Raw genomic sequence first — 56376 nt, 5'->3', positions numbered from 1 at the left:
GCGCATCTCCAGGGTGTCGCCGTTGTCGATCACGAAGATGTGGTCGGGCAGGATGCCCATGTCCATGGCGAGCTTGGCGTGGGCCCGCAGGTGCACGGCCTCGCCGTGGACCGGGGCGAAGTAGCGGGGGTTCACCATGGCGAGCATGAGCTTGAGCTCCTCCTGGGAGCCGTGGCCCGAGACGTGCACCAGGGCGTTGCTCTTGTCAAAGATGGTGCAGCCCACCTTGGAGAGGGAGTTGATGATGGACTGGACCCCCTTCTCGTTGCCGGGGATGGGGGTGGCGCTGATGATCACCGTGTCCTTGTCGGTGATGGTGAGGGAGCGGTGCTCGCCGTTGGCCATGCGGGCCAGGGCCGAGAGGGGCTCGCCCTGGGAGCCGGTGCAGAGCACGACCACCTTCTCGTCGGGCAGGCCGTCGACGTCGAAGGCGTCGATGATGTCCTCCTCGGGGATGTCGAGGTAGCCGAGTTCCCGAGCGATCTTGGTGTTGGAGATCATGGAGCGGCCGGTGACGACCACCTTGCGCCCCACGGACACAGCGGCGTCGCAGACCTGCTGGAGGCGGTGGATGTGGCTGGAGAACGAGGCCACGAAGACGCGGCCCGGGGCGTTCTTGATGATGTGGCGCAGGCTTGCCCCCACCGTGGCCTCGGACCCGGTGAACCCGGGGCGGGTGGCGTTGGTGGAGTCGGAGAGCAGCAGGTCGACGCCCTCGGCGGCGAAGCGGTTGATGGCGCTGTAGTCGGGGCGCACGCCGTCGATGGGGGTCTGGTCGAGCTTGAAGTCGCCGGTGTGCAGCACCGTGCCCTGGGGCGTGCGGATGAAGACGCCCATGGCGCCGGGGATGGAGTGGGTCATGGAGAAGAAGTCGACCCCGAAGGCGCCCATGTCCACGTGCTGGCCGCTCTTGACCTCGACGAGCTGCTCGTTGGTGAGCCTGTGCTCGGCGAGCTTGCCCTCCACGAGGCCGAGGGTCATGCGCGAGGCGTAGATGGGCACCTTGCGGGTGAGGTCGCGCAGGACGTAGGGCAGCGACCCCGTGTGGTCCTCGTGGCCGTGGGTGATGAAGATGCCCCGGAGCTTGTGCTCGTTCTCCAAGACGTAGGTGTAGTCGGGCAGGACGAGGTCGATGCCGGGCTGGTCGTCGTCGGGGAACATCAGGCCGGCGTCGTCGAGGATCATGTCGTCCCCGTACTCGAACACGGTCATGTTCTTGCCGATGCCGTCGAGGCCGCCCAGGGGGATGATCTTGAGGGGCGGGTTCTTCTTTGCCATTGAGGGTGGGTGTCCTTTCGTCGGGGCGCCGGGGCGCCGCTTTCTCCAACTATGTGACGGGGTCTGGAACCCCGCTGCCTAACTGTGCATGACCGACCAGTGTACCCGAGCCATGTGTGCGCAACCTGAAGGGACCGCCCTAGAGGGCTTCAGGTTCCATCGATGGACGGTCATACGAGAAGAGGGCGCCGGCTCGGCGCCGGCGCCCTCGATGCGTCAGTTCCTGCCCGTGCGGGGCCTAGTTCTCGTGGTGGCGGCGCAGCTTGCGGGCCGGCGCCTGCTCCTGGGCGTTGCCGTGGTCGCCGGGCTTGCGGGTGCGGGGCTTGGAGCCCTCGCGGCGGCGGTTGCCGGAGTGGCCCTTGGACTCCGACGCGGGGGCCTCGGGCTTGTCGAGGCGGTCGAGGCTGACCTTGCCCCTCTCGTCGACCTCGATGACCTTGACCTTGACCTCGTCGCCCACGTTGAGGACGTCCTCGACCTTCTCCACGCGGCCCTTGGCCACACGGGAGATGTGGAGCAGGCCGTCCTTGCCCGGCAGGAGCTCCACGAAGGCGCCGAAGGGCTGGATGCCCACCACGCGGCCCACGTACTCCTCGCCCAGCTCGGGCACCTTGACGATGGCGCGGATGCGCTCGGCGGCCTCCTCGCCGGCCCCGCCGACGCCCGCGATGAAGACGGTGCCATCCTCCTGGATGTCGATGGTGGCTCCGGTGTCGTCCTGGATGCCGCGGATGACCTTGCCGCCGGAGCCGATGACGTCGCGGATCTTGTCCGTGGGGATGGTGAGGGAGATGATCTGGGGCGCCGTCTCCTTGGGCTGGGTGCGCGGCTCGGGGATGGCGCCGAGCATGGCGTCCAGGATGTAGGCGCGGCCCTCCTTGGCCTGGCGCAGGGCCTGGGCGAGGATCTCGGGCGTGAGGCCCGTGGCCTTGTTGTCCATCTGCATGGCGGTGATGCCGCGCTCGGTGCCGGTCACCTTGAAGTCCATGTCGCCGAGGAAGTCCTCGAGGCCCTGGATGTCGGAGAGCACGACGGTCTTGCCGTTCTCCTGGATGAGGCCCATGGCGATGCCCGAGACGGGGCGCTTGAGCGGCACGCCGGCGTCCATGAGGGCGAGGGTGGAGCCGCAGGTGGACGCCATGGAGCTGGAGCCGTTGGACTCCATGACCTCGGAGACCACGCGGATGGTGTAGGGGAAGTCGTCCTCGTTGGGGATGACGGGGAGCAGGGCGCGCTCCGCCAGGTTGCCGTGGCCGATCTCGCGGCGCTTGGGGGCGCCCATGCGGCCGGTCTCGCCGGTGCAGAACGGCGGGAAGTTGTAATGGTGGATGTAGCGCTTGCCGTCCACGGGCTCGATGGTGTCGAGGCGCTGCCACTCGTTGAGCATGCCAAGGGTGCAGACGGAGAGCACCTGGGTCTGGCCGCGCTGGAAGAGGCCGGAGCCGTGGACCAGGGGCAGGTAGTCGGGCTTCACCATGAGCGGGCGGATCTCGGTGGCGGTGCGGCCGTCGACGCGCTCGCCGGTCTCGACGACCATCTCGCGCATGGCGTGCTTCTCGAGGCCCTTGAGCTCGACGTTGATGGCGCGATGCCAGGCGTCGCGCTCCTCCTCGGTGAACTCGCCCTTGACGAGCTCCTTGAGGGCGGCCACCTTGGCCATGCGGGACTGCTTGTCGGCGTCCTTGAGGGCGGCCTCCATCTCGCCGTAGTGGGCGAAGACGCGGTCGTGGACCTCGGTGTTGGGCTCGTCGAGCTCGTAGCTCTTAGGCTCGATGGGGCCGTTGGCCTCGACCCAGGCGTCGATGAAGGCCTGCTGCTCGGCGCAGAACGCGGCGATGGCCTCCTGGCCGAACGCCATGGCGTCGAGCATGTCCTCCTCGGAGACCTCGTCGCCGGAGGCCTCGAGCATGGAGATGAAGGTGGAGGTGCCGGCGAGCTCGAGGTCGAGGTCGGAGACGTCGCGCTCCTCGTAGGTGGGGTTCACGATGTACTCGCCGGTCTCGGGGTCGCGGCCGATGCGCACGCAGGCGAGCGGGCCCTCGAAGGGCACGCCGCCGACGGTGAGGGCGGCGCTGGCGGCCATGACGCAGATGGTGTCGACGGGGTCCTCCTGGTCGGCCACGAGGGGCATGGCCACGACCTGGACCTCGTTGCGGAAGCCGTCGGGGAAGCTCGGGCGCAGGGGGCGGTCGATCATGCGCGCCGTGAGGGTGGCCTTCTCGGAGGGGCGGGCCTCACGCTTGAGGTAGCCGCCGGGGATGCGGCCCACGGCGTACATCTTCTCGATGAAGTCGACGGTAAGGGGGAAGAAGTCGAAGTCCTTGCGCTCCTTGGAGACCACGGCGGTCACCAGGACCTCCGAGTCGCCCTGCCGCACGACGCAGGCGCCGGTGGCCTGCTTGGCGAGCTCGCCCGACTCGAGGGCGTAGTGCTTGCCGAACAGGTCGAACTCGTGGGTTACTTTGGTCATGTGTTGCCTCTCACTCCCCGCCTGCCCCATGCAGGCGGCTCCTCGACGGGCCCACGGCCCGCTCGCGCCCGTGGGCGCATATGAAAGGAGCGCCCGCAGGCGCTCCTCCGGTCACGCTGTTACTGGATGTTGTCGCGGATGCCCAGCTTGGCGATCAGCTGGCGGTAGTTCTCGATGTCCTTGGCCTTGATGTAGGACAGGAGGCGGCGGCGCTTGCCGACGAGCATCAGGAGGCCGCGACGGGTGTGGAAGTCCTTCTTGTGGGTCTTCATGTGCTCGGTGAGCTCGCGGATGCGGTCGGTCAGGATGGCGACCTGGACCTCGGGGGAGCCGGAGTCGGTGTCGTTCTTGCCGAACTCGCGGACGAGCTCCGCCTTGCGCTCCTTGGAGATGGTCATGCTTCTTCACCTTTCTTTCTCATTCGCCCCGAACCGGGCGCGCCGTCGGTGTCTCGATGCGGCTAGGTACGGGGTACGGACCCGTGGATGATACCACGGGCGGTTCGGGGCGGGCCGTGGCGGTCATGTCCCCACAGTCCCTGCACGCCGCCCGGTCAGAGCCCGAGGAGGAACTCGAAGGCCCGGAGCCTCGCGTCGAGCTGCGTGGCGGCCCAGAGGTGGGCCTGCTCGAGCAGCCAGTCCGACGTCGCCCGGTCCACGGGCGCGCGGAGCAGCTCGTCGAACGTGAGCCCCACGAGCGAGCCCACCCACGCCGCCCCCGTGGAGCCGCCGAAGGCGGCGCCGGCCACGCCGCGGGCGCACGACTCGCAGAGGGCGCCGCCCGCGGCGGCCGAGAACCACGTGGGAGAGGGGTCGCCGCACTCCACGCAGGCCTCCGTGGCGGGGCGCCAGCCCTGGTGGGACGTCACCTTGAAGGTGTAGGCGGCCACCACGAGCCCGGTGCGGGGGCCGAGCCCGTCCCGGGGGCCGTCGGCCTCCAGTGCCTCCCCCACCGCCCGGAGCGTGCGGCGCAGGAGGGCGTAGAGGAACGGGTCGCCGGCGTCCTCGAAGCTCGTGTGCCGGGCCACCTCGCAGACGGCCGAGGCCGCCTCGACGCCGTCGGGCGAGGCCGTCACGGCCGTGTGGGGGTCCTTGAGCGTGGCCTCGGCCACGACGTCGAGGGAGCGCCCCCGCGCCATGAGGAACCGGGTCTCGCTGAAGAGCTGCACCCGGCCCGCGAGCCTCCCCTGGGGCTTCCGGGCGCCCTTGGCCACGGCGCGTCGCTGCTGGCCGTCGTCGCAGAGGAGCGTGAGGGCGAGGTCGGACTCCCCCATCCTGGTGCGCTGGAGGACGACGGCCTCCACGGGGTAGGTGCGTGCCCTGGCCATGGCCTACTGCTCGGCGCTGTAGCCGAACCGCTTGATGGCCGCGTCGTCGCGGCGCCACTGGCTCTTGACCCTCACCTGGAGGTCGAGGAAGACCTTGCGGTGGAACAGACCCTCGAGCTCAAGTCGAGCCTGAGTCCCGATGCGCCGGATCATGGAGCCGCCCTTGCCCACGAGGATGCCCTTCTGGCTGTCGCGTTCCACGAAGATCGTGGCGCGCACGCTCGCCAGGCCGTCGTCTCGCCACTCGATGCCGTCGCAGAGCACGCCCACGGAGTGGGGCACCTCGTCGCGGCAGTTGAGCAGCACCTTCTCGCGGATGAACTCGGCGGCGAGCTCCTCGTCGGAGGCGTCGACGGGCATGTCGAGGGGGAACCACCGCGGGCCGTAGGGCAGGTGGTCGGTCACGGCCGCGATGAAGGAGTCGACGTTGAAGTCCTCGGTGGACGAGACGACGAGGGACTCGTCGAAGCGCGCCATCGCGTTGCCGGCCTCGAGCTGGGCCTGAACCTGCTCGGGGGTGGCGATGTCGGCCTTGGTGACCACGAGCAGGCGCACGGCGCGGCTCTCATCCACGTGCTTGGCCACCCAGGCGTCGCCGGTGCCGGCCGGCTTGGTGGCGTCCAGCAGCATGGCCACGACGTCCACGTCGGCGAGCTCGGCCAGGGCGGCGCGGTTGAGCTCGCGGCCGAGGGTGTCCTTGGGCTTGTGCAGGCCCGGGGTGTCCACGATCACGATCTGGGCGTCGGGCCGGTTGATGACGGCGCGCATGCGCTTGCGGGTGGTCTGGGCCACGGGGCTCGTGATGGCCACGTGGCCGCCCATGCAGGCGTTGAGGAGTGTCGACTTGCCGGCGTTGGGGCGACCCACGAGGGCCACGAACCCGCTGCGGAAGTCGTCGGGCACGTCGCCGGGGGCGGACACGGGGGCCACGGCGGCGCCCTGCTCCCCCATCATGGCCAGCTCCTCCTCGTCGAGGTCGAGGCCGTCGTACTGGTTCTCGGTGTCTTCCATGGATCTCCTTCTCGGGTCGGGCCCTCGGGCCTCGCCCGACGTCAGCCGAACTTGCGCAGCGCCGCCGCCACGAAGATGACGATACCCATGAGCGCGATCATGACGCTCAGCGTGTAGACGGCCGCGGCGGCGATGTCCTTGGCGCGGCCCGCGAGGGTGTTGTACTCGGGTGAGACGAGGTCGACGAGTGTCTCGATGGACGTGTTGAGCAGCTCGGCCGAGAGCACGACGCCGCACCCGATGAGCAGGCAGGCCCACTCGGTGGCCGTGCAGCCGAGGAACAGGCCCATGGCGACGCAGAACACCAGGCCGCCGACCATGATCTTGATGTTGCGCTCCGTCGTGAAGGCGAAGCAGAAGCCCTGGATGGCGAAGGCGAAGCTCTTGAAGAGCGACGGGTGGTCCTTGTCGGAGCCGGGGATCATGGCCGCTCCTCCCCCCTGTGGCGCGTGGTGGCCACGGGGGCCATGGGCCGCCCGCAGGCCTGGGCGAGGAGCGCGTCCTCCAGGGCCTCCATGACCCGGGCCTCGTCGTCCTCCAGGTGGTCGTACCCCAAAAGGTGGAGGAGGCCGTGGATGGCCAGCAGGCGGGTCTCGTCGGCGGCCACGGTGCCGAACCGCTCGGCCTGGGCGGCGATGTAGGCGGGGTCGAGGACGATGTCGCCGAGCTCGCAGGGCTCGCCGGGGTCGAGGGATGGGTCGTCGGGGCGCTCGCACTCCAGGGAGATGACGTCGGTGGGGGCGTCGATGCCCCGCCACTCCGCGTTGAGGGCGCGCATTCCCTCGTCGTCGGCCACCGACACGCTCACGACGCAGGGGCGCTCCACCCCCTCGTGGGCGAGCACGAGGTCGAAGACACGGGAGAGCTCCCGGGCGTCGACGGCGAGTCCCTTGAGCCCCTCGGGGGCCAGTGCGAGCTCGACGGCCATGTCATCTCCCCTCCGCGGCCGCGTAGGCGTCCACGATGCGGCCGACGAGCGTGTGGCGGACGATGTCTGCGCGGTCGAGGTCGCAGAACGCGATGTCCTCGACGCCCTCGAGCACCCGCCGGGCGGAGTCGAGGCCGCCGGTGCCGGCGATGTCGCGCTGGGTGGTGTCGCCGGTGACGACGAACGTGGACCTGAACCCCAGGCGGGTGAGGAACATCTTCATCTGCTCGGGGGTGGTGTTCTGGGCCTCGTCGAGGATGACGAAGGCGTCGTTGAGGGTGCGCCCGCGCATGAACGCCAGGGGTGCGATCTCGATCACGCCCTGCTCGACCATGGTGGCGGCCTTCTCGGCGTCCACCATGTCGAAGAGCGCGTCGTAGAGGGGCCGCACGTAGGGGTCGAGCTTCTCCTCGAGGGTGCCCGGGAGAAATCCGAGGGACTCGCCGGCCTCCACCACGGGGCGCGTGAGCACGACGCGGCCCACGTCGCGCCGCTTGAGGGCCGCCACCGCCATGGCCATGGCGAGATAGGTCTTGCCGGTGCCGGCGGGGCCCAGGGCGAACGTGACCGTGTGGGTGCGGATGGCGTCTATGTAGGCGGCCTGGCCGGCCGTCTTGGGGCGGATGGGGCGGCCCCGGTGGGTGACGAGGATGTCGTCGAACGGCGCGGCCTGCGGGGCGTTGCCCGCGGCGGCCTGGGAGAGCAGGAGGTCGACGTCGGCCTCAGTGGGCGTGCCGCCGGCCTCCACCTCGCGGATGAGGGCCGAGAAGACCTGCACGAGCGCGTTGGCCTCCTCGGCGGACCCGATGACGGCCACGGTGTTGCCGCGGACGGAGACGGCGGCGTCGGTGGCGGCCTCGATGCGGCGCAGGAGCGAGTCGGCGGGCCCCATGACCCTCGTGACGTCGAGGGAGTCTGGGACGGTCAGGCGGACTTGGGTGGGCTCCATGCTCCTCCAAACGGGTGGGGCCGGTCGGGTTGGCTGGCCCCATGGTAGTTCAAACGGATGGCGCGGCCCCGCGGGACGCGGCCCGGGCGTCGAGGCGCCCGTCGGCGGCGAGCCCGTGCGGGACGACGTCGGCGAACGCCCCCATGGGCAGCGCGGGGTCCACGAGCACCTCCACGAGCTGCCCCGAGACCGCGCGACCCGGCCGCTCCACGAAGACGCGCAGGGGCGCGCCCACGAACGAGGAGGCGAACGCGCGGCGGGATTCGGCCGCCATGGCCCTCATGGCGCGGGAGCGCCCGGCCGACACCCGCGGGTCCACCTGGCCCGGCGCCGCCGCGGCCCAGGTGCCGGGGCGCTTGGAGTAGCGGAACACGTGCATGTTGGCGAAGCCGATCGAGCGGCAGAACGCGAGGCTCTCGTCGAACTCGGCGTCGGTCTCGCCGGGGAAGCCCACGATGAGGTCGGTGGCGAGCGCGACGCCGGGCACGCGGTCCCGCGCGAGGTCGGCCACCCGGCGGTACCCGTCGGCCGTGTAGAGGCGGCCCATGCGCGCGAGGGTGGCGTCGCACCCGGACTGCAGGGGCAGGTGCAGGAACGGGGCCACGCGGCCGTCGGACCCGGCCATGAGGCGGAGGAGCGACTCCCCCACCTCCCCCGGCTCCACGGAGCTCAGGCGCACGCGGCCGATGTCGGTGCGCTCCAGGAGCGCGTCGAGCAGGCCCGCGAGCCCGCCGGGGCAGCCGTCGTAGCGGCCGAGGTTGATGCCCGTGAGCACGACCTCGCCTGCGCCGTCGGCCACCGCGCGGCGCACCGCCGACACGGCGTCCTCGAGGGGCAGGGAGCGTGCGGGCCCCCGGGCCTTCCACACGATGCAGTAGGTGCAGCGGTTGTCGCAGCCGTCCTGGACCTTGATCCCCGGCCGCATACGGCCCGTGGGCGTCACCGAGCCGCCGGCGTCGGACCGCTCGGCCGCGGGCTCGGGCGCCATGCCGGCGTCGGCGAGGGCGGCGGCCACGACGGCGGGCACACGGTCCTTGAGCACCTCCACGCGCACGTTGCCGCCCAGGGCGTCGAGCTCGTCGGAGAAGAGGCTCGCCACGCAGCCCGTGGCCACGACGGCGGAGACGCCCGGCAGCCCGGCGGCGTGGCGGACGGCCTTGCGGGCCTTGGCCTCGGCCTCGCCGGTCACGGCGCAGGTGTTGACCACCACGGCGTCGGCCTCCTCCTGGGGGGCGACGACGCAGCCCATGGCCTCGAGCTCCGCCGCCATGGCGTCGAGCTCCACGCGGTTGACCCGGCAGCCCAGGTTGACGAGCGCCACCCGCGGCGCGCGACCCGACGCCACGGCCTAGCGCTTCTTCTTGCGACGGCGCCCCGAGAAGGGCCCGCGCTTGGACTTGGGCGCCTGCTTCTTGGGCTTCGGGGCCGCCTTGCGGCCATCCCCGTCCCGGTCGTCGCCGCTCTGGGCACCGGGGGCCCCCACGTCGCGGCGGTTCTGCTCGTAGAGCTCGTCGAGCACCTCCCCCTCGGTGGGGCCCTTCGTGGAGAGGCGGCAGCCGCGGCCGAGGGCGATGGTCTCGAGGCGCTCCACCTCGTCGTCGCCGAGGTCCTGGGGCACCACGACGTCCACCACGCACACGAGGTCGCCCCGGCGCTCGGGGGTGCGCAGGCGCGGCATGCCGCGGCCGGCGACCACGAGGCGGGCGCCGGGCTGCGTGCCCGCGGGCACGTCGACCTCGACCTCCTCGCCCTCGAGGATGCCGTCCACGGTCACCGTGGCGCCGAGCATGGCCTCGAAGGCGTCCACGGAGAGCGGGCAGAACAGGTCGTTGCCCTGGCGCACGAAGCGGTCGCTCTGGGCGACCTCGACGCGCACCACGAGGTCGCCCGCCGCGTCGCCGCGGACGCCCGCCTCGCCGGCACCCTCCACGACCAGCTGGGCGCCCGTGTCCACGCCGGCCGGGATGGAGATCCTGACCTTCTCGCGGGAGGGGGTGCGGCCCTGGCCGTCGCAGGTCTCGCAGGGGTGCTCGATGACCTGCCCCGTGCCGTGGCACTCGGGGCAGGTGGTCTGGGTCTGCATGCGGCCGAGGATGGTGTGCTGCCAGCCCACCACGTAGCCGGTGCCGCCGCACTCGGGGCAGGTGACCGGGGGCTCGCCGTCGGCGGAGCCGGTGCCGCCGCAGTCCTCGCAGGGGGCCAGGCGGTCGTAGGTGATGGTGCGCTCGAAGCCCGAGGCGGCCTGCTCGAGGGTGATGGTGAGCGTCACGGACATGTCGCGGCCGCGGGTGCGGGGCCTCCCGGCGCCGGAGGCGCGCCCCCCGAAGAAGTCGGAGAAGAGGTCGGCCATGTCGAACCCGCCGCCGAAGAAGTCGTCCATGCCGCCCATGCCGCCGAAGCCCGACGGGCCGTTGGGGTCGCCGTAGCGGTCGTAGTTGGCGCGCTTGGTCTCGTCGGAGAGCACCGAGTAGGCCTCGTTGACCTCCTTGAAGCGCTCCTCGGCGTCGGGCTCGTCGGAGACGTCGGGGTGCAGGGTGCGGGCCTTCTTGAGGAAGGCGCGCTTGATGGTCTTGGCGTCGGCGTCGCGCCCGACGCCGAGCACCTCGTAGTAATCGCGATGTTGAACTTCAGCCACGGACGTGCAGGCCCCTTTCCCGCCCCTCGCTCACAGGAGGCGCCGTACCCCGGGGCGGCGGCACGGCGCCTGTAGGCACTAGTAGATCCAGCCCCGCGGCCCCACGCGGCCCATGGACTGGGAGCAGCTCATGAGCAGCGTGAGGAACAGGGCGATGAAGAAGCCGTTGGAGAGGCCGGCGAGCACCTGGGTGCCGGCGTTTCTCCACCAGACGCCGTTGTGCTTTGCCAGGCCGCCGCGGACGACCATGAACAGGCCGATGACCAGCGGCACGACGATGATGAAGGCGATGGAGGGGAGCACGTTGAAGAACGCGCCCATGGCGATGAACGGCAGCACGAAGCCGACGAGCTGGAAGCCGAGGGCGGCCTCGGGCGCCAGGCGCTCCGCGGGCACGCCCACGCGCACCACGAGGTCGCCGGTCTCGCCGCCGTTGGTGCCGGCGTTGCCCATGCCGGGCACGCGCACGGTGTCGCCGTCGTGGGATCCGGCCGGGATGTCCACCACGACCTCGGAGGCCGAGAGGACGCGGCCGGAGCCGCCGCAGGCGTGGCAGGGGTCCGCCACCACGCGGCCGGTGCCCTCGCACTCGGGGCACTGCACCTGCATGGCGCCGAAGCCCATGCCGCCGAAGATGGACGAGAGGTCGACGTCGATGGTGCCGGTGCCGCCGCAGGTGGGGCACACCTTGGCGTGCTCGGCCTCCTCCGAGCCCGACCCGTGGCAGACCTCGCAGGTGACGTAGCGCTGGTAGGTGATGCCGCGGCGGCTGCCGGCGGCGGCCGTCTTGGCGTCGAGGTCCATCTGGTAGACGACATCGGCGCCGCCCTGGGGGTTGTAGGCGGGGGTGCGGCGGCGCGTCTGGGTGCCGAAGCCCCCGAAGCCGGCGCCGAAGGGGAACCCGCCGAAGCCGCCGGAGTAGCCGCCGCCGAAGGGCGACTGGGGCGCGCCGGAGGACGGGGAGCCCGCGAAGGGCACACCCGAGCGCATGGCGTCGTAGCGGCGGCGCTTGGTGTCGTCGGAGAGGACCGCGTAGGCCTCGGAGACCTCCTTGAAGCGCTCCTCGGCGTCGGGCTCCTTGTTGACGTCGGGGTGGAGCGTGCGGGCCTTCTTCTGGAAGGCGCGGCGGATCTCCTCCGTGGTGGCGTCCTGGGAGACGCCGAGGACCTCGTAGTAGTTCTTGTCGGTCATGGCAGACATGGGCTGCATGGCTCCTGTCGTTAGGTGGCGCCCGCGGCCCTTGCCGCGGCACAAACGTTCGCAAACTCACATCTTAGCGCGAAGGACGCAGGTTTCCCAACAACCACGGGGTATGCGCAAACGTGAAGCGCCCGCGCCCCTGGATCGGGGTGCGGGCGCCGTCGTGGGTGCTCCGGGCTGGCGCGCCAGCTTACAGGACGTCCTTGACGGCGTCCTCGACCAGGGCCATGTCCACCGTGGGCTCGAAGCGCGCGACCACGGTGCCGTCGCGGTCGACGAGGAACTTGGTGAAGTTCCACTTGATGTCGTCGTTGGAGGCGTAGTCGGGGTCCACGTTCTCCTTGAGGTAGCCGTCCATGAACTCGGCCTTCTCGCCGGTGAAGCCGGTGAAGCCCTGGGCCTCCTTGAGGAAGGCGTAGAGGGGCAGCTGGCCGTCGCCGTTGACCTCGGACTTCCTGTACTGCTGGTACGGGGTGCCGAAGGTCATGGTGCAGAACTCGTGGATCTCGTCGTCGGTGCCGGGGGCCTGGTGGCCGAACTGGTCGCAGGGGATGTCGACGATCTCGAGGCCCTGGTCGTGGTAGGCGTCGTAGAGGTTCTTGAGGTCCTCGTACTGCGGGGTGAAGCCGCAGCCGGTGGCCGAGTTGACGATGAGCATGGGGCGGCCGCGGAACTCGGAGAGGCTGACCTCGGTGCCGTCGGGCTTCTCAAGGGTGAAATCGTAGATGGTGGCCATGGTTGCTCCTTTTGCAGGGGTTTGCTGCCGAGGGGATTCCTACCCACCCGATGGGGATTCAGCCGTGGGACCGCGGCGGCGTGGTGCCGGTGTGTGTGGGGGGCGGCGTGCGGGTCCGGTGCGAGGGGCCTTCAGTGCGCGATACGGCGCAGCGAAGGGCGGCGAGTGCGCGGCCTCTCCGCGAAACCGCCCCGATGCGCGGTTGATTGGCCCCCAAAGGCCATCGATGCGCGAAAACGGCCCGAAATCGCGCATCGGCGGCCCTTCACTGCAGATTTGCCGCGCATTGGAGGGCATTCGCCGAAGCCGCGCACTGGCGGCCTTTGGCCGAACTGGCCGAAAGCAGGGCCGATGAGGGCGCCCTCCCCTGCCGCTCCGTGAGGGTTGGCTGCCGACCGCGTATGCCGCCATCCGTCAGCGCTATCGGTAGGGCGCTGGATAGATTCGTGGGCACCGGTTTCGACAGGGGGAGGTAGGGACGGATGCTCTTGGATCCTTGGTCGTCTATGCGAGAGAACGTTCTGCTTCCTGAGGACTGGGGATCGCCCGACTCCATGAGGAAGCGCGGCTTCTGGCTCGACATCATCGCCCGGTCGCTGGGGGCGCTTCCGTTTGCCTACGAGCTGCAGCGCACGATCGGCCCCTACTCGGACCGACTGGTTTTCGAGTGTGCGACCGAGAGCCACGCGAGAAGGTTCTGCCAAGAGGTGAACGGCTCGACCCGTAATCCGCTGCACGCCGGCCTGTGGGCAAACTGCGCCTCTCCCCATTCCGACAATGGAAGGGTGCAGGTCACGGTGGATGTGTTCCCGACGGCGGTCACCAGGCTCCAGCCCGAGGTCCTGGAGACGTTCGCGCGTCATTGGCATACGAAATGCCTGGAGCTCGCTGCCGACGTGGTCGTCAATCGCAGAGGCGGTTCTCGAGCCCTGCTCCGACCCGACAGCACCCCCTGCGTCTGCGGCGTCGACATGCTGACGGGTCGCCCCGTCTCGGTCGGCTTCGAGGCCCGGGTCGACGCCCCTGTCGTCTTCGTAAAAGGGCCGCGTCACGAGGCCGACGGAATCCTCGACACCATACTGCTCGGCCTCGCACTCGGCTCCCTCCCCCGGACGGTGCACCTCGTGATGGGATCCTGTGAGTACGACGACCTGTCGCGCTTCCGCGAGCTTCCCCAGAAGGTCGATGTAGTCGAACCCTGGGAGGCGGTCGAGATGGCCGCCCTCGAGCTCGACAGACGCAAGCGAAAGCTCGAGGCTTTCCATCTCGATTACGCATCGTTCAACGACCTGGACGAAAACGACGAGATGAGACCGCTCATCGAGGGGATTCATGACCTCTTCGTCCTCGTTCTCAGGGACATCGACTGGCTGACGAGAGATGCCGGGCCGCGCCAGCTCGAGGATCTCTACCGGATTATGCAGTTCGGGCCGCAGTACGGGGTGCAGACGGCGGCGTGGGGCTCGACGCGTTGCGAGGCGCTGCATCGAGGCAGCGAACTCGTCTTCTGCCTTGACAGATGCGGGCGTCCGCCGCGCGAGTTCGGCCTTCTCGTCGACGGGTTGTTCACCTGCTCTCAAGAGACTTCACGCGGGGATGACAGACGCCTTTGCGCCGCCTTTCAACCGGTAAACGAGAGAACCTTCAGATCGATCGTGGCGCGTTTTACGTAAGGGCGCCTGAACGGTCGTCTGAAGCCACCCGTGATGCCATACGCCGCATAAGTTGGAGGTTCACCGTGCCCGAGAATCCCTGGTACATGATGGGGAAGAACCCGCTGCTCCCCGATGACTGGGGTGACCGGGAAGGAATGATACGGAGGCGCGAGCGGCTGAACCGGGTGGCCAGGGCCATCGGCACGCTCCCCTACGCCTTCGAGGTGAGCCGGACGGTCGGGCCCTACGGGGACAGGCTTGTCTACGAGGTGCGGTCCAGAGGCGACGCCGCCATGTTTTGCAGCGCGGTCAACAACATGTCGCTCGACTTTATGTCCGTGGCCTTTCGCGCATGGAGGATGATCCCCGAATCGTTTGATGCGGGAGGAAAGGTTGTCGTCGATGTCGCGTCCTCCCATATGCGGAGACTCCCGGCAAACGTCGTCTGCCGTTTCATCGAGTTCTTGAGAGATGGACCAGGGGCCCCGAACGATGAGGCAATGAGCCAGGGGTGGAGTGACGTGCAGGCGGTGCCATGCGCCCTGGGCGTTGACCTGATAACTGGCGATCCGATCCACATCAGGTTTGGAGAATCCGGCGGCCACCTGTTTGTGAACGGACCACGCCCCGACGCCGAAGGGCTCGTCGACACGGCGCTTGTCCAGCTCTCCCTTGTGGCACGACCCCATTCCGTGCATCTGGTCATGGGAGAGCGGCAGGACGACCCTCTGCAAAGGTATGGGCTTCTTCCCCAGCGCGTGGAGGTCTGCTCGACAAAACAGGCGCTGGAAAAGGGGCTCAAGGAGCTCAACAGGCGGAGGACCGCCCTCGACCCCTATGGCTGCGGATTCGAGATGTTCAACTGGTCGTCCGCCGAGGCGCCGATTCGGTTCTGCTATCACGACGGATCCGCGGAGCTCGGTGACCCCATGCGGTTGATGGTCATATCGATTCCCGATGTGGAGTATCTGCTGAAGGGGGACGTCGGGGTCGCGAAAATCGCCATTCGCGAGATCGAGAGGAACGGCGCTCGCTACGGGGTTCACCTTGCGGCAACGATGTCTTTGCCAGGAGCGTACTGCGGGTGCCACGAGGATTCGGCCAACGCCTTCTCCTTTTGCCGTGTGGAGTCATTGCCAAATGACTGCTCCTTGAGGCCGGAACTGCCGATTGCTGGAGGAATACATTGGTCGTCCAACAGCTTCGATGGGGATGGGTCGGGGCTTGGGCTCGCCTTGGATCCGATGGACGAAAGCACGTTCAAGGCCATTGCCCTCAGGTATTGCCCGTAAGACACGGGCCGGTGGCCACGGACTTCGCACCACCCGGGCGCCTGGCGCGATCGTCTGGACGTGCGGATCGGTGCCGTCCCGCCGAGAGGGGCCTCCAGTGCGCGACGGCCGCGCGGCGAAGGCCCCCGATGCGCGATATGGCGCGGCGAAGGGCGGCGAGTGCGCGGCCTCTCCGCGAAACCGCCCCGATGCGCGGTTGTTTGACCTCCAAAGACCGCCGATGCGCGAAAACGGCCCGAAATCGCGCATCGGCTGCCCTTCTCCGCAGATTTGCCGCGCACTGGAGGCCTTTGGCCGAATTGGGCGAGCAGGAGGACCGATGAGGGCGCCCTCGCCCACCCAAAACTCCGTCGCCAGAACGACTCCATGGAGTGGCCTGGGAGCATGCAACGACCCACGTTGCATGGGATCCATCCGTAGGGCAATGAAGATCATGATTTATCACCATAGGACAGACCTGCACCCCTGCGGCCTCGTAGAATTAGATTCAGGCGTGTCACTCAAAACAGACAGGAGGAACAATGAGGCCAGTAGAAGACCATGACCTTAAGACGCAAAAGGCGAAGTACGTTCACAGTCTTATTGAGGAAGCCAAGAGCGGCGCGGCAGGAGCCAGTGAAGACACCCCCGACTTCTACTCCCAGTGGCTCCAAGGGGACGTCAAGAAGCACCTCGCCTTCATGAGCCTTGCAAGGCGCGACGGCGACATGAACGGCATTCGCAAGCAGGCAGAGCTTGCGCAAGGGGCATATGTTGCAAAGGCTGCTCCCTCTACCGGGCGCTCGACGATGCAGTTGTGCGTATGGAGCGCCTCATCGCGAGCAATGAGTATCATCACGCCGAACTCACCGATGAAGAGCTCCTTGCCCTTCCCGAAGTCCCCGTGGACGACCTTTCTGTCGAGCTTGGAGCCGATGAGAGCGGCGAGCCGGTGCGCCTCGACTTTGCCGAAACCCCTCACCTTGTCGAGCTCTGCGTGTTTGGAACGGGAGGACCACGAGAGTCGCTGGTAGACGTTGTTGCAGGAGCCCTTGGTGAAAGATGCGGGGTCCAGTTTGTCGCAATCGGGCCGTCGTCAAAGCGCTGCAGTGACGACGCTTCTCCACTTTGCATCCCACGTGCCTGTAGCCCCTATGCCAAGTCAGCTTCCGTCGATTGGCTGACGGCTGAGATGGAACAGCGCAAGAGACTTCTGGCCCTAGGGATGCAAACGGGCCCCGAGTTGTTCGTCTTCGCAAGCGATATGGACGCCGACAGCTGGCTGTATGACTGGGACGGCCTAAGGCCCGTTGCGGAGGAGGGCCGTGACCTCGGTGTCCACTTGGTGGCTACCGTCGACTATCTCTGGCACATGAAAACCACAGTCGAACCGCCGACAATCGACGGGCTTGTCAAGACGGGCCTTGACGACATGGTCATTTCCATTAAAGAAGAGAGTATAGGCGATAGAGGCTCCCTGTACCGCCTTCTCACCCCCAAAGAGTTTGACAGTTGGGCTGAATACTGCAAACAAATGAAAGCGCGGAAGAGCTACAGCTCGGAATTGCAATCGATAAAGGACCTTGGCAGGCAGTTCGCTCGAGGATTCGCCACGTTCCAAGAGCTTCTTGATTACGGGCAATTGGATATTAGAGCTCGTATCGAACTGCTGCAGACAATCCGTAACCGGAAGAAGGAGCACCGCAAATAAGGTGTAGCGTCCTTGCGGCGAACAGGCCCCGCCCCGTGGAAATCCACGGGGCGGGGCCTGTTGCACTCCTCATATCCGCCGAGATGCGATGGGCCCTGTCGTTGCCGGCGTCCAGTGCGGCCCGGATGCATTGCAGCGAGTCACCAGTTGAGAAGCAGAAGCAGCACGGCGGCTCCGGCGAAGCGCTTGCGAGCAACGACGTTGCCGCCCCAGTTGGAGTCGTAGCCGTCTGCCTGCTCTTTCCATCCAGAATGCCTTGCACCAGGTCGCGCTACTCAAACGCTGGCATTACATATATTGTTCGGCCCACAGAGGATAGCTCTTATCGAAATGTTCTTTATAGATGTTAATACCCTGTTCGTTGTTACGGGACTCTAGTATGCCAAGGATGTCGTCTTTTGCAGGGATCGGATCGGCGTACCTAGTATCAAGATCCCAGGCGGAATAAAGAAGATGTGCCCTTTGGTACAGGTCGTTACAGAGGTTGTCCAGTGCCTGTGCGGCCTCGTATAGCCTGGATTGCGGAGAAAACGCCCCGCTACGCAGCTTATCCTGAAGCGGAGTCCATGTGCCAGTGATGTCCTCGACTATTCGTAGGCAATCGGTGGCATACTCACGTCTTTGCTCTAACGAACCGATGAGATAACTGTCATTAAATTGCTGCGCTGCAATCGAGATTCGACTGTCAATCTGTGCAAGCTCTTCGTATATCTCATTAAGCTCTTGAGCCTGATAATCAATGTCAATGTCGTTGTCTGATGTTTCCACTGCTGTCGTGACATTTGGCAGATTGTCGGAAGACGAAGCCTCCTCCGGACTGCTGTTCTCCGCTGCCGGTCCCGCTGCTGGCGACGCAACCTCGTCAGTTGAAGAGCTGTCAGCTGGAGCACTACCGGCATCGGTACTAGCTGGAGCCAGGGTGATGGCACAGACAGCGAGCGCCACGACAGCGACCGTTACCAAGACTCCCAGCACGATCCTTCTCACGCTTCGGCGCCTGCGTGCTTCAGTAGCCGCACCCTCGATGGCGGCAAGCTCCTCGCGGGTTGACGCAAGCTCGAGCTCGGTCTCGCTCAAAGAGTTGCTGAGTTCCTCCTCGTCTTTTGCTGCCTCTTCCAGGAGATGCGTCTGCTGCGATAGCTCATCAAGGCTGTCGATTGCTCTCTCGGCGCATGCGATGATTCGGTCGTTGTTCATCATCTGGATGACAAAACCGTTGACCAGTGCCTCGGCCCTGTTGCCGGCATCCTCGATCTCGCGTCGTGAGTCGACAAGGGCATTCTGCTGCTCCTCGTACTCCTCTGCAGCGTCCTCAAGATCCTCCTGAGCGAGGATGACGGCCTCTTCTGCCTCGTCGAGCTCCAGAGCACGGGCGGCAGAAGCGTTGGAAGCATCAGCGAGGTTGCCCTGACTGACACTCCTCTGAAACTGCTTCATGGAACGGGTGGAGGCGTCACCCCCAAAGCTGCGCACGGTATCCGTGACGGCCGTTATGGCCGCGAAACCCTCCATGCTCTTTGCGGAGTCGTGCCTCTGTTTGGCCTGCTCTCGCCGCTCGAGAGCCCGCTCATAGGCACGTTGCGCCCGGTCAAGCTTCCTTTTGAAGGGGCGCAGCCGCTTCTCGTCGCCTTTCCTGGCCTCATCACGCCTCTCGATCAGGGGCCAGCATTGCCCCTGAATCTCGTCATATTGCTTTTGCGCCTCTGCCCTCTTGAGGCTCGCCGAGCGGTAGTTACTCCTCTCCGCTTCCATCCTCGGGGCGATGTTCGCAAAGGCGTCCTGTTTCTCCTGGATGTCCCGCCTCCTCTGCTCGAGCTGGTTCTCGAGCCGATTCTTGCGGTCAACAAGGGAGCTGACCCGCTGGTTCAGATCGTCGTGCTCCCTGATAATCTGAGACCCTTTCGAGGCCATTACCGACCAGCCCCTTCCGTCTCAAGACCCCAGTTCTGGTCGATATCGAAGGACTCCGATGAGAAAGCCTCCTTGGCGACCTTTTGTGCGGCGAGAAGGGTCTCAAGCTCCCCTCTGCGAATGACGGCTCCGCACTGCCTCAGCGCCCAGCCGTACCGTTTTCTCCCCTCATGCTCGTAGGCTCTCACCTCGATCTCCACCTGACCGTCGCGAATGGCCCAGGAGCCCTCGTCGTACTCTTTCCATTCTTTTTCCAGGATGCCCATGGGTCAGCCCTCCTCGGAATCGTCGCTGGAGAAACCCTCGGGGATGACCACGCCGGTCTGCTCCAAGAACCTCAGGAACGACCCTTCGATCTCTGCCGTGCGTCCGTCGATCTCGCGGGAGGCAAAGTCTTCGTTGCCGTCAGCAAGATCGAGGAGCTCCTGGACGGCAGTACCGGCCTTCCCTGCAGTCAGTCCGCGGTAGATGGCGCGCTTGTCGGAGAAGTCGTAGTCCGCCGCACGGATGTTGATTCTCTTCTCGAGCAGGGCCTTGTTGCCGAGGGACTCCAGCTGCTCGTCGGTGATCTCGCCTGGGTGGTTCTGGTGACGCTTCCTCGCATAGATGTGCTCGACATCGAAGTCGGTTCCCAGTTCGATAGGTGCCTGGCCTGCGTTGCTCATCATCCGCCAGGCGAGAATTCCCTTGTTGATCCTCTTCCAAGGACCGAGCACTTTCAGCGCATCTCGCATCTCATGTTCGGTAAAGCGGCCTTCAAAGGGCGAGCGGTCGATGCGGCCTGCCAGGAACCCGGCCTCCTTGTCAATCTCGCGACGCTCCCAGGTGCTCGTGGCACCGGCCACCACGGCACCGTACAGGAACGCGATGAGCCGCTGGAGGTAGCTATGGAAGGCATCCTGGTCAAGACGCCCGCTGTCGTTGCGGTTCATGAGGTAATAGTTAGAAACGGCGTCCTGCCAGAGCTTGTTGGGCGCGAACCTGAGTACAAAGAAATCCTTTAGCACAGGGTCAGAGAACCCTTCCCCACCCTCGTAGCGATTCCAAAAATCGGCGAGGTTCTCGAGGTCGCTGAGGGTTTTCTCCTCCTTAAGGATGGCGTTGCGGTCCCGGCTGAAGAAGTCGCGGACGGCGGGGCGGTTGGTCGAGCCCGCATAGCTGAGTCCACGCAGGTATCCCATGTAGAGGCGGAACAGCTCGGTCATCGGCGAGTCCTCGGCGAGCAGAGGGCCGGCAAGTTGCCGTTCAATCTCCTTCCAACGGCTGTCGAACTCCTCTGCCCTTCCCCGGCTTCGGTAGTGCTCATACATCGCGGCTTTGAAGATGTCTGAATCCGAGAGGGGAAGGCCGCGATTGTTGAGCGTCGAGAAGATGCGGAGGGCGGAGTCCCTATCCTCAGACTCGATGGGGAGCAGGATGACGTTTCTCAACAGCCGATTGACCAGGAACTTAAAATAGTCCGGGTACTTACTGACATAATCATCCGCAGCGTTTAGGAAGAAGCGGAAGTTCGCCGCATAGCGGCTGGTCATGTCGTCATCCACGATGCCAGACGCGAGAATGGCACCGAGCTCCCCGAGGTCGTCATCGGACGCGACGGAGGACTGAAGTTTTGACTCCCCTGCTATGGGTTTGCCGAACTCGCCAACCTTCCATATCGCCTTTTCAATGTCGTCCCTGAGTGAGGCATTGTCCTTGTCGTTCATGTGCTCAAGCCTCGAGTAAAGAACACGCAGGAGCAGCATGAGCGTGGTCAGTCGCTGCTGGCCGTCGATGACCTCGTAGAAGCCAGAATCGGTCTGCTTGAACGTTACGAGAGGACCGAGAAAATACTCGCTGTCAGCCACAAAGCCGTTCGGATCGTTGTCGGGGACAGTAAAGGAGCAGATGTCGTCCCAGAGCGTCTCGCACTCCTCGACACCCCAGGCGTAAGGACGTTGATAGCTGGGGATATGAAAGCTCGCCTTCTCGTTTCCGAGTAACTCGAGAACCGTTTTCTTGCCTGCTTGCAACTCTGCCACTGCTCTCTCCATTTCTGAGCCTAAGCTGATACCGGTTGACTGCATTGTCACTTATATCGAGGTGCCTTTCAAGCAGTGTCTCATTAAGGATGGAAGCTCTAGGGAGGGGCCTCCATGACCGACTGGGACATCCGCATGCAGACCGGGCTGCGCATCAAGGAGCTGCGCGCCGCTGCAGATCTGAGCCAGGACGACCTCGCCTACGCCATCGACATGTCGCGCTCCTACCTCGCCGAGGTGGAGACCGGCAAGCGCAACATCTCCCTCCAGAACCTCGAGCGCATCGCCCGCGGCCTCGGCGTCACGCTCGACGAGTTCTTTGACTCAGGCTACTTCCGACGGGGCGCCGACGCCTAGACCGTCCCCCTCGGCCGTGCCGTCCCCCTCCCGTGCCAGCATGGCCCGTACCTCCTCGCCGTAGACGATCCCGCGGTCGTAGAGGAGCTGCGCCACCTGGCCGTGCAGGTCCCAGTGCCCCATGAGCAGGGAGCGGACCTCGGCCATGTCCCGCTGGATCCGGTCGACGGCCGCCGCCTCGCGCCGGGCGATGCGCTCGGGCGACGGCGGCGTGTACCTCCTGTTGCGCTCGCCGATCACGTTGAGGTGCTGGACCCCGCCCACACCGTGCACCAGGCCGCCGTAGACGATGTCGGTGACCTTCTCCAGGTCGCTGTGGGACCCCGTGGACCATGCCCCGAAGGCGACCTCCTCTGCCATGAGTCCGCCCAGACCCACCAGGACCTGCACGTCCTCGGGGGTGCGGTCGGGCGAGAACGGCTTGTGGTCGCGCCGCACCCTCGTGAAGCCGCGCCCTCGCCGGGCGCCGGAGCCAAGGAGCACCCCGAAGCTCGAGCACCCGGGGTCGACGAGCTCCATGACCAGCAGGTGGCCGGCCTCGTGGCAGGCGCAGCGGGCGCGGTCGCAGTACCGTTTGGTCTTGGCGGCTGCCTGCCAGCCCATGGGCTCCTTGCAGGGGCGCCAGGCCCTCCCTTCCCGGTGCTCGACGCACACCCGCACCACGTGCTCCGTCGTCACGACGTCGCTCCCCTCCGATGCCGCGACGACGGCCGCGGCGTTCACGCGGACCTCGAGCTCGGCGCACGACATGGGGAACTGCGCCACGACGTCGGGGTCGATGGTGTTGGGGACGGAGTGCTTCCTCAGGTAGTGCGCGGCGATGCGGCGGGCGTCCTCGTACTCGGGACGCTCGAGGTAGATGGTGCGGTCGAAGCGTCCGGCACGCACGAGCGACGGCGGCACGGCGCGCAGGACGTTGTTGGCCGTGGCGAGCACGAAGACGCCCTTGCCGGCGTAGTCGTCGACGCAGCTCTGCACCGCCACGTACTCGGGCTCGCTGGCGCGGTTGCGGTCGCCGCTGCCGAACTTGTCCAGGTCGTCGAGGAAGATGATCGAGGGCGCCTCCTCCGCGGCCCTGACGAAGGCGTCGCGGATCTGACCGAGGAACTCGTTGCCCGCGACGGTGCGCCGCAGCGTGACGCACGGGCGCCCGGCAGCCTCCACGAAGCAGCGGGCCATGAGGGTCTTGCCGAGGCCAGGCTCGCCCGCGATGAGCAGCCCGTTTGGGACGCGGGCGCCCAGACGCTCGTAGGGGCTTGGGTCGACGAGCACCGACGCGATGCGCTCGAGCTCGGAGACGACCCTCCGGTAGCCGATCACCTTGTCAAACGGGCCCATGGGTCTCCTCTCGGGGTCGGGATGATGCGCTGAAGGTTACGGCCCGCTGAAAGAGGGACTATGCCGGATGGAGGCATAACGTGGGCGGACGACCCGGGGCCTCAGCGCCCGTCGCCCGAGAGCAGCCAGAGAAAGCGCAGTTCATCGGCGTGCTCGTCCCATCGGATGAGCATGGTCTTGTGGATATCGGGGTACCGCGAGTTTCCGGAAAAGGGCTCGCCGAGCCGAAACGCGCCGTCTCGGAATGAGACGCAATCGCTGATGGAGACTTCGATGACCCATCGTCTGGCCTCCTCCCCGGAAGGCAGCTCCACCATGACCGAGGGGTACCTGTCGGGCTCAAGGCCGAGCCTCTCAAGCAGCCCCGATAGCGTGATGGCCGTATAAGGGCCCATGGACCGCACGAGCTCGAGAGCATCCGCGTAGGGGACGTCTGCCCAGCGGACGTAGACGGAGTCGGTCTCGGACTCGTCGGAGCCCAGCCGGTACCCGATGCTGCCGTGGACGTCCATGTGCACGAGCATCTGACGGTGCCTGACCGGGAGGATGCCGACCTCGCCGTTAAGAGGAGCCATGAGAACCCCCACGGGGAGCCTATCTGCCCCCTGTGTCTCCGCGACCCATTTCATGAGCGTCGACGCGGTCAGCGACTCCAGCATCTCGATGGCGTCGTAGCGGTTCTCATAGGCTGCCAGGAAGGCGAGTGGCTGCTCAGCCGTCGTGAGGTCTGCCGCACCGGCGTCGAGGACGGCTTCGCTCACGAGCGTCCATGCCGGTCCAATTGACGCGCGCTCCAGCCAGCCCTCATCCGAGAGGGCTACGGTTTCCACCACGATGCCATGGGGCTTCTCGTCATCGGCCTCCAGGCGCTCGATAAAGGCGCTTGTGCGGTTGCGGTTACGGGCCCTCTCATAGCGTTCGCGCCGCTCGTTGATGGACATGGCTTCCCCTCCGGTTGGGATCTCTCAACAACCTGAACTTATCCTCCCGGGTCGAACGGCTATGACACAGTGGGGCAGCCATACGTCGAGGGGTCCCCTAGCATCATGACGAGAAGCCAGGTCCGCATGGAAAGGATGGCCATGCCCGCAGCCCAAAAACGACAGGCAGAGCAGGAGTATGTCCTCGATCTTTTGACCGGCGGCAAAGAGACCTCGACGCCCGACCGAGAGAAGGCCCGCGACCTTGTCGACCGTTGGGAGAAGGAGGGTGTCGACCCCGCCCTCCTTGCGGTCGCGCAGGATGACGGAAACGTCGAGGACGTCATGCGACGGGCCCGGACCATCCGGTCCGAATACCTTCCCAAGGCGGCGGCCCCGCACCAAGAGATCGGCATGGCGGTCGAGACGATGGAGCGCGCCATCGCTGGCTACATGTATGGGCACAGGAGCTACACCGACGAGGAAATCGAGGGTTACCCGTGCGCCGGACAGGCGGACCTGACCTTTGACCTCGGCACGGATGAGAACGGGAACCCGGTTTCGCTGGATCTTGCGAGCGTGCCACATCTCGCCGAAATCAAGGGGAGCGCAACACGAGGGCCGATCATGGAAGCCGTTGCAATCCAAGCCCAGGAGAAGGGCGGCATGCAATGCGTTGTCGTCGGGAACCCGCCCCACTTCGTCGTCAAAGGCGAGCTTCCGCCTGTCTCATGCAAGACGGTCGTCCCGCCTGCGTTGGACCCGTTTGCCTGGGACGCCTGCATCGACTGGCTTCACGACGAGCTCGAGCTCCGTGAGAGGCTCTCCGAGCGCGGCATCGACCCTGGCCCGCTGCTCGTCTTTGCAGATATCGAGAAGAAAAACAAATGGCTGCTCGGCCCGGACGGTCTTGAACCCATTGTGAAGCGAGGCCACCGGCTCAACATGCACCTGATTGTAAGGGCGAGCTACTCCGTCGGTGATTATGCGCTTCGCCACGACGTCGAGACCATAGCTCGCCTTGTCGATGTAGATCCACGGTCGTTCTCGCTCGCCGTTATGGAGGGCCGGAAGTACGGGGACCTCTATCGCCTCGTCCCTCCCGCCGAGGTCGACGAGTGGCTGGTCGCCGTTGAGGGGGCGTACGACTCCCCTGTGCGCGCAACCCGCTATTCCGGGTCGACTGCTGTCATAAACGAGGTGGGCGTTTCGTTCACGGCCGACGGCTCCGACGTCCGCGAGGTTTTGAATCGTGAGATCGCACGAGCGGCTCATATGCAACGACCGGACTGTGCCAACAGGCGCACCCCGCATCATCGCAGAGACTCGTAGGCGATGGCTGGCATCCTCACCCGATTCCGCGCGTTGCTCCGCCGCAAGGAGCCGGCCCCAGACCTCGGCACCAGGATCGTCGTGTCACGCATCGTGCCCAGGTCGCGCATGCGCCGTATGGAGCTCACCGAGGTGCCGGGGCTGCCCTCCCCCGCCGCCGCCATCGTCATGACGTCGCGCCGCAAGATCGCAGGGGTCGAGGAGGGGCCCGACTGCCTCGTGCTGGAGTTCGCGGACGTCGCCTACGAGCACCCGCAGGCCATGACGCGGGAGCAGGCAAGGGAGGCGGCAGCGTTCTTCCTCGGGCACCGGGGCCGCGGCACCATCATGGTCGCCTGCGACAACGGTCAGGCCCGCTCGGCGGCCATGGCCGCGGCCCTGCTGCGGTCCTTGGGCGAGGACGACGGCTGGATCTGGGACAACCCGCGGTTCCGCCCCAACCAGCGGGTGTTCGCCTTCATGGCTGAGGCGCTGGGCATTGAGCTCGCGGACGGCGAGGTGGAGGCCCTGGTGGCGCGCAACGAGGAGGCCTTCCACATGGCGATGGTGCGCGGGCGGGAGGGCGCCAACCAGGAAGGGAACGACAGGCTCATCGACGCCCGGAGAGATCATGACGAATGAACCCAAAACCGGCCACATGGCAGCTCCTTTCGCCGAGATGGACCGGAACCCGTTTCAGATGGGATGGACCACATCGGGCTTCTACGATTTCCTAAGCTCAGCGGAACAGCTGAAGGGCGCAGCGCCACTGATTGCCTTCGGCTCTCCTTCTGGTCCGGGAGGATGCGGGATTCTGCCGCTGCACGAGGCTGGATCAATACTCGTCAGCCCTTCAACGCGTGAGTTCGTCCAAGAGTACCTGCGCGACGCGATTTCATCGGTCTTGCTCACATCGAGTCCGGAAGAGGTCCGGCTCCTTGTCGGAGAAACCGGGTCTATGGACCTGCTGTGGGTCGACGGTGACCCCCACCTTCTTGCTCCCCGCATATCAGGGGGCGCTCAAAGCATGAAGGCGCTTATGTGGCTGACGGAAGAATGCCGCCGTAGGGAGAAGGAAGGACGGTCTGGCCAAGAACCCCGCATCCTTGCCGTGTTCGACCGTCTCGAGAATTATTGGGGGCTCGATATGCAAAAGGGGCTCATGTCGCTGCTTTCGACGGGCCCGGCGGTAGGCATACACCTCATGGGCGTCTTGGCTGATGGCAACGAGGGGATGCTCGAGGTGCCGCTCCTCTGGAAGGCCAAGACGTTCATAGCGTCTGCACCGGTTCACGCCAACGGAAACATCCTCGTCTCCTCCGTCGCTTTCGACAAAACCCGCCGCTCTGCCGCCTATAACGGTCCCTGGCATCTCATGAGCATGTTCCGGTTTGGTGAGGACGCCCCTCGCATTGTTGATATGTGGGCGAAGATGCAGAAGCCCGAGTGGGACGAATCGCTCCTGGCATCCCTAAAAAGCAGCGAGCCTTGCCCGCTTCTTAGTGCCGATCTGAAAGATCCCCTGATTTCCTTGGCGACGCAGATAGTCACCGCAACGAGGAACGGGTCGATATCCCATCTTCAACGAAAGCTCAAAGTGGGATATATGCGGGCTAGCGCCCTCATGGACACGATGCGGGCGCTCTGTATTGTGGGACCTTCCAACGGCAGCAAGCCTTGCGAGGTGCTCATGACCCCCGAGGAGGCGCAGGCCGCCGTCGACGCAGCCATTGCCGAGATGGTTCCTCGACCTTTCGAGGGTTAATTGTCTGTTTTCTGAAACCCTCCCAAGATATGCCTCCTGATGCGACAATGGGTCAGACACATCGAAGCCCGCAGGTCCACGGAGGCGCCATGGCCGGCCATAAGAGAGACACTCATGTCGGGGAAGACCTCACACCGCGCAAGGCGTCGAGTCCCGAGCGCCTCCTGGCCCTCTGGGACCTCTTGTGCCGCCGCACGTCCGAGGAGGACGGCGAGGGGGTGACCCTCGTGGCGAGCGCCTGGGACGAGGGCGACCTGGATGCCCCCGACGACATCCTGACGGCCCTCGAGCGCGACTACGGGCTGCTCGTCTCCGACGCCCAGTATGACTCCGACCGCGCCCACGAGAACGCGCTCCAGCGGATCCGCCGCGACTTCGGCGCCATCAACCAGCTGTTCGCGCGTCGCGACGCCATCGCGGACCCGGACAAAGAGCCCACCCGGACCGTCACCTCGCGCGACCGCGGCGGCAACCGCTTCACCTACCACGTGGAACGGCCCTTCTCGGCCGAGGAGGTCTTCATCCTGGCAGACGCCATCGCCCACTCGCGCCTTGCCGACGCCCGGGCCAAGGACCGCCTCATGGAAAAGGTCAAGCTGCTGCACCACACCCCCGAGCACGGGTCCGTGGCGCCCTGCATGAGCTACCGGCCGCGCGTCGAGTCGTCGGCGGCGCTCCTCTCCACCTATCAGGCTGTGGCCCGGGCGGCGGGGCGGCTCTCGTCCGTGGGCGGCCGAAGGGACGCCACGATCGCCCCGGTGTCGCTCATCTACGGCACCCTGGGCCCCGACCTCGACCTCGTGGCCCAGCCCCGCCACGACGGGGAGATGCGTCGGCTGCTGCTGCCCGTGGCCGTGCACGAGGACCGGGGCCGCTACTACATGAGCGCCCGGTTTGTGACCGTGGAGGAGACCTGCGACGGCCCCCGCTACGTGGTGCACAACAACGGCTACCTCAACTACCGGCTCGACCGCGTCATCCCCGGCAGCGTGGAGGACTGGGCCGACGAGGGCCACCTCGGCCTGCTCCCCTACCGCCTCCTGGACCCGGCCCCGGGCAAGCGGGCCGGCCTCACCGAGCAGGAGCGCTACGCCCTGGAGACCAGCTACGAGATGTATGCCACCTCGGACCCCCTCATGCTCGAGCTCGAGGCCGAGGGCTCGGTGCTCAAGGCCATCGCGGACTCCTTCGACCCGGACAGCGAGGACTCGCCTTTGGCCCGCAAGAACTCCGTGCGGGTGCTCGACGATGGGCGCACCCGCATAGAGGTCCCGGTGTCCGACGGCGCCGCCCTCATGGGAAGGCTCGCGAGCTTTGGCACAGAGGCCAAGGTGGTGGGCGACCACCGGCTCAAGGAGACGTATGCGCGGTTCCTCTGCGACGCGCTGGGGGCCTACGCCGACGACCCGCAGGTGGGAGCCGAGGTGCGCGCCTGGGCGAGGGGCGTGGCCGAGGGCGGTGGCGAGTAGGGGGCACCGCTGCGGTTGCCGGCGCGCGACCGGGAGACCGCAGGGGGCCGAAGTCGGTTGCGCGATATAAGCGCTGCAACTTGATGGAAATATGCGAACCACCGGTGGCGGAGGCGGTTTTCATCCACTATTTGCATCAGCCTATTCATGATGGAACATTTATATCGCGCAACCCCATATGGGGTGCCGGCTGAAGGCCGCGCTGGAGAAGGGGCATCCCCGCCCGGAGCCGCCCGGGGCCGTCAGTCTCCGTCCGCCAAGCCCCACAGCTCCCCGAAGACCACGTTGCCCATGAGCCAGCCGCGCTCGGTGGGCGCAAAGGACCCCGACGGGGTCTCGGCGAGGAGCCCCTCCCCCACCAGCGTGTCCACGACGCGGTCCACGGCCGCCGCGCCGAAGGCGTCCCAGGCGCGGGCGAGCAGCCCCGGCCCCAGCCCGTCCGACGTCCGCGCCGCGAGCATGAGGTCCTCGGCGGCTGCCTCCCTGGCCGTGAGTTCCTCCACCCCAAAGGACAGTCGCGACGGGTCCCCCTCGGCCGCGGCCACCTCCCGGGCGGTCGAGTCGCAGGTGAGACGGACCCGCGCTGTGGAGGCCGCCACGGCGGGCAGACCCGGCGCCAGTCGACGCAGGCGCCCGTAGAGCCCGCGGTCGGCCATGGACGCCGCCGCCGTGCCGAGGCCCAGGTAGGGCGTGCCGTTCCAGTAGGAGAGATTGTGTCGGCAGCGCTCTCCGGGCCGCGCGTAGCTCGCCACCTCGTAGCGCGCAAAGCCCAGCCGGCCGAGGACCCTCTCGGCCGCCTCCATGGCGGCGGCCTCCTCGTCGTCCGAGGGCTCCTCCATGGACCCCTCCTCCACGGCCCGCCCGAAGGCCGTGCCCTCCTCGACGATGAGCGGGTAGACGCTCACATGGCTGGCGCCGGCGGCGACCACACCCTCCACGCTGGCGGCGAGGCTTGCCGGCGTCTGGCCGGGAACGGCGGCCATGAGGTCGGCCGACAGGCGGAGCCCGCTGGCCGCCGCCTCCTCCAGGGCCCGCCGGGTCGTCTCGCCGTCATGGACGCGCCCGAGGGCCCCGAGCTCGTCGTCTGCCAGCGACTGCACGCCCAGGGACACCCGGGTGGCACCGGCGTCGCGGGCGGCGGCCGCCAGGTCGGGCGAGAAGGAGTCGGGGTTGGCCTCGAACGTGAGCTCACCCACGGACGGGACGGCGCCGATCAGGGAGGAGAGGCCCTCGGCCCCTAGGAGCGATGGGGTGCCCCCGCCCACGTAGGCGGTGGAGAGGCCGTCGAGCAGGCCCTCCCCCGCCATGCGGCGCACCATGGCGGCGAGCGACCGGGCGTACGCGGCCATGAGCGGGTCGTGGCGCCCCGTGGCCGACGAGGCGAAGTCGCAGTAGGCGCATTTGCGCACGCAGAACGGCACGTGGAGGTACAGGGCCCGGAAGCCGGTCGCGTCCGCCATCGTCGCCCCTCTCATAATCAAGGTCTGTAGTGACAAAAGTGCCCGACCATTGGGACAAAAGTGTCCGGGTGTTGGGACAGGGGCGTCACTGCGCGGCGACCGCCTCGATGAGGGCGAGGTAGTCGGCGGCGGTGTCGCAGTGCATGGCGCGCTCTCGCCAGGAGGCGGCCTCGGGCATGCCCTTGAGGTACCAGCCGGCCAGCGACCGCGCCCGGGCGAGGTGGGCGCCCGTGGCCTCGAGCAGCCGCACGTGGAGGGCAAAGGCCGCCAGGCGCTCCTCGACCCCGCGCTCGGCCACGGGCTCCCCCGCCAGGACCCGCGCGGCGTCGCCGAAGATCCACGGGTCGCCGTAGGTGCCCCTCGCGCAGTAGACGGCGCAGGCGCCGGTCCCCTCCTTGAGGCGCGCGGCCGCCGCGGCGTCGAGGGCGTCGCCCGAGGCGATGACCGGCACCGAGACGGCGCGGACGACGTCGGCCACGGCCCCTGCGTCGGACTCCCCGCGGTAGAACTGGCTCGCGAACCTGCCGTGCACGGCCACGGCCGCGACGCCGGCCTCCTCCAGCCGGGCGGCGAAGGCCGGCCCCACGGTCTCGCCCGGCCTGCGGCCGATGCGGATCTTGGCCGTCACGGGGACGACGTCGCCGGCACCCTCGCGGCAGGCCGCGACGATGGCCGCGGCGCGGTCCGGGTCGTCGAGGAGGGCCGACCCCTCGCCCTTGCGGGTGACCTTGGGCACGGGGCAGGCCATGTTCACGTCGATGGCGGCGAGCTTGCCGCCCACGCGGTCGTGCACGGTGGCGGCGGCCTCGGCGAACTGCGCGGGGTCGGAACCAAAGAGCTGCACCACGATGTCCGGCTCCTCGGGCAGCGGGTCCACGAGGCGCCAGGTCTTCTCGTTCGCGTAATGGAGGCCGGCCACGCTCACCATCTCGCTCACGGCGAGCGCCGCCCCGCCCGCACGGGCGAGGAGGCGGTAGGCGCCGTCGGTGACGCCGGCCATGGGGGCCATGAGGAAGGGGTTTGCGGCGAGACGCTCGGCGAACGTCCCCTCCCGCGGGAACGGCGCGACGGCTGGGGCGAGCCCCGCCGCGGGCCCGTAGGTGGCGAGCAGCTCGCCCGGAGTGGGGGCCACGGGCTACTCGTCCACCTTGAGGATGGCGAGGAACGCCTCCTGCGGCACCTCGACGCTGCCGATGGACTTCATGCGCTTCTTGCCCTCCTTCTGCTTCTCGAGCAGCTTGCGCTTGCGGGAGATGTCGCCGCCGTAGCACTTGGCGAGCACGTCCTTGCGCCGCGCCTTCACCGTGGAGCGGGCGATGATCTTGTTGCCGATGGCGCCCTGGATGGGCACCTCGAACAGCTGCCGCGGGATGATCTCCTTGAGCTTGTCGCAGAGGCCGCGGGCCAGCGTGTAGGCCTTGTCCTTGTGGACGATGAACGAGAGGGCGTCCACGTCGTCGCCGGACAGCAGGATGTCGAGCTTCACGAGGTCGCTGGGACGGTACTCGGAGAACTCGTAGTCCAGCGAGGCGTAGCCCTTGGTGCGGCTCTTGAGCTGGTCGAAGAAGTCGAGGATGAGCTCGGCCAACGGGATGTCGAACCGCATCTCCACCGACTTGTCCGACAGGTAGTCCATGTTGGCCATGACGCCGCGGTGCTCCACGGCCAGCTGCATCACGGCACCGGTGAACTCGGGCGGCACGATGACCTTGGCGGAGAGGTAGGGCTCCTCGATGTGGTCGATACGCGTGACGTCGGGAAGGTCCTGGGGGCTGCGGACGTCGATCGTCTCGCCGTCGGTGAGGTAGACGTGGTAGTCCACCGACGGGCTCGTGGCGATGAGGTCGAGGTCGAACTCACGCTCCAGGCGCTCCTTGACCACCTCCATGTGGAGGAGGCCGAGGAAGCCCACGCGGAAGCCGAAGCCCAGGGCCACGGAGGTCTCGGGCTCCCACACGAGGGACGGGTCGTTGACGTGCAGCTTCTCCAAGGCGTCCCGGAGGTCCTCGTAGTCCTTGTTGTCCACCGGGAAGATGCCGGTGTAGACCATGGGCTTGGCCTCGCGGTAGCCGGGCAGCGCCTCGGCGCAGGGACGATCGCGGTACGTGAGGGTGTCGCCCACGCGCACGCTCTCGGGGTCCTTGAGGCCGGTGACCACGAAGCCCACCTCGCCCGGGCCCAGCTCGTCCACGAGCACCTCGACCGGGCGCTTCACGCCCACGCCGTCGGCCAGGAAGTCCTGGCCGGTCTGCATCATGGTGAGCTCGTCGCCCTTGGCCACGTGGCCGTCGAACACGCGGACCATGGCCACCACGCCGCGGTACTCGTCGAAGTACGAGTCGAGCACCAGTGCCTTGAGGGGCGCATCCGCGTCGCCCTCGGGGGGCGGCACGAGGAAGACGATGGCCTCGAGCAGGTCGTGGATGCCCTCGCCGGTCTTGCCCGACACGCACACGGCGTCCTCGGCGGGGACGGCCAGCTCGTCCTCGATCTCGACCTTGACCTCGTCGGGGTGCGCGCTCGGCAGGTCGATCTTGTTGATGGCCGGCACGATCTCGAGGTCGGCGTTCATGGCCAGGTTGGCGTTGGAGACGGTCTGGGCCTCCACGCCCTGGGTGGCGTCGACCACGAGCACGGCGCCCTCGCAGGCGGCCAGGGAGCGCGAGACCTCGTAGGTGAAGTCCACGTGGCCCGGGGTGTCGATGAGGTTGAACTGGTACGTCTCGCCGTCGTCAGCTGTGTACATGACCCGGACGGCGTTGGACTTGATGGTGATGCCGCGCTCGCGCTCGATGTCCATGGTGTCGAGGAGCTGCGACTCCATGTCGCGCTCCTCCACCGTGTTGGTCATCTCGAGGATGCGGTCGGATATGGTGGACTTCCCGTGGTCGATGTGGGCGACGATGGAGAAGTTCCTGATGTGAGAGAGGTCTGTGGTAGCCATAGGAGCAAGTCTAGCATGGGCAAGACGGCCCGGCCGGAGCGGGAGATGTGCGGACTTTTCTCCATAGTGCGCCGTAGATGCGCTGTTCCAGGCTCCCTATGCTAGTATTGCGAAGTTGCCTCACCGTGTCTCAACAAGAGGCCTCACAGTATCGCATCGAAAGGAACCGCACGTGGCTAACATCAAGTCGCAGAAGAAGCGCAACAAGACCAACGAGAAGGCCCGCATCCGCAACAAGGCCGTCCGTTCTGAGCTCAAGACCGCCATCAAGCACGTCCGCGAGGCCGTCGAGGCCGGCGACGCCGCCCTGGCCCAGGAGAAGTGCAACCACGCCTGCCGTCTTCTCGACAAGGCTGCCTCCAAGGGCATCATCCACAAGAACCAGGCCGCCGACCGCAAGTCCGGCATCCAGAAGCTGGTGAACTCCATCAACTAGCACCCTTCTGGGTTCGTGTGTGGCTGTCGCTCCTACCCCACGAGGATCTGGCAGACCTTAGAGACACGGAACATCGGGCGCCTCCCGGGGATCGGTCCCCTCGGGAGGCGCCTTTTTCGTAGGACGGCGGCGTTTTCATGGACCGACATTGCGGGATTTTGCGACCACCTTTGCGACCAAAAGAAAACAGGCCACCGGGTTACCCCGATGACCTGTAGTTTCTCTGGTGGGCGATGCTGGGTTCGAACCAGCGACCCCATCCGTGTGAAGGATGTGCTCTACCACTGAGCCAATCGCCCGTAGGTGCGACGCTGCCGCACGGGTATTTATACTAGCAGAAGCGTCTCGGCGTGCAAGGGTCAATTTGGCCTATTTCTTGGAGGCCTCCAGGACGCGCCTGCCGAACATCCAACCAGCGGCGCAGACGATGAGGGCGACCACCTCGAGGACGATGCTGGGGATGTCCTCCCCCAGCACCCGGCCGCCGAGGTCGTAGCCCATCACGAGGGTGTAGACGAGGCAGAACAGCTCGAAGAGCGAGAGGATGGCCGCGCCCACGTTGAACCTGCCGGAGCGCGACGGGGTGTTGGCCCCCTTGACGCCGGCCATACCGGTCCAGACGCCGAACAGGCCCTGGAAGGTGTAGCTGGCCACGAGGACGAGGCCGGCGGCGTGCCAGCCGTTGGTGGCCACCGTCACGATGCACAGGGCGTCGTAGACGAAGATCACCAGGGACCAAGCCAAAAGGATGAGGCTCATGACCTTCATGAGCTTGCGGTCGGTGGACATTGTCCGCTCCCCTCCCCCGGCTCTCCCGGGACAGCTGTCAATGGCGTTATGCAGTGTAACCGTTTGCCGTCGGGCGATGCGACGGCTTGAGCCGCGCCCGGCACCTCGCGTAGGCGCCGGCCATGAGACCGGAGCTCACCACGGCGCAAAAGAGCTGCTCCGTGCCGTCGGGCGACCCCATGGCCCTCACCGCGACGGCCAGCACGAGCAGGGAGAGCGCGGCGACGATCCCCGCGAAGAGCAGGCCCAGGCCGACCCGCGCGTCGTGCTGGCGCTTGGCCCCCCGCACGTTGAAGACGGCGCACGCGATGAAGTAGACACCCTCCAGGAGGAGTATCAGGCCCGTGGTGACGCCGGAGCCCATGGTGGAGACGAAGCCGGGCTCGGCCATGGGGACGGACGTCACCTTGGCAAGGTAGGTCATGGCCATGACGCACTCCATGGAGCCCCAGATGACCATGAGCTGGCAGTAGCCGGTGATGAGCCGCGAGAGCCCCTCGGAGCACGCCACGGCGTCGGAGTCTGGCTCCTCCGGGAGCGGGGCGACGACGTTCTCCGTGACCACCCGGCGGAAGACGGCCGTGAGCATGAGCATGAGCGCGAAGGCGGAGAAGAGCACGGGGTCTGCCTGGGTGAACGACCAGGCGACGCCGGCGAGGTAGAGGGCCACGAGGAAGGCCGAGGCCCTCCCCAGCCAGCGCGGCACGCCGCGGGTGGGCGCACGGAGGGCGCGTGAGGCGAGGACGATGCCCGTGGCGCACGCCCCGGCGGCAAGGACGAACAGGAAGACGAGGCAGGCGCCTGCGGGGAGCGAGACGAGCACCACCCGGACGGGGGCTGAGAAGCCGCCGGGCCGCTCGCTCACCCATGCGGCCGCGCAGGCGAGGAGATAGATGACGAGGCCCATGGCCGCCCCCGTGAGGACGAGGTAGGCCACGGCGGCGTTGCGCACTGCGGAGCGGGCGCGCGGGGTGTCGGCCAGGGCAGAGATCCTTCGGTTCAATCGTCCTCCCTCACGAGACGACGTACTGGGCGGTCTTGTACATGGTCACGGTGGCCGCCGGGCTGTCGCCGGCATACTGGACGGCCTCCACGGTGTGCGTGCCCCGGCTCAGCCGGTCGCCCGAAAGCTGGACCACCGTGCGGTCCTTGGGGGTCTCCTGCACCTCCACCATGTCGCCGTCCACGTAGATGAAGAGGAAGCGCGACGTCGAGAAGAACTCCGTCACCAGGGTCGCGGGGACCGCAGACCCGTCGAAGGGCACGGACACCTGCATGGGCTTGCCGTAGGCGGAGGTGGACTCGCCCGTGCGGATGACGAGCAGCTCGTCGGCGTCGGGCTTCCGACCGTGGCCCACCTTCCGGGTCTGGCCCAGGGTGGTGGCCCCCGTGGCCTTCGCGCTCCCCGCCGTGCAGGAGGAGAGGCCCACGGGCACGCAGAGCACCGCGAGGGCGACGGCGACCGCCAGACCCTTGACTGCGGTGGTGCGGCCTCTACCCGCCGAGTCCCGTGCCATGGCCCCTCCTAACAGGGTGAAGCGTCAGGGCCGTGGGCTATCCGAGGACGGTCGCGACACAGCCTTTCAGTTCGAGGTACTGACCGTCGGCGACCTGCACCTCCGTGGAGCCGTCGACCGACCCCGAGGCCGCGGGCTCCGACCCGGGGGCGTCCGAGTCGAGCACGGCGTAGGAGGCGTCGCCGGAGCCGTCCGAGGTGACCGCGTAGCGGGCCGCGGGGCAGTCGGTGCCCACCTTGTAGATACCCGTGCCCTCGACTTCTTGCGCGTCGGTTGCGGATATGTCGTCACCGGAGGCGAACGTGGCGCCCGACACCTCCACCTTCTGGCCGTCCGAGAGCTCGAGCCAGCACTGCGTGGTGAAGGAGGCGGCCTCGCCGCCGTCCACGGAGACGGCGGCGGTCTGCCCACCGGCCGCCAGGAACTTGTACTGGCCGGCGTCCAGGTTGGTGCCCACCGTGTAGGAGCCCGACTTGTAGATCATGGTGGCGCCCTTCTTGGCCACGGCCGGGGCGTCGGTGCCCTGCACGCGGGGGGCCTGGGAGCCGGGACCGAGGCGCCAGAAGACGCTCAGGACGAACAGCACCGCCACGACGGCCACAAACGCGGTGGCGGCCTTCTTGGACACCTTGGGGAACAGCCTGCGGTCCCCCTGCCGGGCACGGATGCGCCTCTCGCGGGCCTTCGCCTCCTTGGCCTCGCGCTTCTGTTTGCGCCGGTCGGCGGGGGTGAGGGGTCGGTCGTTCTTGTCGGCCACGGGAGGGGTCCTTTCCGGTCGTCCTGGGTGCGTGCCAGCAACATCCCATGGTAGCCACCCTTCCGGCCCCGTTCGGCCGGGCGGCCTCAGAGCCTGAAATGCCCCACAAGGTCGGCGCGGGAGGCCAGGACGTCCTCCTCGAAGGAGCGCTGCAGCGGGCCCTCGTGGTGGATGAGGTAGGGCACGCCGTCCCCGTCGCGGACATCGGAGACGACCGCCACGTGGTCGGCGAACACGGCGATGTCCCCCGCACGCCACGCGGCGGCGTCGCGGGGGTCGAGCGTCAGCGAGGCCGCATGGCGCCCCAGGTAGACGGCGACGTTCCTCACCCGCCGGTAGTCGATGGCCCGGTCCGGCTCCACCACGCCGTAGGCCCCGGGGGCGGCGCGGATGTCCTCGTCCACGAGGGATTGCAGGTCCCACCCGGCGCCCTTGAGGGCGGCGGCGAGGAGGTCGGTGCACACGCCCCGGCCGTCCGTGGGCGGGCCGCCCTCGTAGTAGGCGCTCCCGTAACGGGGGCGCGTGGCCGTGTAGGCGCGGGCCGAGGCGACGATGTCCTCGGGGTCGGGCACGCCGTCGCCGTCCCGGTCGCCTGCGGCCCCGTCTCCTCCGACGAAGTCGGATTCGGGCAGCCCGCGGGCCGGGGTCGGGTCCGGTCCGAGCGCGAGGGGCCAGAGCACCCAGGCGGCGACGGCGACCACGACGGCGCACAGGGCGACGATGGCCCGTGTCTTGCCTGGTGAGAGGGGCTGTTTTGACATCGTGACCCAATCGGCGAAAAAAGTGCTTGCGGAGGCCTCGGCTTCTGCTATAGTTATCGACGCACCAACCCACGGGGATATAGCTCAGCTGGGAGAGCGCATGACTGGCAGTCATGAGGTCAGGGGTTCGATCCCCCTTATCTCCACCACATGATACAGGGCGGCGGCCTCGGTCGCCGCCCTTTTCTGTATCGGGCCTATAGCATAACGGTCAATGCAGAGGACTCATAATCCTTGGAGTGTAGGTTCGAATCCTACTGGGCCCACCAACCTCCAACTGTGCGAACCCCCTCGCCCGGCGCGTCTGAGCAGGGGGTTCGCTGTGTCTCGCCGACGGGTTCCGACCATGGGGCCTGGATTCCTGCCCCCCTCGGGCCCGACCATGGGGCCTGGAGCCCTTCCGGCCCGTCGAAACGCCCCCGATGCGCGGCTCCCCGCCGAAAGGCGGTGGATGCGCGGCCCGGCCGCGGCGAGAGGCCCCCGATGCGCGTTCTGAACCCGAAACCGCGCATCGGGGGCGCTTCGCCGAGGACAAACCGCGCACTCGCCTGCCCTCGCCGGGCGGTCGCGCACCCAGGACCTCTCGCCGCGGGGCGGGGGCGCATCCGAGGGCCCTCGCCGCATGCCGCGCCCTCATCACCGCAGGCCGCGCCCCTAGTCGCACCCCTCGAACTGCGAGTTGTAGAGCCTGGCGTAGACGCCGTCCTTCGCGAGGAGCTCCCTGTGGGTGCCCTGCTCCACCACGTCGCCGTGCTCCAACACCAGGATGTTGTCGGCGTTACGGATGGTCGAGAGCCGGTGGGCCACCACGAAGCTCGTGCGGCCGGCCATGAGCCGGTCCATGGCCTCCTGGATGAGCACCTCGGTCCGCGTGTCCACGTTGGAGGTGGCCTCGTCGAGGATGAGGACGGGGCGGTCGGCGAGCACGGCCCGCGCGATGGTCACCAGCTGGCGCTGGCCCTGGGAGAGGTTGGTGCCCTCCTCGTTGACCATGAAGTCGTAGCCGCCGTCCAGGGTGTTGACGAAGTGGTCGCACCGAGCGATGCGCGCGGCCTCCTCCACCTCCCCGTCGGTGGCGTCGAGCCGGCCGAACCGAATGTTCTCGCGGATGGTGCCCTTGAAGAGCCAGGAGTCCTGCAGCACCATGGCGAAGTTCCCGCGGAGGTCGGGGCGCGACCAGCGCCTCACGTCGAGCCCGTCGACCCGGACCACTCCCCCGTCGACGTCGTAGAAGCGCAGCATGAGCTTCATGAGCGTGGACTTGCCGGCGCCGGTGGGGCCCACGATGGCCACGGTCTGGCCGGGGTCCGCCGAGAAGGACAGGCCGCGGATCACGGGCTCGTCGGCCTTGTAGCCGAAGACCACGTCGTCGAAGGCCACCGAGCCGTCGCGCGACGCGGGGCGCTCGGGGCGCTCGGGCTCGGACTCCGCGGGGGCGTCGAGGAACTCGAAGACGCGCTCGGCGGCCGCGGCCATGGACTGCAGCATGTTGCCGACGTTGGCCAGCTGCGAGATGGGCTGGGTGAAGTTGCGGACGTACTGCATGAAGGCCTGGATGTCGCCGATGGAGATGGTGCCGGCCGCGGCGAGGCCCGCGCCCACGACCACGACGCCCACATAGCCCATGTTGGACACCAGGTTCATGAGGGGCTGCATGAGGCCGGAGAGGAACTGGCTGCGCCAGGCGCTGTCGTAGAGGCCCTCGTTGGCGGCGTCGAACTCCTCCACGGACGCCTGCCGGCGGCTGAAGGCCTGGATGACCATCTGGCCGGCGAAGTCCTCCTCGACGATGCCGTTGACCGCGCCGAGGGTGCGCTGCTGCTGCACGAAGTAGCGCTGGGAGAAGTGGACCACCACGAGGACCACCACGAGGGCGAGGGGCAGGCAGAGGAACGTCACGCCGGCCATGACCGGCGAGATGGAGACCATCATGGCGGCGACGCCCACGACCTGGGTGACCGAGGTCACCATCTGGGACAGCGACTGGTTGAGCGAGGCACCCAGCGTGTCGACGTCGTTGGTGATGCGGGAGAGCACGTCGCCCTTGGAGTGGTCGTCGAAGTAGCCGAGGGGCACCTGGGAGATGCGCTCGGCGATGTCGGAGCGCAGGCGGTAGCAGACCTTCTGCGAGACGCCGGTGAGCAGGATTCCCTGCACGGCGGAGCAGCCGGCGGAGGCCAGGTAGAGGCCCAGCAGGAAGAGGGCCGTGCGGCCGATCCAGGCGAAGTCGATGCCGCCGGTGCCGCCGACCTTGGCCACGAGGCCCTCGAAGAGCTTCGTCGTGATCCGGCCGAGGACGTCGGGGCCCACGACGTTGAAGGCCACGGACGCGACGGCGAAGAGCAGGGCGAGCACGAGCGCGGCGATGTGGGGCCGGGCGTAGGAGACGAGCCGGCGAAGGGTGCCACCCAGGTCCTTGGCCTTCTCGCCGGAGCCGCGGTGGCGGCCGGGGCCTCCCATGGGGCCGCGGGCCATGGCGGGGGCGCGGTTATCGGCCATTGTCGGCCACCTCCTCGGGGTCGTCGTGGGCGGGGGCGTCGTCGTCCACCAGGCCGTTGGCGCGGGCCTCGGTGAGGTCGAGCTCCTCGTCGGAGAGCTGGCTGCGCGCTATCTCCAGGTAGGTGGGGCAGGCGGCGAGCAGCTCCTCGTGGGTTCCGCGGCCCACGAGGGTGCCGCGGTCGAGGACGAGAATCTCGTCGGCGTGCATGATCGTGGCCACGCGCTGGGCCACGACGACCACCGCGGCCCCGCGCACCTGGGACGCCAGCGCGTCGCGCAGGCGGGCGTCCGTGGCGTAGTCGAGGGCCGAGAAGGAGTCGTCGAACACGAGGACCTCGGGCCTGCGTGCCAGGGCACGGGCGATGGAGAGGCGCTGGCGCTGACCGCCCGAGACCGAGGTGCCGCCCTGGGCCACGGGCGTGTCGATGCCCTCGGGCAGCTGGTCCACGAACTCGGCCGACTGCGACACCTCGAGCGCCCAGCGGAGGTCCTCGTCGGTGGCGTCGGGCGCGCCGAAGAGCAGGTTGCTGCGGATGGTGCCGGAGAACAGCAGGCCCTGCTGCGGCACGTAGCCGATGCGGCAGCGCAGGTCGTCGAGGGCCATGTCGCGCACGTCCACGCCGTCGAGCGACACGGTGCCCTCGGTGGCGTCGAAGAACCGCGGCACGAGCTTCACGAGCGTGGTCTTGCCCGAGCCCGTGGAGCCGATGATGGCCGTGGTGCGGCCGGGCTGCGTCCTGAAGCTCACGGAGGCCACCACGGGGTCGGCGGCGTCGGGATAGCGGAAGGTGACGTCGTCGAAGACGAGCTCGCCGACGGGCGCCCCCTCGGGCACGGGGACGGGGTCTGCCGGGTCTGTGACCAGGGGCTCGCAGTCGAGCACCTCGTCGATGCGCACGGCCGAGACCTCGGCGCGCGGCAGCATGACGGCCACCATGGCGAGGATCATGAACGCCATGACGATCTGCACGCTGTAGGAGATGAACGCCATCATGGTGCCCACCTGCATGGTGCCGTCGTCCACGGCGAAGCCGCCGAACCAGACGATGGAGAGGGCCATGAGGTTCATGAGCAGCATGATCGCCGGCATGAGCAGGCTCATGGAGCGGTTGGTGAACAGCTGGGTCTCCTTGAGCTCGGTGTTGGCCTCGTCGAAGCGCTCGAGCTCGTAGGCCTCGCGGCCGAACGCACGCACCGGCATGAGGCCGTCGAGCATGTTGCGCGACACCAGGTTGAGGCGGTCCACCAGCGACTGCATGCGGCGGAACTTGGGCATGGTGAGGCCCATGAGCACGCCGACGACGGCCAGCAGCACGAGGAGCGCCACGGCGATGATCCACTCGAGGCCGCTCCTGGTGGCACACACCTGGACGAAGGCGACAATGCCCATGATGGGCGCCAGGAGGATCATGCGGAGCATCATGACCACGACCATCTGCACCTGCTGCACGTCGTTGGTGCAACGGGTGATGAGCGACGACGGCGAGAAGCGGTCCACGTCGTAGGGCGTGAGGTCCATGACCTTGGAGAAGAGGCGGTGGCGCAGGTCGCGGGCCACGGACGCGGCGGTGCGGCTGGCGATGAGACCCACGGCCACGGTGGTGGCGAGGGTCGCCGCGCAGAGCCCGAACATCACGAGCGCGGTACGGGCGAGGTAGTCGGAGCGCACCCGGTCGAGGTCCACGCCCTGCGAGCCGTAGACGGAGCGCACGTAGTCCACAGCGCGCTGGGACGTCATGGACCCGGCCATGGCGCCCATGGCGTCCGACATGGCGTCGGCGGCGTCCACGAGCTGCGCGCGGTCCACGAGGCCCGCGTCGTAGAGCGCACGGACCACGTCCATGGTGAGCCTGCCGTCGGAGGCGGCGAGCGCCCGCTGCACGGCGGCGAGCCTCTCGCGACCCTGGGGCGTGGCGGCGAGTTTAACTGCCTGGGGCGACGACCCCATGTCCTCGAAGGACGCCGCGCCCTCCATCTTGGAGGGGTCGATGCCCTGCCCCAACGAGAGGGCCACGCACTCGGGGAGCGCCATGGCCTCCCCCACCTCGCCGTCGTCGGCCGCCTGGGCCTCCGTGCCGGTGTAGGCGCGGATGCCGTCGGCGTCGGGCTCGCCGTAGATGCTCTCCACGAGGGCGGCGTGGGGCTCGGCCATGAACATCTCGAGGTCGGCGAGGTCCCGCTCGGAGATGGTGCGGGGCACGGGGCCCTCGATGCCGCCCTGCTGCACGCCGACGTCGATGATGTCGCTCATGTAGCCGGGCAGCGCCAGCTCCAGGTTGGCCTGGACCACGAGGAGCGCGATGCAGAGCGCCACGGCGAGGCCGTGGCCCTTGAGGAACCGGAACACCCTCATGACCCGCACCTCCCCTGCCGCTGCTGTGCCTGCTGCCGCTGGGCCTGCTGCCATTGGGCGTCTCCGAGCACGGCGACGATGCGCCCGAGTATGCGCACGAGCTCGCGGGAGTCCTCCTCGCCGAGGGCGTTGAGGAGGTCGGCCGTGCGCCGGGCGAGCGCCTCGTTCATGCGGGCGTCGACCTCGCGGCCCTTCTCGGTGAGGCGCACCTCCACGCGGCGGCGGTCGCCTGCGGAGGGGCCGCGCTCCACGAGACCCTCCCGCTCGAGGGCCGAGAGGATGTTGGAGACCCGCGCCGGGGTCAGGCCGAGCTGACGGGCGAAGAGCGACGGGCTGGCGCAGCCGCCCTCGTCGGACAGCACTCCGAGAAGGCCGATGCACCCGCGGCCGGCGTCCTCGAGGCGCAGGCCGTGGCCGTCGAGGTGCGCCAGCGGCGGCTTCACGAGCCGCCTCGCGGCGAACGCCTCCTCCAGGAACCGGCCCGCGAGCTCGCGTATCGCCTCGGGGACCGGCTCGCCGGGCGGCGTGGCGCAGGTACCATGGGATTCCTCCATGGGCTCCATGGCTCTCCTTTCTGCCGGAAACATTTTCCAGCAGAAATTATTTGTCCCATGGGACCGCCGGTCAAGGAGGAGATGAAGAAACGCACAGACCGTGTACGTTCGTTGCACGTCGGGGGGCCTGTGCTATATTTGGACAGCTGTTGCATGTAGGCGTGCGCAATGGCGCCCGCGTAATGGAGGAAAACAAATGTCGAAGGTCTGCGAAATCTGCGGTAAGCACCCGGTTGCTGGTCATTCCATCAGCCACTCCCACCGCGTCACCAATCGTAAGTTCCGCCCCAACATCCAGCGCGTCACCGTCTTCAAGAACGGTCACAAGCGCAAGATGAACGTCTGCACCCGCTGCCTCAAGAAGGGCAACCTCGCCCGCTCTGCCGCTCAGTAAGGCGCGAGACATCTACGCGGCGTCGCACGCGATCGGCGACTCGGACCCCCTGGTTCCACGGAACCAGGGGGTCTTTTCCTGTCGACAGGATGGGCGACAAGCGCCGCCGCCCCACCCCGGGACGGCGGCGCTTTCATGGACTGGTATTGCGGTATTTTGCGACCACCTTTGCGACCATTTTGCGACCATTTTGCGACCAAAAGAAAACAGGCCACCGGGTTACCCCGATGACCTGCGATTTCACTGGTCGGGTGGACTGGATTCGAACCAGCGACCCCTTGACCCCCAGTCAAGTGCGCTACCAAACTGCGCCACCACCCGTTCTTGCTGCCCGCGGGCAACAGAGAGAACTCTACCACCCCGCCGGGGGCCGTGCAAGCGAGATCGTCAGGTTTCTCGGACATCGGTCGACGGTGCCCCGTCCCCATATCAGAACATCTGTTCTATACTGGGGAGGCGGGAGCGAGGAGGAGCCCATGGACCAGTCTGCCAGAACCTACGCATGCATAGACCTCAAGAGCTTCTACGCGTCGGTGGAGTGCGCCGACCGCGGCCTCGACCCCATGTCAACGCGCCTCGTGGTGGCGGACCCCTCCCGCAGCCGGGGCACCATCTGCCTCGCGGTCTCCCCCGCCCTGCGGGCCCTCGGCATGCCGTCGCGCTGCCGCCTCTTCCAGGTGCCGGCGGCCCTCCGCCCCGTCGTGGCCCCGCCGCGCATGGCGCTCTACATGGAGACCGCGGCGGACATCTACGGCATCTACCTGCGCCACATCGCACCGAAGGACATGCACGTCTACTCCGTGGACGAGGTCTTCCTCGACCTCACCCAGTACCTCCCCTACTACGGCGTGAGCGCCCGCGAGCTCGTGCGCGGCCTCATGGACGAGGTGCGGCGCGAGAAGGGCGTCTACGCCACGGCCGGCATAGGCCCCAACCTCTTCGTGGCCAAGGCCGCCCTGGACGTGGAGGCCAAGCACGACCCCGACTGCATCGCCGAGCTCGACGAGGAGTCGTTCCGCCAGCACCTGTGGTTCCACCGCCCCATCACCGACATCTGGGGCATAGGCCCCAACATCGCCCGGCGGCTGGCCGCGCGGGACATCCACGACCTCGCCGGCATCTGCGCCGCCCCGGAGGCGGACCTCTACGGGGAGTTCGGCCGGAACGCCGAGTACCTCATCGACCATGCCTGGGGCCAGGAGCCTGTCACCATGGCCCAGATCAAGGCCCACGTCCCCAGGTCGCGCTCCCTCTGCACGGGTCAGGTGCTGTCGCGCCCCTACTCGTTCGCCGAGACGCGGACGGTCCTCCGCGAGATGGCGGGCGACCTCGCCCTGGACCTCGTGGAGAAGGAGCTCTCCTGCGGCAGCCTCTCCCTCTCCGTGGGCTACCAGGAGCCCCGTGGGCGCGCGCCGTCCCGCCGCGGCCGACCGGGGTCTCGGGCCTCCACGTCGCGCCGGCTGGCGGCGCCGGCCTGCACGCCGGAGTCGCTGGTGCCGCTCGTCCTGGAGCTCCACGGCGCCGTCGCGGACCCGGGGCGCGCCGTGCGGCGGCTGTCGCTGTCGGCGGGGCACCTCCGGTGCCTCGGGGAGGCCCAGCTGCGGCTGCCCCTCGAGGAGGGAGGGGCGGCCATGGAGCTCTCCCGCACGGTCAATGCCATCCGCCGGCGCTTCGGGGTCAACGCCGTGGTGCCGGGCGCGTCGCTGCGCGGCGAGGCCACGGGGCGCGAGCGGCACTGCCAGATAGGGGGCCACCATGCCTGAGGGTGACGACCGCCGCCGGGCGCTTGTCGCGCGCATCGCGGCCAAGGCGGCCGCCGCCCCCCACGTGGCCCACGACCATGCCGACCGCGCGTCGCAGTTCCTGCCCTTCGCCGCCCTGGCGGGCTACGAGGAGGCCCTGCGGGAGCGGGAGCGCCAGAACCCTTGGGTCCCTCGGGAGCCGCCGGGCTGACGGCACGGGCCCATCCGGGCGCCGGGCCGGGACGCCGGCCCAGAGCGCCCCGTCGGCACAAAAAAGAGGCCTTCGCCTCGGCGAAGGCCTCAAAGCATCGGGATGCTCATGGATTATCACCTGATGGGGGACGAAAGTTTACTGCTCCTCGATGAGCGCGCGGACGTTCTCGCGGTAGAGCTCGGGGACCTCGGAAAGACGGGTGATGTTGCCTCGGATCATGTCGGCCCAATACCTGACCATACGACCTCCTCTGTCGTGACTTCGGGCTGCCGCTCTCGGCGCCCCTTCATGCGGCTGAACGGTTTACAAAACGCACCGTTCCCGCGTTGGGAGAAGTATAGCCACCGTCCCTCATTTTTAGACCATGGAGGCACATATATGTCAGTCCCGCCGCCGCCTTGCCGCGGCACCCCCGCAAGGCTAGGCCGGGATGTCGCCCGCGAGGCGCTCCCTGAACTCGTCGAGGGACACGACGTCCGAGCCGTAGCAGCGCCTGAAGTACTCCAGTGCGCCGGCCTCGGAGCCCACGAGGGTGCTGCGGCAGGCGTCGGCCACCACGAGGGAGTCATAACCCAGGAAGTAGGCGTCGGCGAGGGTGTGGAGCACGCAGATGTTGCTGTCGAACCCGATGGCCACCACGCGGTCGCAACCGAGCTCGCGCAGGGTGAGGTCGAGGTCGGTCTGGAAGAAGCCGGAGTATCGGCGCTTCTCGATGACGAGGTCGCGGTCGCAGGGCCCGAGGCACGCCGCCGGCCGGGCACCCGCGGAGCCCGCGACGCCGTGCTCGCCCCAGAGCTCCAGCTCGCGGTCGAGGCCCGGCACGTGGGCGTCGTCGAGGAAGATCACGGGGATGCCGCATGCGCGGCACGCCCCCACGACCTCTGCGCAGGCGGAGGCGAAGGCGTCAAGGGCGGGGTCGGCCTCGCGGCCCTCCACGGTGGCCTCGAGCACGTCGACGACGAGCAGGGCGGTCTTTCCCGGTTCCACAAGCATGGGGGCTCCTCGGACGAAGGTGTCTTTAAGCTATGATAGCCCAGCGTCCCGGCGGCCCCCCGCCCGCACGCCCGAGAAGCACCCCGCCCGAAGGAAGGTCCCATGGGTCGCGTCCTGCTCGCCTGCCTCGTCCCGCTCCTGCTCGCCTGCCTGGCGTTCGCCCTGGCCTTCACCGGTGCCGCCGCGCAGGTGGGCGCCGCGGCCACCGTGCTGCTCGTGGTGGCCGGCGGCCTGTTCGCCGCCGCCTGCTTCAAGGCCATCGGCGCCGCCATCCACGGGAGCTTCGCCAGGACCCTCGAGGGCCGCGGGGAGCCCATGCCCGTCTCCCCCGAGGAGGTGGCCCGCTCCCGTCGGCTCGCCGTGGCCCTCTCGGCCGCAGGCGCCGCCTGCCTCGTCGCCGCGTTCGCCGTGGCCGGCCCCGTGCTCGGGCGTCTCCTCATGGGCATCCTCAGCCTCTAGGGGACCCACCCCGCCGCCGGCCCGGAGTCCTTGAAAGCCCACCGGCTCCCGCGGTTATATAGACACCGGTGGGAACGGACGACGGGAGGCACCATGGGCGACGGGGGAACGGACGCGAGAAGACCGGGCAAGGGCGTGTTCGCCCGCGTGGCCCTCATGGTCGTGGGCGTGCTCCTCGTGGGCATGGCGGTGGCCCTCTCCAAGCACGCCCTCACGGGCACCACGCCCATCTCCGTGATCCCGGCCGTCGTCTACGACCTGCTGCGCGACAACGGCGTCACCACCGTCACCCTGGGCATGTGCTCCTTCGCCATGAACGCCGCCTGCCTCGTGGTGGAGCTCGTCCTCCTGCGCAGGCGCTTCCCCGTGGCCCAGCTGCTCCAGGTCCCCGTGGTGCTCCTCATGTCGGCCTCGGTGGACGTGTGGATGCTGCTCTTCGAAGCCATCCCCAACGACGTCTACCCCGTCCAGCTGCTCTGCACGGCGGTCTCCGTGGCCGTGCTCGCCCTGGGTGTCTACCTGCAGACCACGGCCGACGTCCTCATGACGCCGGGCGACGCCCTCGTGTCGGTGATCACACGCCTCACGGGCCGCACCTACCACAAGGTGAAGGTGGCCTTCGACGTCGTGCTCGTTGCCACCGGCGCCGTGCTCTCCCTGCTGTTCTTCGCGGAGCTGCGCGACGTCCGCGAGGGCACCGTGCTGGCGGCCGTGGGCACCGGCGTGGTGGTGGCCCTCTGGGCGAGGGTCTTCGCCCCCGTCATGCACAGGGTGCCCAAGGACCCGGTGCCCGGCATCCCCGCCGTGGTGCCCGAGGACCTGGACCGGAGCCTGGACGAGAACGGCGAGCGCGGCATGTGACGCCGCGGCCCCACGGCCCTGCGGCCGGGACGGCCGCCCTCCCCTACCCCTCGAACTGGCTCCGGTAGAGCTTGGCGTACTCGCCGCCCAGGGCGAGGAGCTCCTCGTGGGTGCCGCGCTCCACGATGGTGCCGCGGCCCATGACGAGGATCTGGTCGGCCGAGCGCACCGTGGACAGCCGGTGCGCCACCACGAGCGAGGTGCGCCCGGCCATCATGGCGTCGAAGGCCTCCTGCACGAGGGCCTCGGTGCGGGTGTCGATGGAGCTCGTGGCCTCGTCGAGCAGCAGGATGGGCGGGTCCACGAGCATCACCCGGGCGATGCAGAGCAGCTGCCGCTGCCCCTGGGACAGGCCGGCGCCGCCCTCGCCCACCACGGTGTCGTAGCCCTCGGGCATGCGCTCGATGAAGTCCGCAGCGAAGGCGCGCTCCGCGGCGGCCCTCACCTCCTCCCGGGTGGCGTCGGGCCGGCCGTAGGCGATGTTGTCGGCCACGGTGCCCTCGAAGAGCCAGGTGTCCTGCAGAACCATGCCGAAGGCCCGGCGCAGGCTCGCCCGCGTGAGGGAGCGGGTGTCGCGGCCGTCGACCCGGATGGTGCCGGAATCGGCGTCGTAGAAGCGGAGCAGCAGGTTGATGAGGGTGGTCTTGCCGCAGCCCGTGGGCCCCACCACCGCCACGCGCTCGCCGGGGTCGGCGTGCCAGGTGAGCCCCTCCAGGAGCGGCCTGCCCGGCTCGTAGCCGAACGACACGTCGGAGAAGCCCATCTCGCCCGCGGGGGCCTCGGGGAGCACGAGGGCGTCCGCGGGGTCGGGCTCCATCTCCGGCGCGTCGATGAGCGCGAAGAGCCGCCGCGCGCTGGCGAACGCCGTCTGCAGCTGGGTCATGACGCCGGAGATGTCGTTGAAGGGCTTGGTGTACTGGGTGGTGTAGGACAGGAAGCTCTGGACGCCGCCGATGGAGAGCGGCCCCGGGAACCCGGTGAGGCAGGCCCAGCAGCCGATGGCCGCCACCACGGCGTAGACCACGTTGTTGGCGAAGCGGGTGCCGGGGTTGGTGAGCGAGCCCGCGAACTGCGCCCGCTCGCCCACGGTGTAGAGGCGGTCGTTGAGGGCGGCGAAGCCCTCCTCGGCCTCCCCGGCGCGGCCGAAGGCCCAGAGAAGCCGCTGGTTGGAGACATGCTCCTCCACATAGCCGCCGAGGTCGCCCTGGATCTCCTGCTGGGCGGCGAAGCTCGTGTGCCCCACCTTGGCGATGAAGGCGGCCACGAGCACCGAGACGGGCGTGACCACCACAACGACCACGGCGATGGCGGGCGAGATCCAGAACATGAACGCCAGGGTGCCCACCACGGCCACCACGCCGCAGAAGAGCTGCTGGACGCCTTGGAGGAGGCCGTCGCCCACGGCGTCGGCGTCGTTGACCACGCGGGACATGAGGTCGCCGTGGGGGTGGTCGTCGATGTAGGAGACCGGGAGCCGGCGGAACTTGCCGTAGGCGGCGTCGCGGAGGTCGCGCACGGTCTCGTAGGTGAGGCGGCTCGTGGTGTAGCCCTGGAGCCACTGGAGCAGCGCCACGGCGGCCACCACGCAGGCGAGGCACACCATGAGCCACGCGAGGTCGCCCCAGGCCACCTGGCCCGGCCCCACGACGGCGTCGATGGCCAGGCCCACGAGCACCGGCACCGTGAGCGCCAGGCCCTGGGACCCCACGGCCGTGAGGAACGCGGCGGCCACGAGCCCGCGGTGGGGCCGCACGTAGGAGACGATGCGCGCGAGCACCTCGCGCGGGGCGGCGTCCTCCCACCTCATGCCAGCACCTCCTCGCGCTCGAGCTGGGACAGGCACGTCTCGCGGTAGACGGGGCACGTCTCCACGAGCTCGGCGTGGGTGCCGAGGCCGGCCACCCGGCCGCGGTCCAGCACGAGGATGCGGTCGGCATGGCGCACGGAGGCCACGCGTTGCGAGACGACGATGCGCGCCGGGCCGCCCTCCCAGGAGCCGAGGGCCACGCGGAGCCTGGCGTCGGTGGCGAAGTCCAGGGCCGAGGCGGCGTCGTCCATGACGAGCACCTGCGGCGAGCCCACGAGGGCGCGGGCGATGCAGAGGCGCTGGCGCTGGCCGCCGGAGAAGTTCCTGCCGCCGGCCTCCACCGGGGCGTCGAGCCCCTCGGGGCGCCCCCGCACGAAGTCGGCGGCCTGCGCCCGCTCGAGGGCCTCCCAGAGCTCGTCGTCGGTGGCAGACCCGTCGCGCCACAGCAGGTTGCCCCGTATGGTGCCGGACAGCAGCGCCGACTCCTGGGGGACGAACGACACCGCCGCCCGAAGCCCCGCGAAGGGCCACGCGCGCACGTCGGTGCCGAGCACGGACACCGAGCCGGACGAGACGTCGTAGAAGCGCCCCACGAGGTCGGCGAGGGTGGACTTGCCCGAGCCGGTGCCCCCGATGACGCCCAGGACCTCGCCGGGGCCGATCGACACCGTGACGCCGTCGAGGGCGGGCCTGCCGCCCCCGGGGCAGGTGAACGAGACGCCCTCGAAGGCCACGGCCGGGGCGCCCGCGACGGGCGCGGGCACGGGGCCGGCGGGGTCGCGCACGGCGGGCTCCCAGTCGAGCACCTCGGCCACGCGGCCGGCGGAGGCCTGGGCGCGGGTGAAGATGACCACGAGGTTGGCGATGTAGGCCACGGACACGAGCACCTGGTTCATGTAGCCGATGAGGGCCATGAGCTCGCCCTGCTCGAGGTCCCCGGCAAAGACCTGCCCGGCACCGAGCCAGAGGATGGCGCACACCCCCACGTTGAGGATGAGGAAGGTGGCGGGGTTGAGCAGCGCCGAGAGGCGACCGGCCGCGACGGCGTCGGCCGCCTGGTCGGCCGCGGCCCGCTCGAAGCGCCGCTCCTCGAACCCCTCGCGGGAGAAGGCGCGGACCACGCGCACGCCGGCCAGGGCCTCGCGCACGATGGTGCCGATACGGTCGAGCTTGGCCTGCATGGAGACGAAGTACGGGATGCTCCGGCGCATGACCAGGTAGAAAACCAGCAGCGTGGCCGGCAGGCACAGGCAGAAGACCGAGCCCAGCACGGGGTCGAGCGCCAGGGCGCACACGATGGCGCCCACGGCCAGCACCGGCCAGCGGATGACCTGGCGGATGAGCATGGCCACGGCCACCTGGAGCTGGTTGACGTCGTTGGTGATGCGGGTGATGAGCGACGGCGTGCCGAAGCGGTCCACGTCGGCGAAGGAGAAGCGGTTGACCGCGGCGAAGAGCTCGCGCCGGATGTCGGTGCCCATGCCCTGGCTCGCCAGGGACGCCATCTTCTGGCACACGAGCGTGAAGCCGAACCCGCAGAAGGCGAAGGCCACGAGGGCCACGGCCCCGCGGGTCACCACCGAGGCGTCCCCCCGCCGCACGCCCGAGTCGATCATCCAAGCGATGACCAGTGGCGTGAGCAGGTCGAACACCACCTCGAGCGTCTTCATGAGCGGGCCGAGCACCAGCCAGCGCCGGTAGGGGCCGAAGAACCTCCTCGCGAGCTCCGCCATGGCCTACTCCACGCCCAGGCGGTCGGCGAGCTCGAGCCACTCGTCCTCGAGGGACGAGATCTCCCCCCTCGCGGCGTCGAGGCGCCCCTGGAGCGCGCCGAGAGCCTCGTAGTCGCTGCCGTCGGCCGCCGCCATCTCGGCCTCGATGGCGGCCGGCTCGTCGCGGAGCCTCTCCAGGCGCCGCGCCACGGAGTCGAACCTCCGCTTGAGGTCGCGGCGCTCGGAGTTGGTCATGGCGCCGGGCGCGGCGGCCGCCTTGGGGGCGGCCTCGGGCCCGGAGGTGTCGAGGCTCCCGGTGCCGGCGTGGGGCAGGGCGAGGAACTGGTCCACGCCGCCGGGCATGTGGCGCAGGGTGCCGCCCACGATGGCGTACTGGTCGTCGGTGACGCGCTCCATGAGGTAGCGGTCGTGGGTCACGAGCAGCAGCGTGCCGGGCCACTCGTCGAGGAGCGACTCCATGACGGCGAGCATGTCGGTGTCGAGGTCGTTGCCCGGCTCGTCGAGCACCAGGACGTTGGGCTCCTCGAGCAGCACGCAGAGCAGCGCGAGGCGCCGGCGCTGGCCGCCCGAGAGGTCCTTGAGGCGCGTGAGCGTCTCCTTGGACTCGAACCCCAGGCTCTCCAGGAGCGACGTCGTGGACTGCTCCTTCCCGCCGATGACACAGGTGCGGCGGTACTGCCCGAGGAGGTCGGCCACGGTCCAGTCGCCCTTGTCGCCGAAGTTCTCGAGCTGCTGGTCCATGCGGCCGATGCGCACGGACTTGCCGCGCCTGACGGTGCCCGCCAGGGGGCGCAGGTTGCCGAGCACGGTCTCGAGCAGCGTGGTCTTCCCGGCGCCGTTGGCCCCCAGGATGCCGATGCGCTCGCCCGGGCCTATGAGCCAGTCGAGGCCGCTCACCACGGGCGCGGAGCCGGGGTGGCCGGCCGCGACCCCCTTGAGCTCGAAGACCTGCTTGCCGAGGCGCGCCACCGAGAGGCGCTTGAGCTCGAGCTCGTTGCGCAGGGGCGGGTCGTCGGCCACGAGGGCCAGGGCCTCCTTGATGCGGAACTTGGGCTTGGAGGAGCGCGCCTGGGCCCCGCGGGAGAGCCAGGCGAGCTCGCGGCGCAGCGTGTTCTGGCGGCGCTCCTCGGTCCTGCGGGCCTGGCGCTCGCGCTCCACGCGCTGCTGGATGTAGGCGGAGTAGCCGCCCTCGAACGGGTCGATGCGCCCGTCGTGCACCTCCCACATGGAGGTGCAGACCTCGTCGAGGAACCAGCGGTCGTGGGTCACGCAGAGCAGCGCCCCCTGGCCCTCGGGCCACCGGTGCCGCAGGTGGTCGGCGAGCCAGCGGATGCCCTCCATGTCGAGGTGGTTGGTGGGCTCGTCCATGAGCAGGACGTCCCAGCGCCCCACGAGCACGCGGGCGAGGTCCACGCGGCGGCGCTGGCCGCCCGAGAGGTGCCCCACCGTGTCGTCGAGGGGGATGCCTCCGAGTAGCGCCCCCGCGATCGAGCGGCAGGCGGGGTCGGACGCCCACTCGTAGCGGGGGACGTCGCCGAAGACGGCCTCGGCCACCGAGACGCCGTCGTCCAGGGCGTCCGCCTGGCCGAGCATGCCCACGGAGATGCCGTTGCGCCACGTCACGCGGCCGGAGTCTGGCTCCAGGGTCTTGTCGATGAGGCGCAGGAGGCTCGACTTGCCGTCGCCGTTGCGGCCCACGATGCCGCAGCGGTCGCCGGCGGCCACCGTCGCGGTCTGGTCCACGAGCACGCGCTTCCCGGGCCACTCGAGGCTCACGTCCTCGAGGCCGATGAGGATCTCCAAGGTGTCACGCCTCCTCGGCGGCGGCGCGGAGGACCGCGATCTCCTCGGCGTAGCCGGCCAGGTCGTTGGGGGTCTCCAGGATCATGGGCAGCCCCGCCAGGCGGGGCTCGCGCACCACGGCCTCGAAGAGGTCGAGCCCGATGGTGCCCAGGCCCAGGCGCTCGTGGCGGTCCTTGTGGGAGCCCACGGGGTTCTTGGAGTCGTTGAGGTGGAGCGCCATGAGGCGGTCGAGCCCCACCACGGAGTCGAACTCGTCGAGGACGGCGTCGAGGTCGGCCGCGACGTCGTAGCCGCCGTCGGAGACGTGGCAGGTGTCGAGGCACACGCCCACGAGCCCGTCAAGCTCCACGGCGTCGATGATGGCCGCGAGCTCCTCGAAGGAGCGGCCGAGCTCGGAGCCCTTGCCGGCCATGGTCTCGAGGAGCACCTTGGTGCCCTGGCCCTCGCGGAGCACGTCGTTGAGGCCCTCGGCCACGAGTTCCACGCCCCGCTCGGCGCCCTGGCCCACATGGGAGCCGGGATGGAAGTTGTAGAGGCACCCGGGGATGAGCTCGAGGCGCTCGATGTCCTCGGCCATGGTCTGCCGGGTGCGCTCCCGCACCTCGTCCTTGGCCGAGGCGAGGTTGTACACGTAGGGGGCGTGGGCCACGAGGGGGCCGAACCCGTTGTCGCCCATGACGGCGAGCAGGCCGTCCAGGTCCTCGCGGTCGAGGGCGCGCATGGCGCCCCCGCGCGGCGGCCGGGGGAAGAACGCGAAGGTGTCGGCCCCGATCTCGAGGGCCGTGGCCCCCATGGCGCGGTAGCCCTTGGTGGTGGAGAGGTGGCACCCGATGTACGGCATCACGCGGCACCCCCCTCGCGGCCGAGGTCGGCCTGGACGCGGTCCCAGATGGCCGAGGCCACCTCGGCCTTGGTCAGGGTGTCGAGCTCCTCGGCGCCGGCGGCGTCCACGAGCCACACGTGGTCGGTGTCGGAGCCGAAGGCGGAGTCTGGTCGGGAGACGTCGTTGGCCACGAGGAGGTCCACGCCCTTGGAGGCGAGCTTGGCCCGGGCGTTGTCGAGGAGGTCGCGGGTCTCGGCGGCGAAGCCCGCCACGTAGCCCACCTCCCCGGACGCCGCGAGGCCGGCCAGGATGTCGGCGGTCTCCACGAGCTCCACCGAGCCGAGACGGCCCTCGGCCTTCTTGAGCTTGTGGTCGGCGGGGGCGGCGGGGGTGTAGTCGGCCACGGCGGCGGCGCACACGGCGACGTCGGCCCAGGGGGCGCGTGCCATGACGGCGTCGCGCATGTCGGCTGCGGAGACCACGTCGACGCGCTCCACGCCCGCCGGGCTGGGAAGCGACGTGGGGCCTGAGACCAGGCACACCTCGGCACCGCGGCGCGCGGCCTCGGCCGCCACGGCATAGCCCATCTTGCCCGACGAGGCGTTGGCGATGTAGCGCACGGGGTCGATGGCCTCGTGGGTGGGCCCGGCGGTGACGAGCACGCGGGTCCCGGCGAGGGGGCGGTCGCGGAGCGCGAGCACGGCGGCCACGACGTCGTCCACGGGGGCGAGCTTGCCCTCCCCCACATCGCCGCAGGCCAGACGGCCCGAGACCGGCATGACCACCTCTGCGCCCCGGGAGCTCAGCGTGGCGACGTTGGCCTGGGTGGCCGGGTTCTGCCACATGTGCACGTTCATGGCCGGGGCCACGAGCACGGGGGCCGTGGTGGCGAGGGCCGCCGAGGTGAGGCAGTCGTCCGCGATGCCGCAGGCGAGCTTGGCGAGGACGTCGGCCGTGCAGGGACACACGAGGAAGGCGTCGGCCCACTCGCCGAGGTCGATGTGCGGGATGGGAGAGGGCGGCCAGTCGAAGACGTCCGTGGCCACGGGCACGGAGGTGAGCCCCTCGAAGGTGGCAGACCCCACGAAGCGCGTGGCGGCCTCGGTCATGGTCACCCGCACCTCGCAGCCCGCCTTCTGCAGGCCGCGGCACACCTCGGCGGCCTTGTAGGCGGCTATGCAGCCGGTGACGCCAAGAACAACGTTCATAGGATGGAACCTCGCGGGTCAGGAGAAGTCGGTGATCAGGATGCGGTGGCAGTAGGGGCACTCGTCCACCGGCTGGGCGCGGCGTTTGAGGTCGGAGTACTGCGAGGGCTGCAGCGTCACGCGGCAGGCCGAGGGCTTGTTGCCGTCCAGGGTCTCCACGGCCACGGTGCCGAAGCGCTTGCGCGCCTTGATGTAGCGCAGCTGCAGCTCGGGCGGCAGCGAGCCGGCGAGCGACTCGCGCTCGCGGCTCAGGGCCTCCTGGCGGTCGCGCAGGGCGAGCAGGGCCTCCTTGGCGGAGGCGGCGAGCGACGCGGTCTCGGTGTCCAGGCGCGCCTGGAGGCCGCGGGCGTTCTTCTCGGCGCGCTCGGCGGTGATGAGGCGCTCGGTCACGGAGTCGGACTCGAAGTCGATGCGCTCGAGCTTCTTGGCGATCGTGGTGAGGCGCGCCTCGAGGTCGGCCGCGGCGCGGTAGTCGGAGGCGCCGTCCTGTGAGGCCGAGATCTCGTCGAGCTGGCGCTCGCAGTCCCGGCGCCGGTGCCCGAGGTCGTTGAGCTCGATCTCGAGGTCCTTGCGCTGGCCCACGATCTTGGTGAGCTCGCCGTCCACCTTCTTGCGGGCGGCCTTGGCGGCATCGATCTTGGCCCGCTGGGGCAGCTCCCTGCCCTCCTTGGAGATGCGGAGGAGCTCGAGGTCGATCTCTTGGAGTCGTCGCAGGGCGTCGGCGTCGGTCATGGGCAGTCCCCTCGGATTCTCGGCCCCGGGCGCGGGGCGGCGTTCATCGGCCTATGGAACGTGGGTCGAGGCAGATGCGCCAGTGTGCCTGCTCCGCCAGGGTCACCACGGGCACCGAGTCCTGGCGCTCGGCGACACTGGCTGCCAGCAGGCGGGCGTAGGGCAGCTCCGACACGTCGTGCCCCAACAGTATAACCGCGCACCCGGCCTCCACGGCGGCCAGCGCCCGATGGTAGCCGAGCTCGCCCGTGACCACGGCCTGGCAGCCCTGGGCCACGGCGGCCTCCCAGAGGTCGCCGAGGGACCCAGAGCAGAACCCCACCCTGGCGCAGGGGGCGTCCGGGTCGCCGTAGAGCGTGGGCGGGCAGCCGTAGGCCTCGCCGAAGCGCTCGGCGAGCGCCGCCGCCGTGAGGCCATCGCCGTCGAGGACGGCGCCGAAGCCGTCGGGCTCCTCCAGCCGGCCGACCACGTGCAGGTTGGTGAGGCGCGTGGGCACCGCCAGCGCGGCCGCGGAACGGTCGAGGTTCGTGTGCATGGCGATGAGCGAGACGCCCAGGCGCGCAGCCTCCCACACGAGGCTGCCGCCGAGCGACGACGTGGCGACGGACGGCGTGACGGTGCCGGGGGCCTCGAGGAAGGCCGGGTGGTGGGTCACGAGGACGTTGCAGCCCTGCGCCGCGGCGCGGGCCACGGTGTCGGGCAGCGGGTCGAGCGCGCAGGCCACGCCGGTGACCTCGGCGGAGGGGTCGCCCACGGAGAGGCCCACGCGGTCCCAGGGCTCGGCGAGGTCGCGGGGGAAGGCGCTGAAGAGCATGGCCTCGATGTCGGAAACGAGCATGGTGCCTCCTTCGGCGGGTTGGCGGAGGGTCAGGCTATGGTACCCCCGGCGACCACGGTGTCGCCGTCGTAGACGGCGCAGGTCTGGCCCGGGGCCGCGAGGGTGCCGGGGCCGGCGAGCCCAACGAGGGCCTCGCCGGGGGCGGTGACGGTGACGGTCGCCGGCTCCGGGCGGCCGCGGTGGTGGGTCTGCACGAGGAGGTCGCGCCCCCGGTACCACGCCGGGTCGTGGCCGAGGACGACCCCGGTGAGCGGGAACGACGTTCTGAGCGGGCGCACGCCCGTGCCCACGCGGACCTGGCGGGTGGCCGGGTCCACGGACGAGACGAACCACGGGCCGCCGCCGGTGCGGATGTTCAGCCCCTTGCGCTGGCCCACGGTGAACCCGGCGATGCCGCCGTGGCGGCCGAGCACGCGCCCCTCCTCGTCCACGATGT

Annotated in this window: 50 protein-coding genes, 4 tRNA genes and 1 pseudogene (2 of these 55 running past the window's edge); 16 read left to right on the top strand and 39 right to left on the bottom strand. The window is 68.7% G+C overall.

Features of this window, described 5'->3' with window-relative positions; all coding sequences use genetic code 11:
* From NFR49_RS01515 to NFR49_RS01460, 12 genes are all read right to left on the bottom strand, one after another.
* On the bottom strand, window positions 1-1278 hold the 5' portion of the coding sequence (locus tag NFR49_RS01515; protein WP_251157929.1) for a ribonuclease J. 387 nt of this gene lie to the left of the window's left edge; the window shows 1278 of its 1665 coding nt (coding positions 1-1278); its start codon is at window positions 1276-1278; the stop codon falls past the left edge of the window.
* Window positions 1279-1516: 238 nt separating this feature from the next.
* Window positions 1517-3748: a polyribonucleotide nucleotidyltransferase gene (locus NFR49_RS01510; protein ID WP_251157928.1), complete on the bottom strand. Its 2232-nt coding sequence runs from the start codon at window positions 3746-3748 to the stop codon at window positions 1517-1519.
* Between the two features lie 119 nt (window positions 3749-3867).
* Window positions 3868-4146 (bottom strand): 30S ribosomal protein S15, encoded by a 279-nt coding sequence (rpsO, locus tag NFR49_RS01505; RefSeq protein WP_135977414.1) that lies wholly within the window; start codon window positions 4144-4146, stop codon window positions 3868-3870.
* 155 nt (window positions 4147-4301) lie between these two features.
* Entirely contained in the window at window positions 4302-5075 is a 774-nt protein-coding gene (gene recO / locus NFR49_RS01500) for a DNA repair protein RecO (RefSeq protein ID WP_251157927.1), read from the bottom strand.
* Window positions 5076-5078: 3 nt separating this feature from the next.
* Window positions 5079-6026, bottom strand: a complete 948-nt coding sequence (gene era, locus NFR49_RS01495; RefSeq protein WP_420840264.1) for a GTPase Era — start codon at window positions 6024-6026, stop codon at window positions 5079-5081.
* Between the two features lie 101 nt (window positions 6027-6127).
* Window positions 6128-6511, bottom strand: coding sequence for a diacylglycerol kinase family protein (locus NFR49_RS01490; protein WP_135977417.1), 384 nt, complete (start codon window positions 6509-6511; stop codon window positions 6128-6130).
* The gene (gene ybeY, locus NFR49_RS01485; RefSeq protein ID WP_251157925.1) at window positions 6508-7014 is read right to left on the bottom strand and encodes an rRNA maturation RNase YbeY; all 507 of its coding nucleotides are present in this window, start codon (window positions 7012-7014) and stop codon (window positions 6508-6510) included. Before ybeY ends, NFR49_RS01490 begins: the two co-directional genes overlap by 4 nt.
* A 1-nt stretch (window position 7015) precedes the next feature.
* Window positions 7016-7963: a PhoH family protein gene (locus NFR49_RS01480; protein WP_251157924.1), complete on the bottom strand. Its 948-nt coding sequence runs from the start codon at window positions 7961-7963 to the stop codon at window positions 7016-7018.
* A gap of 49 nt (window positions 7964-8012) precedes the next feature.
* Window positions 8013-9308 carry a MiaB/RimO family radical SAM methylthiotransferase gene (locus NFR49_RS01475; protein ID WP_251157923.1) on the bottom strand — a complete coding sequence of 432 codons (1296 nt, stop codon included), beginning with the start codon at window positions 9306-9308 and terminating at the stop codon, window positions 8013-8015.
* 3 nt (window positions 9309-9311) lie between these two features.
* Complete coding sequence (gene dnaJ, locus NFR49_RS01470; protein ID WP_251157922.1) at window positions 9312-10598, bottom strand: molecular chaperone DnaJ; 1287 nt, start codon at window positions 10596-10598, stop codon at window positions 9312-9314.
* A 78-nt stretch (window positions 10599-10676) separates the two neighbouring features.
* Window positions 10677-11807 (bottom strand): DnaJ domain-containing protein, encoded by a 1131-nt coding sequence (locus NFR49_RS01465; RefSeq protein WP_204406723.1) that lies wholly within the window; start codon window positions 11805-11807, stop codon window positions 10677-10679.
* A gap of 181 nt (window positions 11808-11988) precedes the next feature.
* Window positions 11989-12534 (bottom strand): glutathione peroxidase, encoded by a 546-nt coding sequence (locus NFR49_RS01460; protein WP_251157921.1) that lies wholly within the window; start codon window positions 12532-12534, stop codon window positions 11989-11991.
* Window positions 12535-13088: 554 nt separating this feature from the next.
* On the opposite strand from NFR49_RS01460, the gene NFR49_RS01455 reads away from it, so the two are divergent.
* From NFR49_RS01455 to NFR49_RS01445, 3 genes are all read left to right on the top strand, one after another.
* Entirely contained in the window at window positions 13089-14207 is a 1119-nt protein-coding gene (locus tag NFR49_RS01455) for a hypothetical protein (protein WP_251157920.1), read from the top strand.
* A 65-nt stretch (window positions 14208-14272) separates the two neighbouring features.
* The gene (locus NFR49_RS01450) at window positions 14273-15481 is read left to right on the top strand and encodes a hypothetical protein (RefSeq protein ID WP_251157919.1); all 1209 of its coding nucleotides are present in this window, start codon (window positions 14273-14275) and stop codon (window positions 15479-15481) included.
* 802 nt (window positions 15482-16283) lie between these two features.
* The gene (locus tag NFR49_RS01445; protein ID WP_251157918.1) at window positions 16284-17171 is read left to right on the top strand and encodes a hypothetical protein; all 888 of its coding nucleotides are present in this window, start codon (window positions 16284-16286) and stop codon (window positions 17169-17171) included.
* Window positions 17172-17459: 288 nt separating this feature from the next.
* On the opposite strand, the gene NFR49_RS01440 is transcribed toward NFR49_RS01445, so the two are convergent.
* The 3 genes from NFR49_RS01440 to NFR49_RS01430 are packed head-to-tail and all read right to left on the bottom strand — an operon-like array spanning window position 17460 to window position 21103.
* Window positions 17460-19082 carry a hypothetical protein gene (locus NFR49_RS01440; RefSeq protein WP_251157917.1) on the bottom strand — a complete coding sequence of 541 codons (1623 nt, stop codon included), beginning with the start codon at window positions 19080-19082 and terminating at the stop codon, window positions 17460-17462.
* Window positions 19082-19348, bottom strand: coding sequence for a hypothetical protein (locus tag NFR49_RS01435; RefSeq protein WP_251157916.1), 267 nt, complete (start codon window positions 19346-19348; stop codon window positions 19082-19084). Before NFR49_RS01435 ends, NFR49_RS01440 begins: the two co-directional genes overlap by 1 nt.
* Before the next feature lie 3 nt (window positions 19349-19351).
* Window positions 19352-21103 (bottom strand): DUF262 domain-containing protein, encoded by a 1752-nt coding sequence (locus NFR49_RS01430; protein ID WP_251157915.1) that lies wholly within the window; start codon window positions 21101-21103, stop codon window positions 19352-19354.
* 114 nt (window positions 21104-21217) lie between these two features.
* Here NFR49_RS01430 and NFR49_RS01425 point away from each other — a divergent pair, with 114 nt between their 5' ends.
* Window positions 21218-21460, top strand: coding sequence for a helix-turn-helix domain-containing protein (locus NFR49_RS01425; protein ID WP_251157914.1), 243 nt, complete (start codon window positions 21218-21220; stop codon window positions 21458-21460).
* Here NFR49_RS01425 and NFR49_RS01420 read toward each other — a convergent pair.
* A complete protein-coding gene (locus NFR49_RS01420; protein ID WP_251157913.1) occupies window positions 21428-22798 on the bottom strand; it encodes an AAA family ATPase in 1371 nt (456 codons plus the stop codon). The genes NFR49_RS01425 and NFR49_RS01420 overlap by 33 nt on opposite strands.
* Before the next feature lie 101 nt (window positions 22799-22899).
* Window positions 22900-23739, bottom strand: coding sequence for a hypothetical protein (locus tag NFR49_RS01415; protein WP_251157912.1), 840 nt, complete (start codon window positions 23737-23739; stop codon window positions 22900-22902).
* Window positions 23740-23880: 141 nt separating this feature from the next.
* Between NFR49_RS01415 and NFR49_RS01410 the strand changes: the two genes are divergently transcribed.
* From NFR49_RS01410 to NFR49_RS01395, 4 genes are all read left to right on the top strand, one after another.
* On the top strand, window positions 23881-25050 hold the full coding sequence (locus NFR49_RS01410; protein WP_251157911.1) for a hypothetical protein: 1170 nt from the start codon (window positions 23881-23883) through the stop codon (window positions 25048-25050).
* Window positions 25051-25053: 3 nt separating this feature from the next.
* Window positions 25054-25671: a hypothetical protein gene (locus NFR49_RS01405; RefSeq protein WP_251157910.1), complete on the top strand. Its 618-nt coding sequence runs from the start codon at window positions 25054-25056 to the stop codon at window positions 25669-25671.
* Entirely contained in the window at window positions 25661-26794 is a 1134-nt protein-coding gene (locus tag NFR49_RS01400) for a DNA translocase FtsK (RefSeq protein ID WP_251157909.1), read from the top strand. Before NFR49_RS01405 ends, NFR49_RS01400 begins: the two co-directional genes overlap by 11 nt.
* Before the next feature lie 89 nt (window positions 26795-26883).
* Window positions 26884-28263 carry a WYL domain-containing protein gene (locus NFR49_RS01395; protein ID WP_251157908.1) on the top strand — a complete coding sequence of 460 codons (1380 nt, stop codon included), beginning with the start codon at window positions 26884-26886 and terminating at the stop codon, window positions 28261-28263.
* 242 nt (window positions 28264-28505) lie between these two features.
* Here NFR49_RS01395 and NFR49_RS01390 read toward each other — a convergent pair whose 3' ends face one another.
* From NFR49_RS01390 to lepA, 3 genes are all read right to left on the bottom strand, one after another.
* Entirely contained in the window at window positions 28506-29723 is a 1218-nt protein-coding gene (locus tag NFR49_RS01390; protein ID WP_251157907.1) for a coproporphyrinogen-III oxidase family protein, read from the bottom strand.
* Window positions 29724-29808: 85 nt separating this feature from the next.
* Window positions 29809-30855, bottom strand: coding sequence for a tRNA dihydrouridine synthase (locus NFR49_RS01385; RefSeq protein WP_251157906.1), 1047 nt, complete (start codon window positions 30853-30855; stop codon window positions 29809-29811).
* A gap of 3 nt (window positions 30856-30858) precedes the next feature.
* Complete coding sequence (gene lepA, locus NFR49_RS01380) at window positions 30859-32667, bottom strand: translation elongation factor 4 (protein WP_251157905.1); 1809 nt, start codon at window positions 32665-32667, stop codon at window positions 30859-30861.
* Between the two features lie 172 nt (window positions 32668-32839).
* Between lepA and rpsT the strand changes: the two genes are divergently transcribed.
* Entirely contained in the window at window positions 32840-33103 is a 264-nt protein-coding gene (gene rpsT / locus NFR49_RS01375; RefSeq protein ID WP_135977436.1) for a 30S ribosomal protein S20, read from the top strand.
* 224 nt (window positions 33104-33327) lie between these two features.
* On the opposite strand, the gene NFR49_RS01370 is transcribed toward rpsT, so the two are convergent.
* The 6 genes from NFR49_RS01370 to NFR49_RS01345 form a co-directional block, all read right to left on the bottom strand.
* A tRNA-Val gene (locus NFR49_RS01370) sits at window positions 33328-33402 on the bottom strand.
* A gap of 70 nt (window positions 33403-33472) precedes the next feature.
* A complete protein-coding gene (locus NFR49_RS01365; protein ID WP_251157904.1) occupies window positions 33473-33892 on the bottom strand; it encodes a hypothetical protein in 420 nt (139 codons plus the stop codon).
* Between the two features lie 46 nt (window positions 33893-33938).
* The gene (locus tag NFR49_RS01360; protein ID WP_251157903.1) at window positions 33939-34895 is read right to left on the bottom strand and encodes a hypothetical protein; all 957 of its coding nucleotides are present in this window, start codon (window positions 34893-34895) and stop codon (window positions 33939-33941) included.
* 10 nt (window positions 34896-34905) lie between these two features.
* Complete coding sequence (locus NFR49_RS01355; RefSeq protein ID WP_251157902.1) at window positions 34906-35409, bottom strand: hypothetical protein; 504 nt, start codon at window positions 35407-35409, stop codon at window positions 34906-34908.
* Window positions 35410-35446: 37 nt separating this feature from the next.
* Entirely contained in the window at window positions 35447-36166 is a 720-nt protein-coding gene (locus tag NFR49_RS01350; protein ID WP_251157901.1) for a hypothetical protein, read from the bottom strand.
* A gap of 86 nt (window positions 36167-36252) precedes the next feature.
* Entirely contained in the window at window positions 36253-36927 is a 675-nt protein-coding gene (locus NFR49_RS01345) for a DUF1287 domain-containing protein (protein WP_251157900.1), read from the bottom strand.
* Window positions 36928-37000: 73 nt separating this feature from the next.
* Between NFR49_RS01345 and NFR49_RS01340 the strand changes: the two genes are divergently transcribed.
* Together NFR49_RS01340 and NFR49_RS01335 are read left to right on the top strand one after the other, a co-directional pair.
* A tRNA-Ala gene (locus NFR49_RS01340) sits at window positions 37001-37076 on the top strand.
* A gap of 44 nt (window positions 37077-37120) precedes the next feature.
* Window positions 37121-37196: transfer RNA gene (locus NFR49_RS01335), tRNA-Ile, on the top strand.
* A 385-nt stretch (window positions 37197-37581) separates the two neighbouring features.
* Here NFR49_RS01335 and NFR49_RS01330 read toward each other — a convergent pair.
* The 3 genes from NFR49_RS01330 to NFR49_RS01320 are packed head-to-tail and all read right to left on the bottom strand — an operon-like array spanning window position 37582 to window position 42342.
* Window positions 37582-39426, bottom strand: a complete 1845-nt coding sequence (locus tag NFR49_RS01330) for an ABC transporter ATP-binding protein (RefSeq protein ID WP_251157899.1) — start codon at window positions 39424-39426, stop codon at window positions 37582-37584.
* Window positions 39416-41779: an ABC transporter ATP-binding protein gene (locus NFR49_RS01325; protein ID WP_251157898.1), complete on the bottom strand. Its 2364-nt coding sequence runs from the start codon at window positions 41777-41779 to the stop codon at window positions 39416-39418. The genes NFR49_RS01330 and NFR49_RS01325 overlap by 11 nt, the downstream gene beginning before the upstream one ends.
* The gene (locus NFR49_RS01320) at window positions 41776-42342 is read right to left on the bottom strand and encodes a MarR family winged helix-turn-helix transcriptional regulator (protein WP_251157897.1); all 567 of its coding nucleotides are present in this window, start codon (window positions 42340-42342) and stop codon (window positions 41776-41778) included. Before NFR49_RS01320 ends, NFR49_RS01325 begins: the two co-directional genes overlap by 4 nt.
* Before the next feature lie 187 nt (window positions 42343-42529).
* On the opposite strand from NFR49_RS01320, the gene rpmB reads away from it, so the two are divergent.
* Entirely contained in the window at window positions 42530-42727 is a 198-nt protein-coding gene (gene rpmB / locus NFR49_RS01315; protein WP_135977496.1) for a 50S ribosomal protein L28, read from the top strand.
* Window positions 42728-42971: 244 nt separating this feature from the next.
* Here rpmB and NFR49_RS01310 read toward each other — a convergent pair.
* Window positions 42972-43048, bottom strand: a tRNA-Pro gene (locus tag NFR49_RS01310).
* A 155-nt stretch (window positions 43049-43203) separates the two neighbouring features.
* Between NFR49_RS01310 and NFR49_RS01305 the strand changes: the two genes are divergently transcribed.
* The gene (locus NFR49_RS01305; RefSeq protein WP_251157896.1) at window positions 43204-44490 is read left to right on the top strand and encodes a Y-family DNA polymerase; all 1287 of its coding nucleotides are present in this window, start codon (window positions 43204-43206) and stop codon (window positions 44488-44490) included.
* Window positions 44483-44680 (top strand): hypothetical protein, encoded by a 198-nt coding sequence (locus NFR49_RS01300; protein WP_251157895.1) that lies wholly within the window; start codon window positions 44483-44485, stop codon window positions 44678-44680. Before NFR49_RS01305 ends, NFR49_RS01300 begins: the two co-directional genes overlap by 8 nt.
* Window positions 44681-45103: 423 nt before the next feature.
* Here the strand turns inward: NFR49_RS01300 and NFR49_RS01295 are convergent, their stop codons facing one another.
* Window positions 45104-45676, bottom strand: coding sequence for a cysteine hydrolase family protein (locus NFR49_RS01295; RefSeq protein ID WP_251157894.1), 573 nt, complete (start codon window positions 45674-45676; stop codon window positions 45104-45106).
* A gap of 102 nt (window positions 45677-45778) precedes the next feature.
* Between NFR49_RS01295 and NFR49_RS01290 the strand changes: the two genes are divergently transcribed.
* A complete protein-coding gene (locus NFR49_RS01290; RefSeq protein WP_251157893.1) occupies window positions 45779-46135 on the top strand; it encodes a hypothetical protein in 357 nt (118 codons plus the stop codon).
* A gap of 93 nt (window positions 46136-46228) precedes the next feature.
* On the top strand, window positions 46229-46996 hold the full coding sequence (locus NFR49_RS01285) for a YczE/YyaS/YitT family protein (protein WP_251157892.1): 768 nt from the start codon (window positions 46229-46231) through the stop codon (window positions 46994-46996).
* Window positions 46997-47039: 43 nt separating this feature from the next.
* On the opposite strand, the gene NFR49_RS01280 is transcribed toward NFR49_RS01285, so the two are convergent.
* From NFR49_RS01280 to mnmA, 8 genes and pseudogenes are all read right to left on the bottom strand, one after another.
* Complete coding sequence (locus NFR49_RS01280) at window positions 47040-48803, bottom strand: ABC transporter ATP-binding protein (protein ID WP_251157891.1); 1764 nt, start codon at window positions 48801-48803, stop codon at window positions 47040-47042.
* Complete coding sequence (locus NFR49_RS01275) at window positions 48800-50536, bottom strand: ABC transporter ATP-binding protein (protein ID WP_251157890.1); 1737 nt, start codon at window positions 50534-50536, stop codon at window positions 48800-48802. The genes NFR49_RS01280 and NFR49_RS01275 overlap by 4 nt, the downstream gene beginning before the upstream one ends.
* Window positions 50537-50539: 3 nt before the next feature.
* Window positions 50540-52339 carry an ABC-F family ATP-binding cassette domain-containing protein gene (locus NFR49_RS01270; RefSeq protein WP_251157889.1) on the bottom strand — a complete coding sequence of 600 codons (1800 nt, stop codon included), beginning with the start codon at window positions 52337-52339 and terminating at the stop codon, window positions 50540-50542.
* Window positions 52340-52343: 4 nt separating this feature from the next.
* Window positions 52344-53180: a deoxyribonuclease IV gene (locus NFR49_RS01265; RefSeq protein WP_251158909.1), complete on the bottom strand. Its 837-nt coding sequence runs from the start codon at window positions 53178-53180 to the stop codon at window positions 52344-52346.
* On the bottom strand, window positions 53180-54370 hold the full coding sequence (coaBC, locus tag NFR49_RS01260) for a bifunctional phosphopantothenoylcysteine decarboxylase/phosphopantothenate--cysteine ligase CoaBC (RefSeq protein WP_251157888.1): 1191 nt from the start codon (window positions 54368-54370) through the stop codon (window positions 53180-53182). The genes NFR49_RS01265 and coaBC overlap by 1 nt, the downstream gene beginning before the upstream one ends.
* A gap of 18 nt (window positions 54371-54388) precedes the next feature.
* Complete coding sequence (locus tag NFR49_RS01255; RefSeq protein ID WP_251157887.1) at window positions 54389-55102, bottom strand: zinc ribbon domain-containing protein; 714 nt, start codon at window positions 55100-55102, stop codon at window positions 54389-54391.
* A gap of 43 nt (window positions 55103-55145) precedes the next feature.
* Window positions 55146-55940 (bottom strand): Nif3-like dinuclear metal center hexameric protein, encoded by a 795-nt coding sequence (locus NFR49_RS01250; RefSeq protein WP_251157886.1) that lies wholly within the window; start codon window positions 55938-55940, stop codon window positions 55146-55148.
* A gap of 29 nt (window positions 55941-55969) precedes the next feature.
* Window positions 55970-56376: pseudogene (gene mnmA, locus NFR49_RS01245) on the bottom strand (tRNA 2-thiouridine(34) synthase MnmA); its annotated part runs 646 nt beyond the window's last position; the annotation flags it as partial.

Origin of the sequence: Caniella muris (assembly GCF_943193035.1) — a bacterium.
Lineage (GTDB): Bacteria > Actinomycetota > Coriobacteriia > Coriobacteriales > Atopobiaceae > Granulimonas > Granulimonas faecalis.
This window is presented reverse-complemented; position numbering and strand designations above follow the sequence as displayed.

Bases quoted from the DNA above. Each gene is read 5' to 3' on its own strand.
- NFR49_RS01460 (WP_251157921.1), bottom strand. From the start codon at position 12,534: ATGGCCACCATCTACGATTTCACCCTTGAGAAGCCCGACGGCACCGAG.
- NFR49_RS01490 (WP_135977417.1), bottom strand. From the start codon at position 6,511: ATGATCCCCGGCTCCGACAAGGACCACCCGTCGCTCTTCAAGAGCTTC.
- NFR49_RS01265 (WP_251158909.1), bottom strand. From the start codon at position 53,180: ATGCCGTACATCGGGTGCCACCTCTCCACCACCAAGGGCTACCGCGCC.
- NFR49_RS01290 (WP_251157893.1), top strand. From the start codon at position 45,779: ATGGGTCGCGTCCTGCTCGCCTGCCTCGTCCCGCTCCTGCTCGCCTGC.
- NFR49_RS01300 (WP_251157895.1), top strand. From the start codon at position 44,483: ATGCCTGAGGGTGACGACCGCCGCCGGGCGCTTGTCGCGCGCATCGCG.
- NFR49_RS01435 (WP_251157916.1), bottom strand. From the start codon at position 19,348: ATGGGCATCCTGGAAAAAGAATGGAAAGAGTACGACGAGGGCTCCTGG.
- NFR49_RS01445 (WP_251157918.1), top strand. From the start codon at position 16,284: ATGGAGCGCCTCATCGCGAGCAATGAGTATCATCACGCCGAACTCACC.
- NFR49_RS01285 (WP_251157892.1), top strand. From the start codon at position 46,229: ATGGGCGACGGGGGAACGGACGCGAGAAGACCGGGCAAGGGCGTGTTC.
- NFR49_RS01510 (WP_251157928.1), bottom strand. From the start codon at position 3,748: ATGACCAAAGTAACCCACGAGTTCGACCTGTTCGGCAAGCACTACGCC.
- NFR49_RS01390 (WP_251157907.1), bottom strand. From the start codon at position 29,723: ATGGCGGACGCGACCGGCTTCCGGGCCCTGTACCTCCACGTGCCGTTC.
- NFR49_RS01455 (WP_251157920.1), top strand. From the start codon at position 13,089: ATGAGGAAGCGCGGCTTCTGGCTCGACATCATCGCCCGGTCGCTGGGG.
- NFR49_RS01405 (WP_251157910.1), top strand. From the start codon at position 25,054: ATGGCTGGCATCCTCACCCGATTCCGCGCGTTGCTCCGCCGCAAGGAG.
- NFR49_RS01275 (WP_251157890.1), bottom strand. From the start codon at position 50,536: ATGGCGGAGCTCGCGAGGAGGTTCTTCGGCCCCTACCGGCGCTGGCTG.
- recO (WP_251157927.1), bottom strand. From the start codon at position 5,075: ATGGCCAGGGCACGCACCTACCCCGTGGAGGCCGTCGTCCTCCAGCGC.
- NFR49_RS01250 (WP_251157886.1), bottom strand. From the start codon at position 55,940: ATGCTCGTTTCCGACATCGAGGCCATGCTCTTCAGCGCCTTCCCCCGC.
- ybeY (WP_251157925.1), bottom strand. From the start codon at position 7,014: ATGGCCGTCGAGCTCGCACTGGCCCCCGAGGGGCTCAAGGGACTCGCC.
- rpsO (WP_135977414.1), bottom strand. From the start codon at position 4,146: ATGACCATCTCCAAGGAGCGCAAGGCGGAGCTCGTCCGCGAGTTCGGC.
- NFR49_RS01415 (WP_251157912.1), bottom strand. From the start codon at position 23,739: ATGTCCATCAACGAGCGGCGCGAACGCTATGAGAGGGCCCGTAACCGC.
- NFR49_RS01480 (WP_251157924.1), bottom strand. From the start codon at position 7,963: ATGGAGCCCACCCAAGTCCGCCTGACCGTCCCAGACTCCCTCGACGTC.
- NFR49_RS01465 (WP_204406723.1), bottom strand. From the start codon at position 11,807: ATGCAGCCCATGTCTGCCATGACCGACAAGAACTACTACGAGGTCCTC.
- lepA (WP_251157905.1), bottom strand. From the start codon at position 32,667: ATGGCTACCACAGACCTCTCTCACATCAGGAACTTCTCCATCGTCGCC.
- coaBC (WP_251157888.1), bottom strand. From the start codon at position 54,370: ATGAACGTTGTTCTTGGCGTCACCGGCTGCATAGCCGCCTACAAGGCC.
- NFR49_RS01400 (WP_251157909.1), top strand. From the start codon at position 25,661: ATGACGAATGAACCCAAAACCGGCCACATGGCAGCTCCTTTCGCCGAG.
- NFR49_RS01295 (WP_251157894.1), bottom strand. From the start codon at position 45,676: ATGCTTGTGGAACCGGGAAAGACCGCCCTGCTCGTCGTCGACGTGCTC.
- NFR49_RS01410 (WP_251157911.1), top strand. From the start codon at position 23,881: ATGCCCGCAGCCCAAAAACGACAGGCAGAGCAGGAGTATGTCCTCGAT.
- NFR49_RS01395 (WP_251157908.1), top strand. From the start codon at position 26,884: ATGGCCGGCCATAAGAGAGACACTCATGTCGGGGAAGACCTCACACCG.
- NFR49_RS01425 (WP_251157914.1), top strand. From the start codon at position 21,218: ATGACCGACTGGGACATCCGCATGCAGACCGGGCTGCGCATCAAGGAG.
- NFR49_RS01325 (WP_251157898.1), bottom strand. From the start codon at position 41,779: ATGAGGGTGTTCCGGTTCCTCAAGGGCCACGGCCTCGCCGTGGCGCTC.
- rpmB (WP_135977496.1), top strand. From the start codon at position 42,530: ATGTCGAAGGTCTGCGAAATCTGCGGTAAGCACCCGGTTGCTGGTCAT.
- NFR49_RS01320 (WP_251157897.1), bottom strand. From the start codon at position 42,342: ATGGAGCCCATGGAGGAATCCCATGGTACCTGCGCCACGCCGCCCGGC.
- NFR49_RS01440 (WP_251157917.1), bottom strand. From the start codon at position 19,082: ATGGCCTCGAAAGGGTCTCAGATTATCAGGGAGCACGACGATCTGAAC.
- era (WP_420840264.1), bottom strand. From the start codon at position 6,026: ATGGGGGAGCAGGGCGCCGCCGTGGCCCCCGTGTCCGCCCCCGGCGAC.
- NFR49_RS01365 (WP_251157904.1), bottom strand. From the start codon at position 33,892: ATGTCCACCGACCGCAAGCTCATGAAGGTCATGAGCCTCATCCTTTTG.
- NFR49_RS01355 (WP_251157902.1), bottom strand. From the start codon at position 35,409: ATGGCACGGGACTCGGCGGGTAGAGGCCGCACCACCGCAGTCAAGGGT.
- NFR49_RS01305 (WP_251157896.1), top strand. From the start codon at position 43,204: ATGGACCAGTCTGCCAGAACCTACGCATGCATAGACCTCAAGAGCTTC.
- NFR49_RS01330 (WP_251157899.1), bottom strand. From the start codon at position 39,426: ATGGCCGATAACCGCGCCCCCGCCATGGCCCGCGGCCCCATGGGAGGC.
- NFR49_RS01255 (WP_251157887.1), bottom strand. From the start codon at position 55,102: ATGACCGACGCCGACGCCCTGCGACGACTCCAAGAGATCGACCTCGAG.
- NFR49_RS01420 (WP_251157913.1), bottom strand. From the start codon at position 22,798: ATGGGCCCGTTTGACAAGGTGATCGGCTACCGGAGGGTCGTCTCCGAG.
- NFR49_RS01280 (WP_251157891.1), bottom strand. From the start codon at position 48,803: ATGAGGTGGGAGGACGCCGCCCCGCGCGAGGTGCTCGCGCGCATCGTC.
- NFR49_RS01345 (WP_251157900.1), bottom strand. From the start codon at position 36,927: ATGTCAAAACAGCCCCTCTCACCAGGCAAGACACGGGCCATCGTCGCC.